The following is a 47007-nucleotide window of genomic DNA, read 5'->3' as shown; positions in this document are numbered from 1 at the left end:
CTCGATCAGGTCTGCATCCACCTCTTCAAACAGGAGGTCCCTGTTCTTGAGAAATTTCTCGAAATGCTTGATCGCACTTTCCCAAAGGGCCAGGTTTTTGCCGGTGCGTAGCGAGGCCTCCTTCTTAAAGAAATCCAGGAAAGACTTTCTGCCTATTTCCTTTTTCTTCAGCTCTTCCAATTCAAACGGGGTGTAGATAAATTCCTTGTTCACCTCGTTCTGCCTTCTGGAACAGATAAGTTCCGCCCGGTGCAGGTTTTCGGCATTCAGGATCTTCTCGATCTGGCTTGACGGCTTGGCTATCAGGTACAGCTTTAAAAATTCACGCCTCGAATAATTTCCAGACTCGGAATTAAAGAAGGGTGGGTAATAATCAAGGTACAGCGAGAGCTTCCCATTTGATATACTTTTTTTTCGCAATGTGACTCTTATCCTTTTCATATTCTGGCACAATTAAGAATTAGATCAATGTCTGTTTTTGCCACATAGGTGTACTTGCCCACGGTATATTTGCTTATTCCCTGCCGCTGCAGCAGAAGGTAAAGCCCTGCTGGCGAAATGCTGAATTTCTTTTGGATCTCTCCTATGCTGTAGCAGTTGTCAATCCCAGGAAATTCCTGCAGGGGTTTCATCGTCGCTTCGACTATCGGTATGGCGAAGAAGGTTTCGAGATCGCATTTTCTGACTACCGATCTTGTGCCGTACTTGGCGATGTTCAGTTCTCCTCGGTCAATTAGCCTGTAAATTGTCCGCCTGCTAATTCCTAAAAGAAGGCTCGCTTGGGTAATATTCAAGAATTCTCGTAGCCTAATCCTTTCCAAATCGGCACTAAAATTTGCTGCGGTTTCCTGGTTGCTGGCTTCGACTTTTTCATTACGGTCCTTTAGTTTATAGGCCCTGCTGTTGCATCGGTGCGAACAGTATTTTGTACGCGTCGTTTTTGCGGTAAACTGTTCCCTGCAGAATTCGCAAATTCTGATAATTTTCATGTTTGAGCTCATAGATGGCTTTTTGTGTGCCAATGTGTCTATGTGTGTCTCTGTGTGCCATAATTTCGCCGAAAAATCTTGATTTTGAGAAGATTTTTTTCGAGGTACAAATGGGGTACAAAAAAAGTGTGAACATCTGCAAACACCGCAAAGTAGCTGCAAATGAAAAACCAGCTAAATTGCTGTTTTTAAGACAATTTAACTGGTTTGTTTGTTGTTGTTTTGTGTTGTTATGTGCTCCCTATTTTCCGATACAGAAAGTAACTTTCCTTTGCTGGCAATTGTTTACAGATTTCGAGGTACAAATTAGGTACATATCAGACAAAATTATTTAATTAAAGAACATCATTTGTAAACTATTCAATACTGTCTTTTTTACATGATATTTAACTTTTCAATAACATTAAATGGATGTAAATTAAGCTTAGTGAATGATAGTTTGTATCATCCTAGTGATACTAAATGAGGGCGATTAACAGAAATAATTCATTTATTTGAAGTACCTGCATCTGAATCAATATTTTCGTTGGACTTTTTTAAAGCCTTCTCCCTTGCCTCTTTAAAGAAGTCCATTTCCATCCAATTTTGCATATTTGAATGCAACCGTATCCTTTCGTCAATCGTACTCAAGTCTATCCTGTTATTAGGCAGCGCTTTCACCTTCTTAAGGCTAGGGACGATCGAATGAAATAATCCGGGATCTCTTATTTCGTTCTCAATTTTGTATCGAACTTCCTCAATGGATAAAAAGATGTTATGCTCAAACTCAATACGCGTTGAGGGCGGAGGCATTCCGCCAAGATTTGTTTTTTTCATAATTAGTCCTCGTTATTCACACCTTCAAAATTTGCTGTTGAATTTGCAGTTAGTCTTGCCAATTCATCTACTGTATGGAAATCTATTCGGCCATTTGGTAATTTTCTCACTCGATGCAGGCTCTCCACGCTTTTTCTTGTTTCCTCAGAAAATGACATCCGCCCATGGCGTAACATTTCTTCAAGTATACAAAAATTTCTTTCGAAATCTTCGCGAGACGACAAAAAATCTCTTCTAGTTAGATTTTTCATATCAGACATCAATTTTATCGAAAACATCTTCGATATTTGCCAGCGAAATACGTCTGTTAATCGCGATGTTTAAAGAGTGTTTTACAATATATTCAAATCTGGAAAGTCCGTTGGTGCTTTCATAGAAGCTTCTATAAACATATCCATCCGATCTGATGAAGTCGGATATTGTGAGGGGTGCTACGCAACTTCCTATCGTGTCTAATAGCGTACGACAAAATGTGGCGTCAAGCAAATTCATTTCATTGAGCCTCGCAATATTCCAATCAACAGATTCTAAAAAGTCATAGTCAAGGTCTACTTCGCCCGTAGTTGCAACTGTTTCGGGGATGTTTGAAATTATTTGATCGTAAAGCGCACTGTTGCCGTTTTCCATTAAAACAATGCCGATTCTGTAAAAATTATACCTGACAGTAAAATTGCTTATTTCTTTAAATGAGGATACACCCATTTTTTCGACAGTCTTGATCAGACAGTCCGCCTGCGTGCTGGAAACTTCGTACAGAATAAATGAGGATCTTTCTGTAGAAGACAGCGTGGTGTTACTCAGCGCATGAGTAATAAGTACCGGAATAATAAGGTCAGGATCTGTCTGGCAAAGTAAGACGGTATTTTTATAAGCTCCTTCAGAAATTCGGTCAGTTGGATGATTTAGCAACCACAGCAGAAATGATGCAATTTGCTGGTCGGGAGATTCCGAAGTATCGTTGATTTCTTCAAACCAGCTGTAAGTGTCCATGCTTTCTTGGTCCGGCTGGATAAGCTCATTGAAATGATCAGATATCAGGCCATAAATATCCTTGGTTTGCGTGGCTGAAAATTTACCATTTAAGAACCATAGCAATTGACTAACGACAATCCAGGGTATTTCATCAAATTCTTCAATAAAAGGCTTTAGGTGAAGTAGTGCTTCTTCAGGATTTGATAACAGTCCCTTGATGTTTTCTCTCGCATCACTGATTTCCGTTGAAAAGTTCCCATGCCATATCATGTATTTTTTTGCCATAAAGGCGTCTACGCCCTGTTGTAAAAGCGCTTCCTTTTTTCCAGTAACATTTTTAAGCATTGTGGCCTCAAGATTGAACGCTGTAAGGGGAGTGTCATTTTTTTCTCGATATTTGGGTTCAGATGACTCTTGTGTTTGGACATCTAAATTGTAGTTGATACCTTTTTTCTTTAATAAGTCCTTAAATATTAACTTGTTGGCATGATCCAGTATTTCAAAAATTGTCGTAAGGTAGTAGTTAGCGTCCTGACCTGCTGGAAGTTTTACCGCGGTGTCTGCTGCGGAAGACAGGAATGATGCTACCTGATTCGGAAATTCCGGTACGATATTTTCTAATGCCTGCGCTAGGATATCGGTATACCGCACGCTGTATCGGTCCATATCTGTATTGATTACGAAAACTTGGGAGAATGCCCATTGTAACTGGGGCGATTTAAGTTCTACGTTTTCGAGTATCTCCAGAACTGCCCTTTCCTCGGTTAGGCTGCCTGCTCCTAAAATATAACCGTTACCGGGTAATGGCGCATCGATAGCATCCTGCTCGGCATTTTTAATAACCTGCTCGGCTGGGGGCAAGACTTCGAACTTATAATAATCAAGTGCTTCCTTAAGTCTTCCGTTTTTTATCAAAGCTCCGATAAAGTGTTCTTTTTCCTGACGCACATATCTTTGAAAGGTCATCTCCCCTGAGGCAAATTTCAGTAGTCCTGCAAACGATCTTAATTCTGACATTTGCTCATCCTCATGGTTTTTCAAGGACATGGCACGGCTGATTAATGCAAGCTGATCTTCTTTATACCAGCTCGGCCCCATCGATGATTTCAACATCTGCATAAATGTTGCCAGCGCTTTTTCACCTTCATCCGCGAGGCCATAGATTTCCATGATCCTTAATAGTTCTGGCGCCCTTTCCCACCTGTTTTGAACGCTCCCCGATACATGGGCTTCCCAAATCTCCAGCAAGACCAATAATGGCTCAATATTCTGCGACTTAACCAAAATCTTGCAAATTTCGTGAAGAGTGCTTCGAAAGCCTTCCGAGTACAGTCCCAACTGCATTTGCATTCGGGACATCAGCTTGGATATCATCGGTTCAAGTATCTCGGGGGCGAAAGCATCGGCAAGCTCGATAGCCTTGGAATATATAATGGGGAATAGGTTTTCCGGAAGATGATATGCCCTTTCCCAATACATCCGTTCATCAAACGAGAAGTCTATTGCTGAGAACGCCATCAAGAGTTCAGTTGCTACCGGTGCCGTCGGATCGCCTTTAGCCTTGCAAAGTAGGAATCTGCCTTCGATGAAACCCAAACTTTCCAAAAGTGACATGGCATAGGTTTCCCAATTCTTATGTCGCGGAAACTTTGCTGCCGTTTTCGGGAAATTGTCGGATGTATCAACATAGCCCTTGTATCTTGAATCGGAGACTATTTTATATACCTCCGAATATTCCAAGTCGACGCCATTCGATTTCCTCACATTGAAGGATTTCTGTTCGTCTTCGATAATTTCCGCAAGGATTTTTATCACCAGCGGATGGTTCTTGCTGTTATTCATGAGTGCTAATGCTATCGCCTCAGTATGCTTTTCCTGATAACCGTAGTCGCTTACAAGATTTTCGAGATCATTTACCAAATGCTCAAAGTTTTCACTTTTCGACTTGATATCAGAATTGTACTCACTAAAATCGTCGAAAATCAGCACCGCAAGGGCCCGAAGATTCGCCCATCCGTCATCTATGTCGAGGCCTGTTTGTTCTTTCACCTGACTGGAAGACGCAAAAAAATCGAATTGCCGCAAGGCATAAGCGTATAACCAGGATGAGTTTTCCTCACGCACCTGGTAGAGGGCGTCGGCGGTATCGGTTTCTCCTGCATCGCGAGCGCCATTCTCCATATTTTTTAGCATCGATAGAAGGGAGGTGCATCGAAGATATCCTCCTTTAAAATCCTCATTCATGGAAAGCGCGTTTGCCTTTACCATAACTCCAAACATCCCTAGGCTTATACCTTCTTCAGAACGTGAGGCCTCTTCGACAAATTTACGGTACTGTTTCTCTAAGGCCTCATAAAGGATGCCAGCCTCATAGAACGCTTCGCGTTCATAAAATAATTGAAGAAAGAAAATGGCATGATAATTACCTATCAGCAAGTCGTTATCCCTGACGAGGTATTTTATTGCCGCACCATAATTTTCAACCGCAATCAATGCCTGGGCGATCAGGTTTGCATGTTCGGTAAACACGCTGTCATACCGAAAATCGATGCGTTGTAGTAGAAGTAGCAGCCGGATCGTATCTGTCGTCCGCTTAAGGTCGATGGACAGACTTATGATTTGCTTGATGTCATCTAAAACAAGGTCCGGTTCAACATCGTTCAAAGCGCATTGGTCAGCCCATTCCTGATTGCAATAGTCGACAGCTATGGATTTTTGCGAGCTTTCCGAATAGTGGTACAATAGGTTATTTGCCGAAAGATCCGATTCCGGATTGGCCTGCAGATAATTTGCGATATAGTCATTTGCCAGAGCGCTCTCACTCGCTGTTTTTGATTTTACATATCTTTTGAAAGAGGTGTGATAGACCTCAAAATAATTTTTCCCGGAGAGCAGAAATTTTATCGAATCAAAAACAGACGTAAAGCTTAGCTTAAGAGATTCTGGTAGAATCTGATATGCTTCGTCTTTTGAGATAGGCTGCCTAACGTGGGAAAATACAATGATGGTCCACAGCATAACCGGGTTTTCATAAAATCTTTCCCATATTGAGTTGTAATAATTGGTAATATCACCTTGTATCGTGGGTATTTTAGACAGCCACTCATCTAACTGGTCGCTGAAGAATTCCGGATCGGTATTTTTCAGGAAACCTATCAGGTACCGCAGATAAAGAGGATGTCCCTCTGATTTTTCCGCCAGATGCTGCGTGGCATCTGCCGACAGAAGTTCCGGGCCTAATTCTTCCAAGATCAGCCCTTCGCATTGTGCCATAGACAGAGGCGTAACGGCAATCATCTGGTCAATATCGAGAAGACTCCTGTATACTGAGGGCAAAACCTGGACTGAAGTGGAAGAGAGGATAATCTTTACACCTGTCGGAAGCGTTGTCGGTAATATTCCGAGAAACTCCTCCAACGAAGCGACTTCGTCCAGACCATCGATAATCAGGCATCCGATTAGATTTTTCTCCATATAATATGCTCCTAGTTCCGCCAAGAGATCACCAAGTCGTGCGAGCCTTTCCTCGAATGAATGTTCATCCTTTGGAAGTCGCTGGCCGGTGATGGTTGTTGCAATAACATTTTCCAGAAACTCCAGGAAATACCCTTTCGACCTGCGTAAGGCTAAAGGTTCGTTGTCATTAGGAATTTTTAGAAAATACCTGCCGGTAATGACCAAAGATTTATCTTTTGGCATAAAGGACGCCGAAAGCGTTGATTTTCCTGATCCTGGAGATCCATGTAACAAAAACCAACTTTTTTCAGTCAGCAGGGCATCTTCCAATATTTTAATTACCGCACGATTCGGTCTTGCGGAAAGCACATGGTCCTCAAAACCTTTTGGAATATCATAGGTAGGAATGTTCTTCTCAAATTCCAAATCATTATCCTCTAAAAATTCGGAAGCTTTTTGGATGCTGATTAATGAGAGGCGATCGTTAAGCTGTCGTTGGATGACCCCTGTAACCCTTCCTTCAATAAAAACAGGTGCGCCCGATAGTCCCTCGTAGTCAAAGTTTGGGTCAATATCAAGATCACTGATAGTGAAATCGCTTATCTCATCTTTCAGGTTTTGACTGATCTTTCCATTGAAGCTTAGTATAGACGGAGTGGAAGATTTAAGCGGAAACCCAAAGATCTGAACTGATTCCCGCAACCGGATGATGCTTGCTTCCAATGGCAATGGTTTGAACAACTCCTCGCTGTAACCCAATATGCAAAGGTCAAGTTCTATTGAAAAAATCAGGACGTTACAATCCAGAACCTTCCCTCCAGTTTTAATGAATACTTTGTGGCCGTCGATATGGTCCACGATAACGTGATAGCAACTTAAGATTTTATTTCCGGCAACGACAAATCCGGTCCCTCTTTCATCGCCACAGTGTATCTCCAGGCAGGATTCCATGGCTTGGGATGGGCTAATTATTTTTTTCATTGAAATTGATGCTTATCGCTGTACCATGGGATACAACACATTCATAATTGTACTTTTCCTTGAGTGGATCGATGTTTATATTTTTGATGATTTGGACGGGATAATTAAAGTAAAGTGTTCTTTTGAAATCCGTTTTCCGCGCCACAACTCGTGCTATAGTTTCAATATCCGGATGATCAGATGAGTTCCCGTTTGTTGAAATTAAATACTTCTGCGAGTCGACTAAACTCAGCAGCTCATTGTTTGTATTGAGTGCGCTCCCATGATGCGAGATTTTGATTGCATCGAAGAAAAGTGGAAATTCCTCAATTGGATAAAGGAGCATCAGGCTTTCCGAAATAACCGAGGGGTGTGAATCCCCGAGGAATAAAATTCTAGCATTATCAGACGTCAATATAAAAGAAATTGAGCTACCGTTCGCGGCAGCGTTGTCTTCGATAAAATCCGTTACCGAAAGCGCGTTGAGATCGACGGATCCGGCCGAGATGTTTTTCTTATCTAAAACCTTGGTTTCTTTTTCACCGGAGACTACGAATTCAAAAGCATCATCGATAAACCCGGCAGCACTGTCATCATTCACATACCCCAGTTTGTAAAGGGCTTTTAACCAGTATCCCTTCAATTTTTCAAGTTTTTGCTGGTTGGGTGAAAGCAGCTGAATCTTAAAACTACCGATTTCGACAGGTTCGTTCTGAAAAGAAACAGCAGCGTTTCTGAATTGTTTGTTCCAATTGTATTTACCGTCATGTACTAATTTTGCCAGGGTCGAGCCTTTTTTTGCACTTACGTTTTTTGGCGTATCCGGGATATCTTCTTTTATGATAGCCATGATATTTAACTCGCTGACCTTCTTTAACGAAGGAGCTTCAAATTTTTTTGAGTCCTCGGGTTTTATTTGCAGGTGACGATAGGAATTATGCCAGATATTATCAATTTCTATAAACCTATTGTCGTTGTTCTCTTCTAGGAGCTTGTTTACACCAGATATGTGGTCCCTATCAATGTGGGTTATCACAACAAGATCCAATTTTTCCTTCCGTCTAGCGATTTCCTGCAACTCCGTTTTTAAGAAATTTCGATAGGTGTTTACGTACCCACCGTCTATTAGGATATTTGTAGCATTTGAGGATACCAGGAAGGAATCGCCATTCAAGGCGGGAAAAAAATTAATGACAGTTTCACTTTTCATTTTTTGAATTTAGTGGTTAGGATGGAAGTTTGAAAAAAATTCAGGGATTTCTCCCTAAAGTTTTTTAAAGACCTAAATTTAAGTGATAAACTATATCAAACGATTTTAGCAAATAAACTCGTTTTGCTTTCGGAATGATGGAGCACGTTACCATAACTAGATTGAACATCAGACAATTAATTGTCTTAAAGATCAACTGGATTGCACTCGACAATGCGATTGCTATTCTTAACGCCATCCCAATGCTGGGGCAACATGGTCAAGGATTGAAGACATCACGTGGATATTGTATTCAACACCAAGTGTGTTTGGAATGGTCAGCAGAATCGTATCTGCTTCCTGCAAGGCTTCGTCCTGTGCGAGCTCTTTTATCAGCTGGTCCGGTTCGGCCGCAAAACTTTTTCCAAAAATGGCACGCTGATCCGCTTCAATATATCCAAAACTATCTGATCCTTTTCCTTGTTGGCCAAAGTACAACCTATCTTGGTCATTTATAAGAGCAAAGATCGAACGGCTAACCGATACCCTCGGTTCGCGCTCGTGTCCGGCTTTTTTCCAGGCATCTTTGTAAAGCCTGATCTGTTCTGCCTGCTGGATGTGGAAGGGTTTGCCGCTCTCGTCAAATTTTAATGTTGAACTTTGTAGGTTCATGCCGTGCTCGGCGGCCCAAACTGCTGTAGCATTTGAAGCTGCTCCCCACCAGATACGATCACTCAATCCGTCAGAATATGGTTCCAGTCGTAGTAGCCCTGGTGGATTGGGAAACATCGGATTTGGGTTAGGTTCCGCAAAGCCCACACCTTTCAGTCTATCTAGAAATACCATCGCCTTTTCTCTTCCCATTTCGGCATCGCTTTCACCTTCGGCCGTTTCGTAACCGAAATGGCGCCAACCTTCGATCACCTGTTCGGGCGAGCCACGACTGATACCTAGCTGAAGTCTACCTCCGGAAATCAGGTCGGCAGCTCCGGCGTCTTCCACCATATAGTATGGATTCTCATATCGCATGTCAATTACACCGGTCCCAATTTCAATCTTACTGGTTTTGGCGCCTATCGCAGAAAGAAGTGGAAATGGCGAAGCCAATTGCCGAGCAAAGTGATGCACTCTGAAATATGCGCCGTCCATACCGATCTCCTCTGCAGCGACAGCTAAATCAATGGACTGCAGCAAAGTGTCAGCCGCGGTGCGTGTTTTGTAAGCAGGATGATCCGCCCAATGTCCGAATGATAAGAATCCTATTTTTTTCATCTTTGTCAGCTATTGTATGCAAATATAAGCATTGAAAATGTTTTTTATTTTAATGGGACGTTTCTAAGTAAAGTCAGCAAATAAACTTTGAAAGCCTCGATGCTTGATGATTTCTGTGACATTGATGGCTTACCGGACTTCAATCGGTGAATCTTTTAATTGTATGGCTCTCTTTATCAATTATAAATTCTTCTTCAATCGACGGTCCTAACGCCATCAGGTCTTAATTCTTTTGACCGTGATAAATTTGCCGTAGGTCCATCGATAAAATATGCAATTAAGATTTAATTGCCGGTAATCACTTTCAGATTCCGATAATCCAAAAGTCTTTCCATATGCCAATAAAAATTATTTTCGCAAATATATTAAGAAGTGAATGAGAAACGTCTCTAAACTAGACACTTTATCCTTTATTACACCACACATATTTATCAATCTGTAAATTTATAACGGTCAACATACTTTATTTCCCCGTCGCCATAGAAACCTTCTTCTTGTCGTAAGGCTTCTTCCAATTCTTCATCGTGTTCCCAATCATGTTGTGCAAATCCCCAATTCAGATTGAAATATTCACCATCCTTATAGGCTGAAACGCCCAAACACTTGCTTAGTTGCCTTTTATATTTGTAAACGTCTATAGAGTTGAGAAGGGCATTTTTCCATAAGGCCGCAACGTCATTCATCAATGGTATAAATACGAAGCCGCAACCTGTTCTTGATACCATAAAGCGATATGGAACCGAAAAAGAATTTTCTTTGACATGCTCAATCATCTTCGAATACCTCTCCTTGAACATTGCTAACTCATTGCGGTTTAATTTAGCAATTTCCCTAATGATAGGATAATATACGTCGGGACTTCTATCACTTTCTACTGGTATTTTATCAACGAAATTTTCAAGCATAAATGATAAATCAAAATCATCAAAATCAGATTTCAGCTTCGTGAATGATTGAATGTGTTCTGGATTAATTGTACTCACATAATCAGTTTTTAAAAAATGCCCTAAGATGTATTGTTCCGGATATGATGTAATTATTTCCGGATGCTTTAAGAAAATTTTCTCTCTAAACTTTAGGTATTGATCAAGTTCAGAAGGTGTTATCAAAATTTCACATATTCCCAAGTAATCTTCAACATCAAATAAGTGAATATTTCCAATTACGCTACTGCGGCAAAATTTAAGCGATCTATTTTCAGCAGCGATTAATGAACTGTTTGACTTATAAATAATCAATTTATTTATTCGCGTAGTATCGGCTTTGGAAATATCGACAGTATGATTTCGAACATTTTTTACTTTAATTTCAGTATATAAGCTAAAGAAATTGAGAGAATCTTTTACTTGATTTTTTGCCTTCTTTAAAACTGTATTATCAAACCATTTGTTCTCCTCCAGTTCTGTTTTAACATCCCTTATGTTTCTTTCTTTAACTTGGATAATAAACAATAAATCATCTATCCACATTACGTTATCTGCCAATTCCTTTTGCCCGTCGGGTGTGATGAAATCATTCTTGTGAAAAGTGAATTCCTTATAAAAAACATTCGAGCTAATTTTTGTAACGAGATTTTCTGATTCAGTTTGCATATTACATCACTATTAATATCATATAATAAAGGCGGCTTCCATTAATTCTTGTTCTCCTCTTGGAATCCCGATTTTTTTTGCAATTGCTTTCCAGTTGCTGACTGCGGACGTCACTTCATTTATTATATCATCCATCTGGGTGTTATTTAAGCGGAAATAGTCTCCGACACTCCTAGCCAAATTATAATCAAGAGCATTATTATCGGTATCGATATTGAGTGCCAGGCCATCTTTGTCTATCGAAGGATTTATGTCATAAGCGGGTGAGAGGATCCAGCCTTCATCGGTCAATATAAATCCGTGGTTACGCAAGTGGTCATCGGTATTGGAAATGGCGATGTTAAATACAATCCTGCGCCATAGTTGGTGCAGGTTTTCAGTGATTTTTGCCCCATTGTTCTGAATGAAGTCGGCGATATCAAGATAACTCGCCGTATTATCGCGAATGGTGTCCTCATTGTTGCCGGTCATTGTCATCGCAGAAGCGAAATGTATCCTTTCACCATTTTCGCGGTCGAAGCGTTTTGTGAAAAAGGTATTGTAATTGCCGGCAATCTTTTCTATCCTGCTGGGTGCCATTTGTACACCGGCATTTATGGCCAGTTCGTAAGCGAGCATTTCCCATGCTGCCTTATCGATGGTATCACTCTTTGAAGGAAATTTGGCAATCCAGGGTTCTTTATGTGGGTCTAGTATATTGGCCTTTGGACGTGCTCCGCCAAGCGACGAACCCGGAGCCATCAGTACTGCGAGGTATTTATATACGGATTCGCTGTCTTCATCATTTTCCAGCATTTTGGCCGCATTTTGGAGTTCCCTGATTGACGACCATGGCGGGGTAGGATTGGCATTATTGTCATCTAAAAACGGTCCGTCGGGGTCAGTTTTAAAACGTAATGCTCCCATACGGCTTTCATCATAAACGCCTAAAAGGTAGTCTATGTCATAAAGCGTTCGTGCTTTTTCTCCACTCGCTTTTGCCTCCTGGCTTACACGCCGTTTCATTAGCGTGCGTCCCCAGGTATCGGGCATGCTGTCGAGAAATATACCGAAATTTTCTTTGTTGTTTGGAAATTGCGGACCTGAATAAAACTGAATATCGGGATCGAGCAGCATTTGCTGTTTTGATTTAATCCATTCTTTGTCGTATTCAAAGCTGAAAGCTTTCTTGCCTTTGGCAAAATGCGCAGACAGGATACCCGTCAATTCAGGTTCCTGCATGCCTTTCCAATGGGCGTAAACGTATATGTCATATTTGTTCTGTGCCATCTGTCCTTATTATAATAGCTCCAAGTCCTGCAACTTCCTTCCAAAAACATCATCTGCGGCAAGCTTTAGAAAATCTTCCTGAAGACCCAATGCACGAAGTACATTAAAATAAGCACCAATAGATACACCTGGATTACCCTGTTCTATAAGATAAAGAGTAGACCTGGCAATATCTGCCCGTTCTGACAATTGAACGGTAGTAAGTTTACGTCTTTTCCTTGCCAGTTTTATATTTTCTCCCATCTGTTCCATCATCTTCTCATACTTAGGATAGATGATCTGTTTCTTCCTATTCATGCTCTTGTTATGTGTAATATGTTTGTTATTACATACAAAAATATTCATTTTGTCTGAAATAACAATCATTTTTATCTTTATTTTATGTTTATTTTCCTTATCATCTTTCTGTGCAGGCTGCTGTGCATAAAAATATTTTAGCTGATAATTTGAGTGAGTTCAGTTTTGAGGAAAAGCGTGATTAGTTGAATGCGACAAAAGCACTCATTATTTTACCTCTTATGGCAAACCCTGTTTTCCAATACTCTAGGCAATAAGCTTTTCTATTCTTCGTCAAGTGCATAGCGTTGTGATACTAACCCTCAGTAGTTTTGATGTTTTTCGCGGGTTACGAGTATAATTTTATATTGACATTGCAAACCGTAGGGCTACGATTTGATTTACGCTTTAAGTTTGGGTGAGTTCCTGTAGTCACGAGATTATGGATCACGCTTGGCAAAGGATGACTAACACGATTGCCAATAGCATACTTTATGAACAATTTAGGACATTGGGTATAATTAAAGCAGCCGACTTTTTGCCGGCTGCCTTAATATGCTTTTATAGTGTTAAACCAATAACCTTAGCTCGGTTATTTTGCTAAATAGGTCATCCCTCCATCTACGATAAGTTCCGCTCCAAGCATAAATGAAGAATCATCAGAAGCGAGAAAGACTGCCGTCTTGCCAATGTCAGATGGTTGTCCGATCCTACCAATCGGCATTTGGGCAGCAAAGTGTGTCTTTGTAGCTTCAATTTGTTCTATAGGGACAAACTTTTCAAAGGCCGGAGTATCTGTCGTACCTGGCGTAATTACATTTACTCTGATCGCCCTGGATAGGAGGTCATTTGAAAATGCTTTTGCAAAAAATATCACTGCGGCTTTGGCAGCGCCATAAAGCCCGAATGAGGGATATGCGCGGTGAGCGGCATTTGACCCGATTAGAATAATTGAGCTGCCGTTGTTCATATATGGGAGTGCCTTGTTAACCGTGAAGTAGACACTTTTGAGATTTAAGTTCATTGCCATGTCATATTCTGCTTCTCCCAGATTTTCTACAGTCCCAACCGTTCCAGCTCCAGCATTGGCAACTATTGCATCGATCTTACCAAATTTTTCAGATGTTGCTGCAAAAACTTTTTCCAAGTCGGCAATATTCGTCACATCAGCATTGATTCCGATAAATTGTTCTCCAAGCTTTGCTACAGCAAGATCCAAAGTCTCCTGGTTTCTGCCCACAATCACGCCTTTTGCACCTTCATTTTTAAATTCTTGTGCAATGCCAAGGCCAATGCCACTATTGCCGCCGGTAATTACTACTACTTTATTTTTTAATTTACTCATTTTATTTATTTTAGACTGTTATTGATAAAATTTAAAAACCATACAAACCACCCGAAACGGCAATATTCTCTCCCGTTATCCATGCCGCATCATCGGAGCCAAGAAATACGGCAGCTTTTGAGACGTCTTGAGGCTGACCCCGTCTGCCAAGGGGTGTGTTGTCTATAAACATTTTTTCCGCATCACTTCCAGCAGTAACCCCTGCATTGGTTGCGCCTTCAGTTTCCGTAGCGCCCGGCAGAATGGAATTGACGCGAATATTTTTTGCGCCAAGTTCTTTCGACAATGAAATAGTCATGGCGTTTATCGCCGCTTTAGTTGCGGAATATAACATGACGCCAGCCATCGGCAGTTTTGCCGCAACCGAACTGATGTTTATTATACTGCCACCCTTATCACCAAACAGGGGCAGGGATTTTTGGATGGCCAGAGCGGTGCCCAAAACATTAGTATCGAAATGCTTGTGGAAATTTTCTACCGTGACCTGTTCGATCGGCAGATATTGTTGATGGGCAGCGTTGTTTACCAAAATATCCAATGTGCCAAAAGCTTTCTTTGTTTCCTCAAATAGCCGGTTTACATCGGTTTCTTTTGATATATCGCCTTGTACCGCAATCGCAATACCACCATTCTCAGTTATGGCTTTGACAACTTTATCCGCAGCCTCCCTGCTGGATGCGTAATTTATTACAACCTTTGCGCCTTCGTCGGCAAAATGTCTTGCGATAGCCGCACCAATTCCTTTTGAGCCGCCAGTAATGACGGCAACTTTGTTTTTTAATCTGTATGTCTTCATAGTTCCTTAATTTATTATTTTGTTTTGATAAGATTTAATGTTGCTAATTGTCCGCCTGGGAAACGTTGAAATTTTCCGCCTTCATTCAGGCTTCCCAAGTCGATACCTGCGAATCCGATGCGACTTATAATGTCCAAAACAGTGCTTTTTGCATCCTCATCATTTCCTGAATAGAAAATCACTCTGTTGCCATTATCGGTATGCGGATTTTCTGCCAGCACATGAGCATACAGCGTATTAAAGGCTTTAACCACTTTTGCACCCTTTGCCCATTGGCTCACAACTTCGCTGGATGTTTTTGAGCCTGGCTCTGCCAACACAAATTCTTGTGGATTTGCATTGGTCATGTCAATCAGAATTTTACCCTCAACTGAAACGGCAGAGAGTGCTTCCTGTGCGTGTTCCCATCGAACCGCGAGAAATACTACATCGGCTTGTGCTGCTTCCTGTGCTGAGCCGCTACTGATTTTACCGTTGATTTGATTCACTTTTTCCGTCAGCGTATCGCCACCGCGGCTGTTGCTGACAATTACTTCATAACCTGCTTTGGCTAGGTGTTTTGCGATTGTAGTACCGATTGATCCGGCACCTATAATTCCTATCTTCATTTTTAAATTTAATTGTTAAACAATTTTCATTACTTTTGTTACGCAAAGATACTATCAATAGTTTATATTTGTAACTAATATGTTTCATTCTAGTTACCGTCAGGTAACCACAAAATATAAAAGACATGAGAGACGAGAAATTTTGCAATTCAAATTGCCCCTTTACCAGAGCCATTGGCACTATTGGAAATAAATGGAAACCCATGATCATAAACGTGATCAGCACCCGTACTATTCGCTTTGGCCAGATGGATGCCATAATACCCCATATCTCTAGGAAAGTACTCACCGAGCAGTTAAAAGAGCTGGAAGAGGATGGTCTTTTGGAAAGATTGGCTTATAAGGAATTACCGCCAAGAGTAGAATATAAATTGTCTGAGAAGGGATTAGCATTCCTTCCTATATTAGAGGCAATTAAAGAATGGCAGGGTAAGTTTGAGATAATGCCGCCTGTGAACAGCAATTGATTTGGAGCTGGCATTGATTAAAGCCTGCCTTCAATACTATTTCAAATGACCTTAAATTTGAGCCAACATGCCCATTCAGAAACTTATAAACTATTTCGGCAGCATTCTTCCGCTGAGCGACCAAGAAATTGAAGCTGTAGCAAGAGTATCGATTGAAAGAAAAATCAAGCGGAGGCAATTTATTTTGCAGGATGGAGACCGCTGCAGGCATTATACTTTTGTCGTTAGTGGTTGCTTCAAGATGTATAGTGTTGACCCAGAAGGCAAAGAACACAACTTACAGTTTGGTGCAGAAAATGCATGGCTGACGGACATGGCGAGCTTCCATTCTATAAAGCCGTCTGATCTTAAGAATCCCAATGCAGGGATTCCCAGCAGATTATATATTGAAGCCATTGAGCCATCATCAATAATCCAGATAGGCCTTATGGATTTGGTTTTCCTATTTGAGAACTTCCCAAAGTTCAACAGGATATTTAGGATAATTATTGAAAATAATTTTATTGAACTTCAAGAAAGGGTGTTGCAAAATATCAGTTGCACTGCAGAACAACGCTACTGCGCATTCCTAAATCAATATCCCGAACTTTCAAAGCGACTTCCGAATACTCAGATCGCTTCTTTTCTTGGAATAACTCCAGAATTTTTAAGCAGTATAAGAAAAACGATTGCCAACAGATAGGACTATCCTTAAATTATATTAACCCAATTTATTTAAATATCTTATTGGCTGGTTCTTAAAAGTAATCTAACCTTTGCGTCATACATGCAGTATTTAAAATTATGACAAAATTGACAGCACCTCTCAAGCGCCAAGATGTTCTGATTCAAATGGATGGTTAGAAAATGCATCTGCATTTTTGGAAGAACATAGGTAATTGCCAGACCTTTAAAAATATTAAGGATTCGAATATGCCCATTGGCTGTGTGTTGAAAGCGTCAGTTGGTTGACGCCAGGGAGAAATAAAAGAACGATTTACATTCATATAAAAAAATAAACGATCATGAAACAGCTCATTACGCCACTGTTGGCACTTATGCTCCTTAGCGGCTGCAAAGTGCAAAATCAAAATAACCAAAAAACAAACCCTATGACTTCCAAAAAAAACAAAGAGGTGGTGATCAGGTTCAACAAGGAATTTTTTGAATTAGGAAACACTTCCATTACAAAAGAACTGCTGGCTGATTCCTTTATAAATCATACTGCCCCGGCAAATACCTCAAAAGACGCAAGCGTGATGATTCAATTTATAACGGGCTTTCATAAGGGCTTTTCGGATATTTCCGTGCAGATTAACGAAGTGCTGGCCGAAGGCGACAAAGTTTCCTTGCGGAAAACGATAACTGCTACACATACCGGTGACTTTATGGGAAAAAAAGCCAGTGGAAAAAAATTAGAGCTGAATGTCATTGAGATTGATGTCCTCAAGGATGGCAAGATAACTGACCATTGGCGCAAAAACGATTTTGCTCAAATTTTGCAAGGGCTTTAAATCTGAAACTTTGTAGTTTCATATTAGCCTTTCGCGTATCTATAGATCAAGTATGATTCGAAACTTCTATTACAAGTACTTTGTACGGTGCCCCACTAGTTCTTTTAGACGCTGGGATTAAATACCTTTACTCATAAAAGTTTTTCATATGACAACAAACACTTTTGTTTCTTAACTTGTTCTATCTCTTCCATCTCATTGAGGTTATCATCATTGAACTTTTAAACGCCTCTTTACAGAAATTTCGGTATCATTTTGGTTTGTGTTGATAAGAAAAATTTTGTAGTTTTTATATTTGTGTAAGGCTTTTTGTTTTTCCACTACTAAACAAGCGGATGAGGTTCTGTCCCGTCATACTTGTTACTGTAATAGTACCTGTATTGTGGAGATCATGTTGCCAGATGGAATAGTGTTGGAGTTTAAGCTTCGGTAATAGAAGAAAAAAGTATGGGGACAATAAGCAAATTGGGTTTTGGAGGAGGTTGCCACTGGTGCACCGAAGCAGTGTTTCAGGCTTTGCATGGTGTTGAGAAGGTCGAGCAGGGCTGGATCGCTTCTGACGTCCCCTTTGATAATTTTTCTGAAGGCGTTGTCGTAGATTTTGACAGCAGCATTATTTCCAGCGATGTCCTTATCGAAGTGCACCTGCTGACCCACAGCAGTGCAAATGAGCATAGCATGAGGGATAAATACCGTTCGGCGATATACTATTTTGACCAGAAGGACAGTCCGGTCCTGCAAGAAAGCCTGGCACGTCTCTCCATTGAGAACCAAAGCCGGTACATCACTAAAATATTACCCTTCAGGAAATTCCGCCTGAACGCGGAAAATCAATTGAATTACTACAGCAAAAACAAGACAGCACCATTCTGCCAAGTTTACATCAGTCCAAAACTCGCTGTTTTGAGAAGCAGGTTTGCGGCTAAAGTGAGAGATGATTTCTGATTGCGGAAAATGAATTTTTCATTCACCAAAACAATTTAAAAGTACAAAGATTAATCCCGACATTAGGTTGCTATGCAACTTCCGGCCATAATTGGCCGTTTTTGTACAAATTGCGAGATTATAACTTCCTCAGTTGTCCCAGTTTCCTTTTTTTAGTACTGATTAGTTAAGTTGCTGGCTATTCAGTTGCATGTTGGCCATCACTCCCGGGAAGATATTTACAACTTGCCTAAAACTCCTAATTCCATTATTGAAAAATGGATTTTTAGGCATTTTGCCATCCTCATTATCAGGTAAATTTGTTTCGCTCCTATTCGATGGTTGCGAAGGATATATGACATGCCTGGCCTTGCCAATGTATGGAAAAATTGCTTTCGTGATTGGTTCTGAAGGGATGGTGAGGTTGCTTAGGAATGTGTTTCAAAAGTATTGGCAACAGGTATACAAGTCGTCGCACATTGTTGTTGGAAAATAAGGCTATCATTTGCCTGCTGCAAGTCTGCGCGAGATGTCACTGTGAAGCCATACCGAGGCCATCGTTCCCAATACCCCATCAATAATATCTTCAGCGCGCCGGTCAGGGGCCAAACGATTTCCTTTTGGAAAGGCACCCTGTTACCGCTGCCGTACTAGGAACCGTAAGCGGATACCGGCTGTCAGGATATTTTTCATCTACGAGGGGCATAGATCAGTAAACAGACAACACAATATAGATGTACAAAGGATCAGATCCAAATGAAAAATCAAGAACCCTCCTGGATCCAAACTCCTGGGTGGAATTATATGCAGACTATCTTTACGGCTACTCCCTGACGAAAATAAAAAGTACCGAGGTCGCGAAGGACCTGGTCCAGGAAACGTTCCTGTCAGCGCTGCAGGGAGCCGATAGCTTCCACGGACTGTGTTCGGAGAAGACCTGGCTTACGGCTATTCTCAAGAACAAGATTGTGGATTTCTATCGAAAAGAGGCCGCAAAATTTCAGAACCGCCCCGGGCCGGCTGCCGCTGAAAATCAGGCTTTTTTCGAAGCTGAAGATGGCCGCTGGGCTGCGCAGCATTACCCTGTCGGCAACTGGGACGTGCAGCCGGACGCGATGCATACCCTGGAGTTCCAGCAAATACTCAAGGCGTGCATGGCGAAGCTGCCCCCACTATGGTCATCGGTATTCACGATGAAACACCTTGATGACGAGGAAAGCGAGGCCATTATGAGGCATCTGAACCTAACCGCGTCAAATTATTGGGTGATCATACACCGGGCGAAGGTCAATTTGAGGTCTTGCCTGCAAAAGAATTGGATCTAACTCAAGACTATGAAAAAATTAATAGGGGCGGAGCCCCCGAAAACACTGATCGGCTGCCAAAAAGCGACCTACCTGATTGAAAGGCAACAGTTGGAGGACATCGTACCGGCGCAGGCCTCATGGCTGGAACTTCACCTCGGCGGCTGTGCCATCTGTGAAACATATATGGAGCAGAGCATCCTTATCAATAAATGCCTAAAGGGGGCATTGCAGATTACCGATGTCAAACCTGAATTGGAATTGGAGTTCAAAGAAGCATTGCAGGAGCATATCGCCGCATTTCTTGAAAATAAAAAAAATGCAAGATTATGTATGTCAAAATCTTTCAGAGGTCCGGCATATTCACCCATCGTTAGGGGAAAATACAGGAATATTCGTTATCCAGCGCAGGCACGCGGAAGAGAGGCTGCCATTTCTGAATTTTCTGTCCAAGAATCCTTCTGCACCGTTATGCCAATTGGGGATATCCAAATCTGAATCCTTTTAAACAAATGAACGCCGGACAGAATTTGGTTGGGCTGGCTAGCATACTCAATATCGATTAAACCATGATAAACAAAATAGCAGACAGTAATGAATATGGCTTTGAGTGGCTGGATATCATTGAGCCGTCAGAAGAGGAATTTGCGGAAGTTGCTACCAGGTACAATCTTCATCCAGCCTTGGTTAATGACTGCTTGGAGCCGGACCATTTGCCCAAATTTGAAAGGATGCAGCACTATTCTTTCGTACTGTTCAGGATATGCAGCAAAGATGACACACCGGAAGTGGAAAATGTCCAGGACCTTACCAGTACGATTGCAATATTTTTTTGTGAAAAATTTATATTGACGATCCATCGCAAAAAGCAGTCTCTTTTTGAAGAGGTAATTGCGTCCATGGAAGAAAAGATGTCATCCAGCAGCAGGGAACTTTTAAATATCTTGATCGCCTCCTGCCTGAATACCTACGAGGATCCATTAAAAAAATTGTCTGACTCTGTGGATTATTATGAGCGAATGGTTTTTCTCAAACCTAAAGACGGGCCCTTGCTGCAAGGCGTCTATTATCTGAAAAGGAAAATAGATCTGCTAAAGCAGATGCTTATATTATCGTATGACATTATCGACAAGCTGGATTCCAAGGAGGAGGGAAATGTGGAAACCCGGGATACGAGGGATTTATTCATCAAGCTTCAGAGTATGCTTATTGCGAGGTCTGAAAACATTAAGCAGCTGCTTGATATTTACTTTTCTGCTTCCTCGCAACGTACAAACGAGACTATTCGCGTTCTGACTATTTTTTCCGTGTTCTTTATGCCAATGACTTTTATTACGGGCTTATATGGAATGAATTTTGAGGTTATGCCGGAACTCAGATGGAGGTTCGGATATCCTGGTGTCATGCTACTGATGACTGCCGTAAATGTCCTTATATATGTCTGGTTCAAGAAGAAAAAATGGTTGTAAGTTCGCTTCACATATTGGTTTGAAATTAGATGACTCCGACACTGGCAATACTTCTAGAGCCGGCCTCTACTGCCTTGCGGCATTTCCGATTGTGAAGTAGAAAAGAACGTATTCTTGATGTATCTGGTATCGGGCATCAAATAACTCAAAGCATCCCAGCCAAATCATTTTAAGAAAAGGATGCACGGCCATCCGATAACGAGGGTAGTGTACCCAAATCGGTTCCGCCAACTTTCCATGGTCCGAATTAATGGCTGTAAGTATTGGAGTCCAAAGTGATTGTGCCAGGAAGAATCGCTAAATCATCGGGTAAAAGTGGTAAGGGAAAGCAATCACCTGTGTCCTAAATTTGCACTGTAAGAATCAGGCTAGCCAAAATACGATAGCGATTATTAACTTCTTAAAATCCTCAGTCATGCTAAATTGGAATGATATCATCAGGTTTGTGAATCACGGTAATCCTGAGCCACTTAAAAAGGTGGTAAAAACCGATATGGAATGGAAGGCGCTTCTCAGTGCGGAATCCTATTCCATCACAAGACAGAAAGGTACCGAGCAACCGCACAGGTCTGCGATGTGCACGCATTTCGAATCAGGAACGTACCAATGCATCTGCTGTGACGCGCCCCTGTTCGATTCGGGTGAAAAATTCCACAGCAAATCAGGTTGGCCATCATTCACCCAGCCCGTAACCATTGAAAGCGTCGGTCACATCAAGGATATCAGTCACGGCATGATCAGGGTGGAGGTAACATGCAATACTTGTGATGCGCACCTTGGGCATGTATTTCCAGACGGACCGGCACCCAGCGGACTGCGTTATTGTATCAATGCCGCTTCGCTGAAGAAAACGGATTTGTAAAACAACATATTCCACCCAGTGGGCAGTGGATGGAAGAATATTAATCTAAATACATATTTTATGGAAAATTTAAAAAAGGCATACTTGGCAGGAGGCTGTTTCTGGGGCATGGAAGAACTGTTTAGGGTGCGTCCCGGAGTAAGGGATACCGAAGTTGGATATTTAGGGGGAACAAACGAAAATCCCACCTACCGGAACCATCCACAGCATGCCGAAGGCCTTGAAATCACTTATGATGCCAACGAGACGTCATACAGGGAGCTTCTGGATTATTTTTACAGGATCCACGATCCGAGCACTGTAGACAGGCAGGGCAACGACCGGGGATCCAGTTACCGTTCCGCCCTCTTCATCCAAGATGAGCAAGAACGAGAGGATGCGCAGGAAGTCATCTCAATTGTCGATGGATCAGGGCTCTGGCCGGGCAAAGTTGTAACTACCTTGGAGCCCTTTACCAAATTCTGGCCTGCGGAGGATAACCATCAGGATTACCTTGTAAAGTTCCCGCATGGATATACCTGCCATTTTGAGAGGCACGGTACGTTCTTGTAAAGCCGCCAGTGCTATGGCATGTCAGGTCTGGGCAGACTTGGCATGCCATTTTTTCTAACAGCAGCACAGGACGGCAAAAATCTGTTGTAAGGAATTGACTCCTTATCCTACTAAGCAGGTAAGGGATTCAAGAAAAGGGCACAGCAAACGCCATGATTCATAATCCATTTTAATAAAAGGGCATCGCTGCCTTGCAAACGCAATAAACGTACGACATTATGAAAAATCAAGCAATAGAAGATCAGGCATTTGATGCGCCTGAGTTTAATGTAAAGAATTGGATCGATGCAGATGGCAATAAAATAGACCAGATAAGACTGTCGGATTTCAAAGGAAAGTTCAAGGTGGTCTTTTGTTTCCAAAGCTGGTGCCCAGGCTGTCACAGCATAGGCTTTCCTACCTTGCAGAAAATGGTAGAGGCGTTCAGGCACAATGGCAATGTGGCATTTCTGGCAGTCCAGACGGTCTTCGAGGGCCATCACGAAAACACCTATTCAAAAATGGTGGAGACCCAGAAGAAATATGGCTTAAGGATCCCATTTGGGCACGATGCCGGGGATGATGGCAAATCCCGTTCAAACTTCATGCAGGGCTATCGAACCGGCGGAACCCCGTGGTTTGTTTTCATAGACCAGAATGACAAGGTGGTATTTGCAGATTTCCATATCAATGTCGATGCGTCAATAGAAGCCTTAAGAGCTTTATCAGCGTAGCGTCACACGGAACCATATGCGAATATATCTATGTCCGTCCACAGATAGTTGATAAAGAAGCAAATAATTTTAAAAAACTGAAACAGATGCAAACAAGGACAGACCCCAGAAATCAAAATATCGAACTAGGGAAGGTAACATGGTTGAGAGACCATGACGAAGCCCTAAGGCTGAGCGAGCTTACAGGCAAACCTGTACTGTTGTTTTTCCAGGAAATTCCAGGATGCGCCACATGCGTAAATTTTGGACGGGACGTCCTAAGCTATCACCAAATGGTTGAATTTATTGAAAATGAATTTGTGCCCTTGGCAATTTTCAATAATATACCTGGCAAGGACAAAGATGTACTTGCGATGTATAACGAACGGTCCTGGAACAATCCTGTGGCCCATTTTGTAGACTTCAGGGGCCGGGACATCATTCCCAAACTGGCAAACAACTACAAGCCGTTGAGCATGTACAATAAAATGGTGGAAGTACTTGATAAATTAGGGACGCCCATACCCAAATATGCCGCCCTTTTGGGCGAAGACTTAAAGATGGAGTATGGGGAATTAAAATCCACAATCTACGAAACGCCATGTTTTTGGTCTGGCGAAACCTCAATGGCCTTACACCCGGCAGTCAAGTATACGGAAGCCGGCTGGATCAAGCATGCGGAGGTGGTAAAGGTTTTTTTCGACGATTCCCAGGTTTCCCTGGGTGACCTCAATAGTTATGCAACCAACGAAGGCTTCTTCCTGATTGACGACCATCGAGGCTATCGGATTGATGAGAGGCCGCAGTACTATCTTTCAAAATCACCATTTAAATTTTTGAGATTGGGTAAAGCGCAGCGCTCGCAAATCAATGTAGCCATCCCATATGGTGGTGAGCCAGAGCAATATCTGAGCCCAAGACAGAAAGTCCAATACGAGGATATTCTAAAAGCGTCCGGACACAATGGCAAAAGCAAGAATTACAAACAAGATACTTTTAATTCCTGTTACTGGAATTGATAGGCAAAATTTAATTTCAGATGATGGGCAAGATAAACAAAGAAATATGGCTGGTATCGGGCCTGAGAACCCCCTTTGTAAAGGAAAACAGGGAGTTAAAAGATATTTCGGCGATAGCGCTGTCGGTTTCGGTGGTAAATAATATGAGACACAAAGAACCCATCAAGCCGGATTATCTGGGCTGGGGAACCGTAGTTCCCAATCTCGCGTACAGCAATATTGCCAGGGACATTGTACTGGAATCAGAACTGGCGGATCAAACTGTAGCCTTCTCGACTACTATGGCATGTGCCAGCAGCGTACTGTCTACCATCCAGCTTGCATCGATGATAACGGATGACGAGACGGCCATTTCAGGAGGGGTTGAGAGTTTTTCCAACGTACAGCTCGGACTTTCAAACGAAACTTCAAAGTGGGTCAAGGGAGGCAGACAATTGCACGGGATAATGGCCAAGCTGAAGTGGGCCTGGGAGATATTTAAATTTAAGCTATACATCCCGCCAGGGGTAAACAGGATTACAGGCAAGAGCATGGGGCAGCATGCCGAAATTACTGCACAGCGTCTCGGAATTTCGCGTAATGCCCAGGACGCGCTGGCCCTGGTCAGTCATAAGAATTATTTCAAGGCCAAAAATGAGGGGTTTTTCAGCGATTTGATTTTTCCTGCCTTTACTGTGGCTGAAGATCTGATCCCCAGAAAGGATACCACAATGGAGAAACTTTCAGCGCTTAGTCCGGTATTTGATCGAACATCTGGAAAGGGCTCCATCACCGCTGGCAATTCAAGTTTATTTACCGACGGTGCCGCGGGTGTCTGGGTAGCAGGAAAAAATAGGATTGATGAGTTTCATTCCCCTTACAGGGCAAGGTTAACAGATTGGGAAACGGCTGCGGTAAATATAGAAGAAGAGGGGATCCTGATGTCGCCAACGTTTGCCATTGCAAGATTATTGGAGCGGAACAAGCTTACATACAACGAAATAGATATCTGGGAAATCCATGAAGCGTTTGCGGCACAGGTATTGTCGACGATAAGCATTCTCGAAAGCCCTTCACACCTGGATCGGATGGGGGTTAAATCGAAGTTGGGAAATTTTCCCATGGAGAAGCTCAACATAAAAGGCAGCAGCATCTCTATAGGGCATCCATTTGGTGCAACGGGCGCGAGGATAATCAGCCAGACATTGAAACAATTACATTTGGCCGGAGCAAACAAGAAGGCGCTTATCAGTGTCTGCGCAGATGGAGGTTTGGGAGCGGTCATATTACTTGAAAACTGATGCAGGCGATTCTGTATCCTTGAACAGGCAAATGACTTATTATATTACAAACCCCGTTTTTATGAATAATAATGCTGTTGATATAATAGACACACTGGATGTGTGGCAGTTTAAAAATTTCTGCTCTACATTTTTTGCATCATTGGGAATTTCGAATGTCGAATCTGTCCTGCAGGGAGGATGCGGATGGATAGTGGGAAAAGGAACTATAGAACTGGGCGCATTGATGTCCTACCATTTTGCCTTTTTTGGAGTCCAGCATTCCGGTACGCTCCCCGATACGATAATCAACGAGTTGCGCGACACAATGGACGGCCAGACCAACAAGGGTTTGCTGCTGACTACCGGTTATTTTAGCCGCGAGGTCAAAAGGCAGGCGAAAAGCAAAGGGAAGATACCAGTCGATCTGATCGATGCCAAGGATCTGATCTATAGATTGAGAAGCAACAGCCTGGAGGTTTCAATGCAAACCGGGGAAGTCTTTAAGGCAAATAAACAAGGGGAACTATGAATTCTACGGACCAAAAGTTGAAAATTTACAATTCCCTTTCGGGTGAAAAGGAAATATTCACTCCGATAAGTGAGGGATATGTCGGGATGTATGTCTGTGGACCGACCGTGTATAGCAATGTGCACCTGGGCAACGTCAGGACGTTTATGTCGTTCGATATGATCTACAGATACCTTCTGCACCTCGGGTATAAGGTGCGCTATGTCCGGAATATAACAGATGTCGGCCATCTGGTGGGCGATGTGGATGAAGGGGAAGATAAGATCGCCAGGAAGGCCCGTCTGGAGCAGCTTGAACCGATGGAGATCGTACAGCGTTACACGATCGATTTCCACGACATCCTCAGAAAGTTTAACCTACTGCCCCCAAATATCGAGCCGTCTGCCACCGGGCACATCATCGAGCAGATAGAAATCATTCGTAAGGTAATTGACAAAGGCTATGCATATGAATCAAATGGCTCGGTGTATTTTGACGTCTCAAAATACGATCAGGAGTTTGGTTATGGAGTGCTCAGCAATCGCAGTCTTGAAGATATGGCGGGCAATTCCCGTAAACTGGACGGACAGTCGGACAAACGCAACGATCGGGATTTTGCCATGTGGAAGCGTGCCGAGGCGGGGCACATCATGCGCTGGCCCTCACCATGGAGTGATGGTTTTCCGGGCTGGCATACCGAATGTACCGCTATGAGCACCAAATACCTGGGAGATAGATTTGACATACACGGCGGAGGCATGGATCTGAAGTTTCCGCATCACGAAAGCGAGATCGCCCAGGGAAATGCCTGCACAGGCCATGCGCCGGTCAACTACTGGATGCACGCGAACCTGCTGACCCTGAACGGAAAAAAAATGGCGAAGTCCGGCGGCAACAGCATACTGCCGGGTGAAATATTGAGTGGCGGAAGTCCTCTGCTCAGCAAGGCATTTTCAGCGTCTGTCGTCCGGTTCCTGATGATGCAGGCCCATTACCGCAGCATCATGGACTTTTCAGAGGAAGCGCTCCTTGCAGCGGAAAAAGGACATAACCGCTTATTGGAGTCGGTTGATGACCTGATCCGGTTGGAGTCCGGTGCGCAATCAACACTTGACATCCCTTCATGGGCAGCCCTCTGCTATGAGGCAATGAATGACGATTTCAACACACCTATTCTCATATCGCACCTTTTTGAGGGCGTACATTTCATAAATCTGCTCAAGGACAAGAAGGCGTCGTTAACAGAATCAGACCTGGACCTTTTCGTGAGTACTATTACAGATTTTACTTACAATGTACTCGGGCTGGTAATTCAGCCCGTATCAGGTGAAGAGCACGATGACAAACTAGACGGAACGATCAGGCTGCTGATAGCACTGCGCGATTCTGCGAGGGCAGACCGGAACTACCTCTTATCGGATCAGATACGCGACGCATTGGCGCTCTTGAATATTAATCTAGAAGATGCCCGTGACGGAACCAGTTTCAAATATTGAAAGCTTTATATTTGCCCGGTGTATTCATCCCCATTACGATTTGTTTGCGTAAATTTAGTGCTTGTAAAAAAAAAATAAAAAAGTTTGTAAGGTTCTTTCGGGTTTAGCGACTAACCTGAAATGCGCAAGCAAAAAGTGTATCGGTCAATCGTGGAGAGCTTCCATAGCTTTCGGCAGAGGGCCGGATACTGGAAGGCATGCGTATGTTTTACCAACAATAACAAACACAGACCACTATGCTAACTACAACCAACACTCCGGACTCAAAAGCTGGGGGACCAAACCTTTGGGTGGCGAATTATGCCGATTATCTTTACAGCTATGCCTGTTCCCGCATCGATGACAATGAACTTGCACGGGATCTTGTTCAGGAAACCTTCCTGGCGGCTCTGGAGGGCTGGGAAAAATTTGACAGGAGGAGCTCTGAAAAAACCTGGCTGACCGCGATCTTGAAAAACAAGGTGTTCGATGTCTATCGCAAGAAGTCCAAACTATCCCAGAAAGAGACGGTATCGTTCAATAGCCCCGGTGCCGACGAGTATTTTGAGGAAAGCGGACACTGGAAGGAAGGACGCTTTCCAGAGCCATTCGGCATCGAGGATGTCGCTTTGGAAAATAACGAATTTGACGGCATACTGACATCGTGCATGAAAAAGCTTCCGCCCTTGTGGAAGTCAGTTTTCACCCTAAAGCACATCGATGAGGAATCCAGCGATGATATTTGCGCCCAGCTGGAGCTGAGCTCTTCAAATTTCTGGGTTATCAGCCACCGTGCGAAGGTAAGCCTGAGGGAATGTCTCCAGAGGAATTGGATTTAGATATAAATAAAATAATTACTATGAAAAATTTAACGGATCAGGAGAAGGGCGACATGCTTGACAACTGCAAGAAGGCAACCTTCCTGATTGAGAAGCAGCAATCGGGAAAGATAGGATTCAAGGAAAAGTTGGAGCTGGAATACCACCTGAGTATATGTGAAATGTGCAACACTTTCATGAAACAGAGTGCTGCAATCAACCAGTTTGTCAAAAAAGTCTTCCAGCGTGGAAAAACAGTGAAACTGGATGATGGTTTCAAGGCAGAGCTTCAAAAACAAATTGATGCAAAGTTGGACCAGCCCTCAAAAAATTAATAAATCCTCGGTATAGAGTGTTGCAGCTCAAAATCTCAGCGGATTCAAGGGCAGACCTTGGCGTACTTCCGATCTTAAATTCCCAGGATATTGATTGGATTGAAATGTGCACGATAGCCGGATAGGCACTATTTAAATTAAATTTCTTACGTCAGGAGGATGGACTGGAATAGCGAAATACTTAAGAACGTTTCATGGCCTGTGCCGATAAGCAACCGCAAGAGCAAGCAGAAAGTTGCCGAGAGGATTGCTTCCAGGGTCGTCGATGGCGACATCATAGGCGTAGGATCGGGTTCTACATCCTACCTGGCGGTATTGGCCATCGCCGCAAGGGCAAGGGAGGAAAGGCTGCACATTATGGCTCTGCCCACATCTATCGAAATGGCACTTACCTGTGCAAAAATGGGCATACCCGTTACCAGCCTGAACGAAAACGGGCCGGACTGGTATTTTGATGGTGCTGATGAAGTTGATCCCAACAGGCACCTGATCAAGGGGCGGGGTGGGGCGATGTTCAAGGAAAAGCTTATGATGAGCGCAAGCAGGCAGAACTACATTATTGTTGACAACAGCAAGCTTGTCGAGAAGCTGGGCTCAAAATTTCCTGTTCCAGTAGAGGTCTTCCCCGATGCCCTTATGCACGTGGAAGCAGAATTGAAAAAACTTGACGCCTATCAAATAGTCCTTAGGCCTGCGCAAGGCAAGGACGGGCCCGTACTGACAGAAAACCGCAACCTCATACTTGACGCAAAGTTTGAAAACATTGACCGGGACATGGAGTTTAAAATAAAATGCATTACAGGCGTGATTGAATGCGGGCTGTTCCAGAATCAGCCGGCAGAGATAATTGTCGCCTGAACATAAATCCATTGGCACGAATTGCCATCAGCCTTATTCGATTTAGGATCCATTCCCTCAAGGCGACCCGTTAGCTCCGTAGTGTCTTAGCATCCTGGCTGAAAAATTGCCGAGCAAAGCAAAATTTCTTACATCACTGCCCCTGAGGGGCGTCGTGGTGCTTTCCCCAAAAAAAATCTATTTCCTTTATTTTCGCATCTCTCTTCTGCTGTTGCAGATTCTTTCCTATTTTCTAAAAATAATTGTAAGGTTTCGCTTTTTCTCCCGACTACGTAAGTAAACACAATAAAACAATTATGGGAGATCTAGCAAGAGTCAAAAAATCAATAAGTGAGGAAGTTCAGAAGGCATTAAACGACCAGATCAGAACCGAGGCGCATGCGTCCTCCACCTATCTCGCCATGTCCGCATGGTGCGGGGAGAAGGGGTATGACTTCAGTGCCGGCTTTTTTGAAAGGCAGGCCGAAGAGGAGCGTGCACATATGTTAAAGCTGTTCAAATATGTAAATGACCGGGGCGGCCGGGCCATTTCTCCAGAAATAACCAATATTTCAACCGACTTTACCACATTCCGTGACTTATTTGAGCGGACCCTTGAAATGGAAACACATGTGACGGACCTGTTCAACGACATGGCCGAGATATGCATCAGGAACAAAGATTTTGTCACGTTCCAGTTCATACAATGGTTCCTGGAGGAGCAGATCCAGGAAGAATATGTTGCAAGGCGTATCCTTGAACTCTTTGATGTCATAGGGGAGGAAGGAACGGGCCGTTGGAAAATTGACGAGCAGGTGCAAAAGGTAAAATACGAATCTTAGCCGTTTTTCAGGCAAACTCCCCGGATTATGAAAACAGCGACTGTAATATATTCTCTCCTTTCATGGACTTTGGCCCTTAGGTACGGCCTGGCTGTAACCCTGATTTGCATAGGGATGCTAAAATTCTCCCGACATGAAGCCGAAGCCATTCGTCCTCTGGCTGAAAGCAGCCCTTTTTTTTCCTGGGCCTTCAGATTGGTGAGCACAAGAATGTTCTCTATCATCGTAGGCGTATGCGAGATAAGTATGGGTATCCTTATCGCCTTGCGGCCACTATCGGCGAAGCTTTCGGCTTTGGGAAGCATCAGCGCAGCTATCACTTTCCTGGTGATCCTGAGCTTTATGGTGTCCGGCCCGATGCATCTCGACAAAGGGCTTAAGATACCATTCACTGAATATTCCCCATTGCAATTTTTTATCATCCATACACTCTTTTTAGGAGCTTCCGTACTGACCGCTGCAGAAGCACTGGCAGCCGATCGGGTTGCCTAGCCGCATACAGGAGCTAGTACTTATACGATAGGGATACTAATGAAAAAAAAATATAGTTCAATATTCTAAACAATCATGAAAATAAAAAGAAACACTGAAAATCAATTGGCAATCGGCCTGCTGATAGTGGGAACCATCCTGATGTTTGCAACTCCTTTGCTCTTTCCAATATTGAGTGTAAAGAATCTTAAAAATGTTGGCGAAATCGGATCCGCATTTTGGGACATTGCAGCGCCAGTGGCCCAACTGGTAGGTATAATACTGTTATTCCTTGCCCTGCGTGAGCGCAGGACCGCCAACAATATCGTGCAGATGCAGGTGGAGGCCAGCGAGCGAAGGGAAATGCAGGAGCGGACCGTAAAACACCTTCACGAACTCTACACGATACTGGAAAACAACATCAGCAATTTCAGCTACCAGAGCAATTTCGATTCCAATAGCGAGATAAAGGTCCTGCGGGGCAAAAGGGCCATCAGGTGTTTTATAAATGACATCGAGGAGATGAATATCGACCTGCACGACAACAACCTGCTGCTGCAGAAGGATGGCGTGCGCGAAATACTGAGTATCCTTAGGATAGCCGAACACATTTTTGAAAAGATCAAGGAAGCCAATATTGAGGAAGCCGACAGGAATTTCTACCTGAATATCATGAAGCACGAACTTATCTTCAGCATATTTCCCTATACCGATCTGGATGAATCTGCAAATCTTAAACTGGAGATTTGCGAGGATTGCCATGAACTCCATGGCAACTACCCTCCGCTGATCTTTGACAAGATGCAGGAATTGAAAAGACATTTTCTTAAAGAGGAGCGGTCAGCGGAATGATTGGCATTCCCGGTCTGCATACCCAATCCGTTCCCATTGATATAAATAATTGAGTAAAGAGCAATCCATGCACAGCAACAGCATTACATTTCATCAGAAGATTACACTGGCTGGTTCGCTGATCGCCGTGGGCATTGTCTTTGGTGATATTGGAACCTCGCCGCTCTATACACTGAATGCGGTTTTCCATAATCGCGTCATTTCTGAAACGATAGCACTTGGAAGCCTGAGCTGTATATTCTGGACACTTTTTTTCCAGACCACCCTAAAATATGTCATCATAGCGCTCCAGGCTGACAACCACGGGGAAGGGGGTATCCTCTCGCTTTATGCACTCATCAAGAGGTACTGGGGCAGATGGCTCCTGTTCCCTGCAATGGCCGGCGGCGCCTTCCTGATGGCCGACAGTATTATCACGCCCCCCATATCGGTGGCCTCGGCAATCGAGGGCGTGCAGATGGTCATCCCCGGCTTTGATACCGTTCCCGTGATCATTGCCATCATAATCGGGATATTCGTATTCCAGCAGTTCGGGACCGACAGTATCGGCAAAATCTTTGGACCTGCAATGGTAGTCTGGTTTGGCTTCATTGCCGTGATCGGCTTCATTTCCCTGATGGGAAATCTAAGTGTGCTGAAAGCACTCAACCCGTACTATGGGTACAAGATGCTGGTAGAAGAGCCCAGAGGGTTCTGGCTGCTTGGCAGCATTTTCCTCTGTACTACGGGCGCTGAGGCACTTTACAGCGATATGGGACACTGCGGACGCAACAACATACGGGTCAGCTGGATTTTTATAAAGACCGCACTTGTGCTCTGTTATGCGGGACAGACCGCATGGCTGATGGATCACATCGGTGAAAGTATAGGAACAGTCAGTCCTTTCTACCATATCGTGCCCAGGGAACTATTCTGGCCTTCGCTTGTTATTGCAACGGTCGCCGCAATCATAGCTTCGCAGGCCCTCATCAGCGGCTGTTTTACCCTCATCAGTGAGGCCATCTGTCTTGGATTATGGCCGAGGCACCGGGTGCTGTTTCCTGGAAGCATCAAGGGGCAGCTTTACATACCGGCAATAAACTGGGCGCTGATGGGCGGATGCTTATTCATGGTGCTCTACTTCAGGGAAAGCATAAAGATGGAGGCAGCATACGGCCTCAGCGTGACCCTTACCATGATCATGAGCACCGTACTTATTTACTGCTATCTGCGTGTGAAGAGGGTGCCTTTGGTGTACGTGATGGTGGTGACGTTGCTGTTTGCATGTATCGAATTCAGCTTCCTGATTGCCAATTTGCAAAAAATTGCCCAGGGCGGATGGATCACCCTTGGTATCGGATCCACGCTGTTTCTCATTATGTTCATCTGGTGGAAGGGCCAGCGGATACGGGCAGCGCTGATAGAATTTACGGACATCGCGGCCCATCTGCCGTCGCTCCGCAAATTGCGTTCAGACAGAGGCATCCCGAAGTTTGCGCCCAATATCGTATTCCTCACCCATTCGAAAAGCCTGCACAGGCTGGAAAAAAACCTGATCAACTCCATTTTCAGTTACGGTACGCCCAAGCGTGCCGATAACTACTGGTTTCTGCACGTGAACGTGCTTGAGGTGCCCTACGGCGTAAGCTATGAGATAAGCTCGATTGCAAAGGACTGTGTCCACTTCGTCAATTTTGATCTGGGATTCCACGAAGAGCCCAGGATCGGATTGTATTTCAGGCAGGTCGTGCAGGAAATGGTCGCAAGCAGGGAGGTCGTCATTTCAGAAGCCGGAGCTTTCCAGTACGGGCAATCCACGGCTGGGGATTTTAAGATTATAATAAGGGACAGCTTCCTGTCCTATGATAACAATATGCCGCTCCTAACTGATTTCATCATGAAGGGCTATTATAACCTGAAGCACCTCTCGGTAAAGGAAGAAAGTAATTTCGGACTTGACCAGAGTAACCTGGTGGTTGAAAAATATCCGCTTGTGGTGACCCTGCATCAGGGGTCGGAACTGAAGAGGAAATCTTTCGCGACGCATGAAGCGGACATCTGACGGGCTGTCAATCTCCAAGGATCCCAATCGTTCCGAAGGGAAGTTACAGGGCCGAAAAATGCAGGAAATCCGTCAAAAAAAAGTATTTAAGAGGGAAAAGAAATATTTTATATAAAATACACTACGATGATAAAACTCATACAACACCGTCTACCGATACAGCAGCGAGACTTACCGCGCATGACCATTTTATTTTCGCTTCTTTTCCTGCTGGCCACTGTGATGGGCAGTGCCCAGATCCTGGAGCCAGTAAGTTGGACCTCAAGGATTGAAAAGAATGCAGGCGGCAATGCGGTGGTCATTTTTGAGGGAACCATTGAAAAGGGATGGCATATGTACTCGCAATATACGCCCGAAGGTGGGCCGCTTGCGATGGAAATTGCATTTAAAAATCAGGAAGGAAACTATCGCCTGATCGGAAAGGCCAAGGAAGGACCCACCAGGACCGCCTACAACAATGTGTTTGGTGTCAATGAAACTTTCTTTGAAATGAAAGCGCATATCGAGCAGCAAATCCAGATCATAAACCCAGATTTAAGGACCGTTGAGGCCGCATTTGATTTTCAGGTCTGCAAGGAGGCCTGCATCAATTCAAGCAAGAAATTCTCAATAGCCGTTCCGTCGGATTTTAAAACGTCCGCTGTTGGTGCAATGCCGGCGACTGGAATAACCAAGACTGCGGCGGATAGAACACGTAGTGAGGGCATCGGAAAGGAACAACAATCAGGCGGACCTGCAGCTGACACAGCTGCTCCAGGACAGGATCATGCCCTTCCTGCAACCGGGAGAAGCCTTTGGTCAATCTTCCTGGTTGCATTTATTTCTGGTTTTGCAGCACTGCTCACACCTTGCGTCTTCCCGATGATCCCATTAACGGTGAGTTTCTTTACCAAGCAAAGCAAAAGCAGGGCGGGAGGAATCCGAAATGTAATTTTCTATGGCATCTCGATCATAGCAATCTATGTGATGCTGGGATTGGCCGTAACGAAGATTTTTGGGGCAGATGCATTGAATGCCCTGTCAACAGATGTGTGGTTCAATCTTATCTTCTTTGCGATACTGGTGGTCTTTGCCGCCTCATTTTTAGGCGCATTTGAAATATTGCTGCCCGCTTCATGGGCAAACAGGGCAGACCGTCAGGTGGACAAGGGCGGAGTGACCGGAATATTGTTTATGGCCTTGGTCCTGGCAATCGTTTCGTTTTCCTGCACAGGGCCGATTGTCGGAACCTTGTTGGTGGAAGCGGCTTCCAATGGAGGAATTGCCCCGGTTATAGGGATGCTGGGCTTTTCATCGGCGTTGGCCCTGCCGTTTATGCTGTTTGCCCTATTTCCCGGCTGGCTGACCTCATTGCCGAAATCAGGCGGCTGGCTGAATACTGTAAAGGTTGTCCTGGGGTTCCTGGAATTGGCGCTGGCTTTCAAATTCCTGTCAAATGCCGATCTGGTGTTGCAGTTGCACCTCTTGGAAAGGGAAATTTTTATCGCAATCTGGATTGCTATTTTTGCCGCCTTGACCCTTTACCTATTCGGAAAAATTACGCTGCCGCATGATGGTCCTCTGCCGCACATATCAGTTGGGAGATTATCTCTGGGGTTGCTGACGCTTTCCTTTACCGTGTATCTGATCCCGGGACTCTGGGGCGCTCCGCTGAAACTGATCGGCGCTTTTCCGCCACCTACAACATACAGCGAAAGCCCTTTGGGAATCGGAGCAGCTAATCCCGATGGAATTGGGGCGCCTTTGCGAAAACTCCCCAAAGGTGCTCAGCTGGGACCCCACGGAATTATGGCCTTTCACGACTATGAAGACGGGTTGGCGTACGCCAGAGAAATCAAAAAACCGATCCTTCTTGATTTTACAGGCCACGCGTGCGTAAACTGCAGGAAGATGGAAAACAACGTCTGGTCTGACCCGAAGGTTCTTTCGATACTGAAAGACGATGTGGTGCTTATCTCGCTGTATGTTGATGACAAACGGGATCTGCCCGAGGGAGAGCAATATGTCACTCCCGGGGGATCTGAGATAAGGACAGTTGGAGACAAATGGACTGATTTCATGATTTCAAAATACAGGACAAATACCCAGCCCCTATATGTGCTTACTGACCTGGAGGGCAATAACCTGAACGGCCTGAAGCCGACGATAAGCTATGTCGGTTCCGAAGAATATCGGCAATGGCTTACAGAAGGCATTGCAGGTTTTAGATAGCTGCATGCAGGAAACGCTACAAGAAGACAACCTTCCCAGCTTTCGAAATTCCACCCGCAGGGAAACAGGAATAGAGACACACCGGATTTAAGGAATACAAGCCGTGCGGGGATCGTAAGTTAAATTGTCCCCCGGTTATTCGGCAGGAAATTCAAGAATATAAAACTCAATTAAAAAGAGCAATATCATGAACAAAAAAGAACTGAAAAAATTTCTAATCGAAAATGAAAACCGTACGATTGGAAACACCGAAGAAAGATTGCTGGAATTCGTAAAAGGTACGATGCTGAATCGAAATGACGTCATAGACCAGGACGACCAGTCACACCACAGGCAAGAAGAGAGGTTAAGGAAAAAGCTGGACGATCAGGTCCATGACCATCACCACCATCTTGAAGAAATTGAAGCGCTAAGCTTCAGTCCCTCCGATGTGGTGGAACCTGGAGCTGTCATAAAAGTGAACGGCAGGTATATGGTAATTGCGACTGCCGATGGCAGTTTCGAGTTTGATGGGAAAGATTTTATCAGCATTTCTACCAAGGCTCCAATATACCAGTGCATGATGGGCAAGAAAAAAGGAGATATGTGCAGTTTTAATAACAACGATTTTACAATCGAAGAAATATACTGATTATGAAGGCAATATACAAAGGGGAAATAATTGCAGAGAGCAATGAAACAATAGTAATTGAGGGAAATCACTATTTCCCGCCAAATAGCTTGAAAAAGGGCTACTTAAAGGAAAGCAGCACACATTCTACCTGTCCATGGAAAGGGCTGGCATCTTATTACACCATTGAAGTAGATGGCACGGCCAATAAAGATGCTGCCTGGTTTTACCCAAATCCTTCTGACAAGGCTAAGGAAATAAAGGACCATGTAGCTTTTTGGAAGGGAGTTGAAATAACGCAATAGATTTATAAAAATGAAAGATAGATTTATTGAAACCAGAAAAAAATCAGAAGATTTATGCAAACCGTTACTCGTTGAAGACTATTCGTTGCTGCCCTCGGAATTTGTTTCGCCCCCAAAATGGCACCTGGCACATACCAATTGGTTTTGGGAAGAATTTATTTTGACAAAATACCTCAAAGGATATACGGTTTACGATCCTCATTTTTCATATCTGTTCAACAGCTATTACAATGCTGTCGGGAACAGGGTACTGAGGGCCGACAGGGGCCTTATGACGCGACCGTCGGTTGAAGAGGTTTACAGGTACAGGCAACATGTCAGTGAGGCCATGGAAACCCTACTTTCGATCAAATTTGACAAAAAGCTTTTAGAGCTGGTCGAAATCGGTATTAATCACGAACAGCAGCATCAGGAGCTTTTCCTATATGACATAAAATATATTTTTGGCAACCAGCCCACTTTCCCATTCTATGGCAGTTCCTATGGCCTGACCGAACAGGACATAAAAAGAGAATTTATTAAAATCCCGGAAGGCATCTACACTGTGGGCCATCAAGGTGAAGGTTTTAGTTTTGACAATGAACTGGGTGTACACAAAGTCCACCTGAGTGATTTCGAAATCTCAAGCCAACTGGTAACCAATGGCGAATTCATAGGTTTTATTGAAAATGGAGGCTATAACAATTTTGAGTTCTGGCATGATGAAGGCTGGCACTGGGTAAACAGCAATAAAATAGATGCACCGCTATACTGGCATAAGGTAGGTGGTGAATGGTTCAAATATGACCTGGATGGATTGCAGAAAGTGAATTTTTCCGAGCCGATAAACCATATTAGCTTTTATGAAGCTTTTGCCTTTGCAGAATTCAAGGCAATGCGCCTGCCAACAGAATTTGAATGGGAGATTGCTTCGGACCAGTTCAGTTGGGGACAACTTTGGGAATGGACCCACAGTGCCTATCTGCCTTACCCTAATTTCAATAAGGCTCCGGATGCCATCGGCGAATACAATGGAAAATTCATGATCAATACAATGGTTTTGAGAGGTGCATCAGTTGCAACTCCCGCTGGCCACAGCAGAAAGACCTATAGGAATTTTTTTCATCCGAACATGCGCTGGCAATATTGCGGCATCAGGTTGGTGAAAAAACCAGATGCAATAAGTACCAATAATTAATAAACAAAAACAAATACAATGAAAAATATTTTTGTCGGTACCTATCTGGAGGCATTGAACATTAAAAACTTACTTGCAAACTACAAAATTGATGCGTTTTTGTTAAACGAAACTTTGTCAAACATAGAACCAGTGATCACTGCAGGTGGGCTTAATACTGCAATTCTTCAAGTTAGGGAGGAGATTTTCGAAAGAGCGGCCAGACTCCTTCAGGAATACGAACAGGGAAACCTGGGCTTAGATAAAAAAAGCTAAAATTACTATTGGTAAAATTGGCCCGTGTTACAAGTAACCTTATTAAAGCCAAATTGAACTGTTCTGCAATCGCAGATCGATTGTCAAATCAGCTTGTTGTATTTTTTGAGGTTATATAATTTTAAATATCAAATGTAAAAAATGGAGAAAGAATCGGTAGTAGAAAGGCTAATTGAAGCAGGCTATACGACAAATTTTACTTTAGATAAGGATTGTCTGTACTGTTCAAATACTTGCAATACTTATATGCTTACATCCTTCGACGTTGACCAAGAAACAGGCTTTACCGAGGATGGAGTAATTAAAAAAATCAGAGCTGTAAGTTCACAGGAATATGGTATTAAAGGATATTATTTATTTTAAATATGAAAAAAACAGAATTACCAATAAAAAACAAAAACGGGGAATCTTTAGCTGCCCACTTAATAACTCCGGTGAACGGAGAAATCAACAGCATCGCCATTTTTGCACATTGTTTCACCTGCTCGTCGAGTCTGGCTGTAGTTAGGAACATCTCATCGGAACTAACCAGCCATGGGATAAGTGTTTTAAATTTTGATTTTACCGGACTTGGGCATAGCGATGGAGACTTTAGCGAAACTACTTTTTCCAATAACGTTTCTGACATTATAGCTGTCAATGAATTTCTAAGTGAAAATTATATTGCACCAACCATATTGATCGGACATTCTCTTGGTGGCGCGGCAGTCATCATTGCTGCAAACTCATTATCGAATATCCGGGCGGTGGTTGCCATTGCCGCGCCATCTTACGTAAAACATATAACCAGACATTTTCAAGGTTTGGATGACACCATTAATAAAAAGGGCGAGGCTGTCCTGTCAATCGGGGGAAGGCCTTTTAAAATAAAAAAACAATTTCTTGATGACCTGGAAGCCCACAATCTGGAAGATGAGGTGAAAATATTGCACAGGCCATTGCTGCTGATGCATTCTCCCCAGGATTCAATAGTAGGCATTGAAAATGCAGCAGCCTTATACCATAAGGCACATCATCCAAAGAGTTTTATCAGCCTTGATGGTGCCGACCATCTGATAACCTATAAGAAAGATGCCTTCTATGTAGCAGAGGTTATTTCAAGTTGGGTTAAGCGTTATGTTGAAATCAAGAAAGCAGGAAATGAGGTAAAGGATACTGAGGGAGAACAGGTGCTGGTATATCACGAAACCGTCGTTCCCTTCACAAACCACATATATACCAAAACGCATCATATCTATGGCGATGAGCCTGTCGAAGCTGGCGGCGACGGCCTGGGGCTATCACCTTACGAACTGCTAAATGCGGCGATTGGTTCCTGCACCGTGCTGACATTAAAATTGTATGCCCAAAGAAAGCAATGGGATTTGAAGGAGGTTTTTGTCTACTTGAGCTATTCCAAAAAACATTCGGCAGAGTTAAAACTGGATATTGAAGAAATGGGACAGTTGGACCACATTTACAAAAAAATCAAACTCATAGGCAACCTGTCGGAGGAGCAAAGGGAAAAGTTGAAAGAAATTGCGTCAAAATGTCCGGTGCACAAAACGGTGGCGAACAAAGTGTACTTTGAAACGAAATTAATCTAAAGTGTCGGAAAACTCAAATTCATATCCAATGATGCCAGAAAATTTTATCTATTGTCTGGAAAAGGTACCAGACTCTGAAATTGGACAGAAAACGGAAGTCCTTGCCAATTTGGAAAAATTGGCACTGGCAAAAGATATTACCAGCATTTATAAGTCATGCGATTCTATTGAGGGACTGGAAGAAAGCATAAGTGAACTGACAAGAAGCGATGATAACTTTAAAAGTTACGATATTATCTATTTTGTGCTAGAAGGCGAAGGAAACAACATAGTTATCAATGACTACAGCTACAGCCTTCAGGAAATTGCCGAGCTTTTTGAAGGAAGGATGAGAGGCAAGGTGATACATTTTGCCAATACCAAGACTTTGGATCTGACAGATGAAGAGGCAAGATATCTGCTGGACGTAACAGGAGCACAGGCAATTTCGGGTTATGGTAAACTAAATGGCATAAGCAGTACGGGCCTTGACTTTGATTTCTTTACCCAATTTTATGAATTTGATCGTATTGATGATGTATATCAGGAGTTAACGGAGCGCCACGGAACAGTATGCATACTTTTAGATTTCAAATTGTACTATTGATATTGAAGTCGAGCCAAATTTTAATTTGGCATGTTGTGACTAGAGGATCTAATATTTATAAAATAATTATGCTGGAAGAATTTAAAAATGATGTCATTGAAGGATTGAGCAGAATCACAAACAAAGCGCTGCCTTCGAAGTACTTCTATGATAAGAGGGGGGATGATTTGTTTGTGAAAATAACGCAGCTTCCTGAATATTATCTCACGCGTGCTGAGATGGAGATTTTCCAGAAAAGGACTGCAGACATCATTGCTGCCTTGGATCTCGATAGCAAAAAAAGATACAGCCTGGTAGAGCTTGGAGCAGGAGATGGAACCAAAACCGTACATCTGTTGAGAGCGCTGGTAGAGGGGAACTTTGATTTTGAGTATCTGCCTGTTGACATCTCTAGCGATGCCCTGGATGGGATTGCGGCTTTTCTGAATGCTGAACTTCCAGCATTGGCCATTAAGCCGAGCCACAGCGATTATTTCAAAGCATTGGAAAACTTCAAGCAAGACGGTACGGCCAAGATAATTCTTTTCTTGGGATCAAACATTGGAAACCTGACAGACGACCAGGCGACCGAATTCATATACCGGCTTGGCTCCAGCCTAGGTGTAGGAGATAAAATTATCCTGGGTGTCGATTTGAAGAAAGCCAAGGAAATTATCCTGCCCGCCTACAACGATCAACAGGGTGTCACCGCAGAATTTAATCTGAATTTATTAGACAGGATGAATAGGGAATTGGGAACAAATTTTAAAAGGACTGGCTTTATCCACGCTCCAATTTATGATGAAGAGGTGGGGATTGCCAAAAGCTACATAAAAAGTTTGCAAAGGCAATCAGTGACACTAGGCCGGCACCGATTCAGTTTTGCGAAAGACGAGTTGATCCATTTGGAGGTTTCAAGGAAGTATGATGATGATGTTGTGAAACAAATCTTGTCCAGGACGGATATTACGTGGGAGCACAAGATCACCGATAGCAATAATTTCTTCGCAGATTACATTTTGCAAAGAAATTAGGGCAGGGATAAAATCCATTTCCAATGCAGCGCGCAGTGGGGGATGATCTTCCAGTGATATAGGCGGCAGGCTCCCATAAATAAATTTTGACGCAATAAGAAATTTCTAAAAAGGCTAAAAAAAATGAATGTTGGACTAAGGAATAATTGACAAGCATTGGGGAAGTTTGAATAAGCAATTAAATGTACTTTGGGAGTAAATTTGTACTGTAATTAAATAGCAGAGGGATCATGGAAAATAAAATGCTCAATTGGAGTGACATATTAGGTTTTGCGGATATGGGCAACCCAATACCGGACAGGAGGGTGGAAAAATCGGACGATGAATGGATGCAGCAACTGTCCGAGCAAGAGTTCTACATCACACGGAAAAAGGGGACAGAGGCTAAATTTTCTGGCGAACATTGTTCGGGCTATGAGCCAGGAAAATACGGATGTATCTGTTGCGACAATGAATTGTTTGATTCGGGTGAAAAATTTGATTCCGGTACGGGCTGGCCAAGTTTCAGGCTGCCGATCAAGGAGAATGCGATAAGATATCAAAGGGACGGCTCGTTTGGAAGGGCGAGAATCGAAGTGATGTGCAATGTCTGCGACAGTCATCTCGGGCATGTTTTTCAAAGCGGTCCACAACGCAGCGAATTAAGGTTTTGCATTAATTCGGTATCGATAAAGAAAATGTAGGAGCATAATATTAAAAATAGTAAAGATGAAAAATGTACAATTTGCCACATTTGGGGGAGGCTGTTTTTGGGGTGTTGAAAAATTTCTGCAAGAAATCCCTGGCGTGATAGACGCGGTTTCCGGCTATGCAGGAGGGGATCTTGTTGATCCTTCGTATACCGATGTCTGCGGAGGGCGTACGGGGCATGCAGAGGTCGTGAATGTAGAATTTGACGCAGCGGTGATTTCCTACAGCCTGCTGTTGGAAAAGTTCATTTCAAAATATGGAAAGACATCGAGTTCCAATCTGGATTCTGTCTCACAATACAGATCTATCGTACTCTACCGGGATAGTGAGCAGGAAGAAGCGACAAAAAAAGTATTCGCAAAAATTGAAGCAAACGGCGGAAAAAAAATAGCAACGCAGATAGCCGCATTGGAGAAATTCTATCCGGCAGAAGATTATCATCAGGATTATCATGGCAGTTGTAGGAAGGAGGCCTAACTTGTAAAGAATATATATATGAAAACAATGCAATCAGCCACATTCGGCGGAGGCTGCTTCTGGTGTGTTGAAGCAGTGATACAAGGACTTAAAGGCGTCGTGAAGGTGGTTTCGGGCTACACCGGTGGAATTACCATCGACCCAACCTACAAAGACGTCCGCAATGGAGATACAGGCCATGCGGAGGTCATCCAGGTAACTTTTGATCCAAGCATCATTGCTTATGACGAATTGCTCGCAATTTTTATGGTAACCCACGATCCAACAACATTGAACAGGCAGGGAGGTGACTATGGAATGCAGTACCGATCGGTGATATACTATCATGATGCAGGCCAGAAAGCGGCAGCAGAAGAAGTATTGGCACTTATCAACCCAAGTTTCGATAATAAGGTAATAACGGAGCTTAGCCCGCTCGGAATCTTTTATACTGCGGAAACGCATCACCAAGACTATTACAGGAAAAACAGCAATGCAGGATACTGCAAAGCAGTGATCACTCCAAAGGTAGGGAAGCTGAGAGAAATGTTTGCGGACCGATTAAAAGAAAACGAATAAGATATCATCTTGATTCAGTGCTACTGCCATTGGTTGCAGTGGGTAATTGATCTACAGTCAAAGCAGTAAGGCGATTACCGGAGTAATTTTACCACTGATAGTGCGATGGTACATCTTGAGCACGCGGGGTAGTTTTTTTATAATTGGTTAGGTTAATTGATGTATTCTCCCAGGGTTAAAACTTTGGGAGATTACTTTCACTAAAAAAAATGGGAATGTTGCATACAGATTACAGCCCAACCGGCTTGGCAATCCTGCCGGAAGTGGAATAATTTGAAAATATACTTAAAAGGATAAAATATGGAAACATCAGAAATACAACATTATCCGGACTTAAAAATCTTTGTAATGAAAGTCGGCGATGATTTTGCCAGAATTAAATACGAGGAAAAGGACAATTGTTTTTATCTGACACACTCCGAGGTGCCCGACCACTTGAGAGGGAAGGGAATTGGCAAAGAACTTGTCGAGAAAACTTTTGATTATCTGCATCACAATAAAATCAAGGCGATCGCAGTTTGCTCCTATATCAGGGCGATTGCTGTGAGAAGCAACAAGCTCCATTTGCTTGCATAAAAGATAACCACCTCATGAGAAAGGAATTTGAAGTCGAAAGATCGGAAAGCCCGTTACAGCAAATGATAATTGTATCGGGGGGCATGTCCATATTGCGGAATTCGTTACACTGGATAATGGAATCTGTACCATGCCTGCCTGAAATGCAGCTATAATTTAAAACCAACTATAATGAAACTGGATATCAACGATACATTTGCTAAAGAATTGCCAGCAGACCAAGATGAAACAATCTCAAGACGCCAAGTCCTAGGCGCCTGTTATTCCTATGTGAGCCCCAGGATGCCGGCTAATCCTGAACTGGTGCATTATTCTGACGAGCTGGCCAAGGAACTCGGCTTGGAAAACGATACATCTTCTGCAGCATTTTTAGGCTTGGTTTCTGGAAGGACAGTTTATCCGGGAACCAGTCCGTTTGCGATGTGTTACGGAGGACATCAGTTTGGAAATTGGGCAGGACAGCTGGGTGATGGCAGGGCCATTAATCTTTTCGAGATGGAGCATGGGGGCAACAGCTGGGCAGTGCAATTAAAAGGTGCCGGCGAAACGCCTTATTCGCGGACTGCCGACGGGCTGGCAGTTTTGCGCTCATCGGTAAGGGAGCATCTATGCAGTGAGGCCATGCATCATTTGGGAGTTCCAACCACGCGGTCTCTTGCATTAGTGCTTTCAGGAGACCAGGTTCTCAGGGATATTTTATACGATGGCAACCCAGAGTATGAAAAGGGTGCGATCGTTACCCGGGTTGCCCCAAGCTTCATCAGATTTGGGAATTTTCAAATCCTGGCATCAAGAAACGATGTCACCAACCTGAAGCTCCTTGCCGATTACACGATCAGACATTTTTTTACCGGGATCAGTTCTGCAGGAAAAGAAAAATATCTGGAATTCTATCAGGAAGTGGCCGGCAAAACCTTGGAAATGGTTTTGGATTGGCAACGTGTAGGTTTTGTCCATGGTGTTATGAATACAGACAATATGTCAATTCTCGGCTTGACGATCGATTACGGACCGTATGGCTGGATGGAAGATTTTAATCCGGATTGGACGCCAAACACGACAGATGCACACAAAAGAAGGTACCGCTTCGCCAACCAGCCACATATTGCACTGTGGAATCTGGTACAGCTTGGAAACGCTTTGTATCCATTGATTCAGGACGTGCCCGCAATGGAAAAGATATTGGATGATTGCAACAGCCGTTTTGACACACGGTACCATCAGATGATGCAGGCCAAGCTGGGTTTGGTAGGTAATTACGACGATACGCTGCACGATGAATTGCAGACGGTATTAAAAGCATCCGAAACCGACATGACCATTTTCTACAGAAATCTTTCCAATGTCTCAAAGTCCGATCTTGCGGCCGATGCCCTGGAAAAAGTCCGCGATGCCTTTTATAAGCCCGAAGAAATACGTGGCAAGATAAAGGCAGGCTGGATCAGATGGTTCACCATATACCTGGAAAAAGTAGGTCGTGAGCCCATATCGGATAAGGTCAGAAAAACCAGAATGAATCTGACAAATCCCAAGTATGTCTTGCGAAACTACATGGCCCAATTGGCGATAGATGCGGCGGAGAATGGAGACTATGCCGTCATGGAGGAATTTTACGCCCTATTGAAAAATCCTTATGGCGAACAGGCAGAAAACGAGAAATGGTTTGCAAAAAGACCTGAATGGGCAAGGCACAAAGTTGGCTGCTCCATGTTGTCCTGCAGTTCCTAGTATATACCAATAATAAATAATACAACCATGGAGACAAACAAATGGAAGTCCATTACCACAGAGAACGATGTTTTGGATATTATAGAGAAGTCGGTCGCAAGGGCTCAAATTATTTTCAAGGATAGCGTCAGTTGCGGTATAAGCGCCTTTGCAAAGGAAAGGCTTATTGACGGCTTTGGACTGATTGAAAATGTAGCCGACTTCAATTATCTGGATCTACTTTCCCACAGGGGTGTTTCAAATTTTATAGCAGCTCGATTGGAAGTGATACACCAATCACCGCAGATTATTGTTCTGGTGGACCGTAAAGCTATTTACAGGGATTCGCATCACAGCATTGATGCCAAGAAAATAGCAGAGAAGATCACTAATTTTATAAAATGAGCAAACTATGAAAGCAGTATTTAACAATCAGATTATTGCGCAAAGCGACAAGACTGTCTCGTTTGAGGGAAATACCTATTTCCCAAGGAGTGGAATAGTTGAAAAATATTTCAAGCCAAGCAAGCGAAGTTCGGTTTGCGACGAGAAGGGGGTTGCACAATATTATAATATTGAAGTCCACGGTGAGTTCAGGGACGATGCTGCATGGTGCTATCCGGAAGTTTCGGAATATGCCAAAGCGATAGAAGGCTATGTAGCCTTTTGGAAAGGCATAAGGATATCGCACGATCTTTAGACTGCTTTCGTCACATTTTAAAAACCTAGGAGAAATTCCGGCCCCGATGAGCGTTCTGCTGCCAGGACGACAGCAGTGCCCCTACAGTCACACTTTACCGCCGCTGGGACAAACGTTGATATTGTCAGCATAAAGTGCGCGTGCATGGCAAAGGGTAAATCAATATTCATCTTCACAAAAACGCTACAAAAATAAAGGTAACATCCAGGTCATGGCTTCGATATTACCATCATTTCCTATCCTACATACATTTTGCCGAAAGCCGCCGGCTAAAATTGCGACAGCGTATGCCCGGGACCCATCCTTTCCCGGCGACGCAATCTTATCAATGAGCACCTCATGCATCGTTTCCGATATTTTCTCAATTCTTGGTAGAAGATCTCCCAATGCCATATCAGTTAGGAGATAACCAGTATCTTTCTGAAAGATAGATGATTATATAACGGTACAGCTATCGTCGAAACGAAACATCAGCAAGGGCGGACTGATGAATTGCATCGAAACATCCGATAGCAGTTCCGCTAGATACTTCCTTTTAAATAAAAATTAAAAATAATCTGTAAGGAACTGTTCATTTTTTATACTAAGCCTTTAAAGACGAAGAAAGCGTAGCTGTCATTCCTCTTTAAACAACCTATTAAAAACATTTTATTATGAAAGCAATTAGCAACAACACAGAATTTGAACAAATTATTGCCGGCGAAAAACCGGTAGTCCTTGACTTTTATGCAGACTGGTGCGGTCCTTGCAGGGCGTTACTGCCTGTACTGGAAGCCGTAGAAACCGACTATGC

Annotated in this window: 51 protein-coding genes (1 of these 51 cut by a window edge); 38 read left to right on the top strand and 13 right to left on the bottom strand. The window is 43.3% G+C overall.

Going from position 1 to position 47007, the window contains the following annotated elements; translation table 11 throughout:
- The 13 genes from EG849_RS10220 to EG849_RS10160 all read right to left on the bottom strand — a co-directional run.
- The coding region (locus tag EG849_RS10220) for a phage integrase SAM-like domain-containing protein (protein WP_199732271.1) at window positions 1–441 on the bottom strand (441 nt) is incomplete at its 3' end.
- Window positions 438–1001, bottom strand: a complete 564-nt coding sequence (locus EG849_RS10215) for a helix-turn-helix domain-containing protein (RefSeq protein ID WP_125012983.1) — start codon at window positions 999–1001, stop codon at window positions 438–440. The genes EG849_RS10220 and EG849_RS10215, both read right to left, overlap by 4 nt.
- A gap of 474 nt (window positions 1002–1475) precedes the next feature.
- Window positions 1476–1805, bottom strand: coding sequence for a hypothetical protein (locus tag EG849_RS10210; protein WP_158611939.1), 330 nt, complete (start codon window positions 1803–1805; stop codon window positions 1476–1478).
- Between the two features lie 2 nt (window positions 1806–1807).
- Window positions 1808–2056 carry an AVAST type 1 anti-phage system protein Avs1c gene (avs1c, locus tag EG849_RS10205; protein WP_125012981.1) on the bottom strand — a complete coding sequence of 83 codons (249 nt, stop codon included), beginning with the start codon at window positions 2054–2056 and terminating at the stop codon, window positions 1808–1810.
- A 1-nt stretch (window position 2057) separates the two neighbouring features.
- The gene (locus EG849_RS10200) at window positions 2058–7214 is read right to left on the bottom strand and encodes a S1 family peptidase (protein ID WP_125012980.1); all 5157 of its coding nucleotides are present in this window, start codon (window positions 7212–7214) and stop codon (window positions 2058–2060) included.
- On the bottom strand, window positions 7198–8403 hold the full coding sequence (gene avs1a / locus EG849_RS10195) for an AVAST type 1 anti-phage system MBL fold metallo-hydrolase Avs1a (RefSeq protein WP_125012979.1): 1206 nt from the start codon (window positions 8401–8403) through the stop codon (window positions 7198–7200). Before avs1a ends, EG849_RS10200 begins: the two co-directional genes overlap by 17 nt.
- 228 nt (window positions 8404–8631) lie before the next feature.
- A complete protein-coding gene (locus EG849_RS10190; RefSeq protein ID WP_125012978.1) occupies window positions 8632–9654 on the bottom strand; it encodes an LLM class flavin-dependent oxidoreductase in 1023 nt (340 codons plus the stop codon).
- A gap of 431 nt (window positions 9655–10085) precedes the next feature.
- Window positions 10086–11246 carry a hypothetical protein gene (locus EG849_RS10185; RefSeq protein WP_125012977.1) on the bottom strand — a complete coding sequence of 387 codons (1161 nt, stop codon included), beginning with the start codon at window positions 11244–11246 and terminating at the stop codon, window positions 10086–10088.
- An 18-nt stretch (window positions 11247–11264) separates the two neighbouring features.
- On the bottom strand, window positions 11265–12515 hold the full coding sequence (locus EG849_RS10180; protein WP_125012976.1) for a type II toxin-antitoxin system HipA family toxin: 1251 nt from the start codon (window positions 12513–12515) through the stop codon (window positions 11265–11267).
- A 9-nt stretch (window positions 12516–12524) separates the two neighbouring features.
- Window positions 12525–12881: a helix-turn-helix transcriptional regulator gene (locus EG849_RS10175; RefSeq protein WP_233581779.1), complete on the bottom strand. Its 357-nt coding sequence runs from the start codon at window positions 12879–12881 to the stop codon at window positions 12525–12527.
- A gap of 502 nt (window positions 12882–13383) precedes the next feature.
- Complete coding sequence (locus tag EG849_RS10170; RefSeq protein ID WP_125012975.1) at window positions 13384–14136, bottom strand: glucose 1-dehydrogenase; 753 nt, start codon at window positions 14134–14136, stop codon at window positions 13384–13386.
- 31 nt (window positions 14137–14167) lie between these two features.
- Window positions 14168–14932 carry an SDR family NAD(P)-dependent oxidoreductase gene (locus EG849_RS10165; RefSeq protein WP_125012974.1) on the bottom strand — a complete coding sequence of 255 codons (765 nt, stop codon included), beginning with the start codon at window positions 14930–14932 and terminating at the stop codon, window positions 14168–14170.
- Window positions 14933–14946: 14 nt separating this feature from the next.
- Entirely contained in the window at window positions 14947–15540 is a 594-nt protein-coding gene (locus EG849_RS10160) for an NADPH-dependent F420 reductase (protein WP_125012973.1), read from the bottom strand.
- Window positions 15541–15665: 125 nt separating this feature from the next.
- Here EG849_RS10160 and EG849_RS10155 point away from each other — a divergent pair, with 125 nt between their 5' ends.
- The 38 genes from EG849_RS10155 to trxA all read left to right on the top strand — a co-directional run.
- Entirely contained in the window at window positions 15666–16007 is a 342-nt protein-coding gene (locus EG849_RS10155; protein WP_125012972.1) for a winged helix-turn-helix transcriptional regulator, read from the top strand.
- A gap of 67 nt (window positions 16008–16074) precedes the next feature.
- On the top strand, window positions 16075–16689 hold the full coding sequence (locus EG849_RS10150; protein ID WP_125012971.1) for a Crp/Fnr family transcriptional regulator: 615 nt from the start codon (window positions 16075–16077) through the stop codon (window positions 16687–16689).
- Between the two features lie 322 nt (window positions 16690–17011).
- The gene (locus EG849_RS10145; protein ID WP_125012970.1) at window positions 17012–17500 is read left to right on the top strand and encodes an ester cyclase; all 489 of its coding nucleotides are present in this window, start codon (window positions 17012–17014) and stop codon (window positions 17498–17500) included.
- 447 nt (window positions 17501–17947) lie between these two features.
- Window positions 17948–18445 carry a peptide-methionine (S)-S-oxide reductase gene (locus EG849_RS10140; protein WP_125012969.1) on the top strand — a complete coding sequence of 166 codons (498 nt, stop codon included), beginning with the start codon at window positions 17948–17950 and terminating at the stop codon, window positions 18443–18445.
- A gap of 713 nt (window positions 18446–19158) precedes the next feature.
- The gene (locus EG849_RS10135) at window positions 19159–19749 is read left to right on the top strand and encodes a sigma-70 family RNA polymerase sigma factor (RefSeq protein WP_125012968.1); all 591 of its coding nucleotides are present in this window, start codon (window positions 19159–19161) and stop codon (window positions 19747–19749) included.
- Between the two features lie 9 nt (window positions 19750–19758).
- Entirely contained in the window at window positions 19759–20226 is a 468-nt protein-coding gene (locus tag EG849_RS10130; RefSeq protein WP_125012967.1) for a hypothetical protein, read from the top strand.
- A 71-nt stretch (window positions 20227–20297) separates the two neighbouring features.
- Complete coding sequence (locus EG849_RS10125) at window positions 20298–21197, top strand: magnesium transporter CorA family protein (RefSeq protein ID WP_125012966.1); 900 nt, start codon at window positions 20298–20300, stop codon at window positions 21195–21197.
- Window positions 21198–21612: 415 nt separating this feature from the next.
- Window positions 21613–22059, top strand: a complete 447-nt coding sequence (msrB, locus tag EG849_RS10120; protein ID WP_125012965.1) for a peptide-methionine (R)-S-oxide reductase MsrB — start codon at window positions 21613–21615, stop codon at window positions 22057–22059.
- A 60-nt stretch (window positions 22060–22119) separates the two neighbouring features.
- On the top strand, window positions 22120–22611 hold the full coding sequence (gene msrA, locus EG849_RS10115) for a peptide-methionine (S)-S-oxide reductase MsrA (RefSeq protein ID WP_125012964.1): 492 nt from the start codon (window positions 22120–22122) through the stop codon (window positions 22609–22611).
- Between the two features lie 218 nt (window positions 22612–22829).
- Window positions 22830–23324 carry a peroxiredoxin family protein gene (locus EG849_RS10110; RefSeq protein WP_125012963.1) on the top strand — a complete coding sequence of 165 codons (495 nt, stop codon included), beginning with the start codon at window positions 22830–22832 and terminating at the stop codon, window positions 23322–23324.
- An 86-nt stretch (window positions 23325–23410) separates the two neighbouring features.
- Window positions 23411–24322: a VPGUxxT family thioredoxin-like (seleno)protein, type 2 gene (locus EG849_RS10105; protein ID WP_125012962.1), complete on the top strand. Its 912-nt coding sequence runs from the start codon at window positions 23411–23413 to the stop codon at window positions 24320–24322.
- A gap of 20 nt (window positions 24323–24342) precedes the next feature.
- Entirely contained in the window at window positions 24343–25602 is a 1260-nt protein-coding gene (locus EG849_RS10100) for a thiolase family protein (RefSeq protein WP_125012961.1), read from the top strand.
- 61 nt (window positions 25603–25663) lie between these two features.
- Entirely contained in the window at window positions 25664–26113 is a 450-nt protein-coding gene (locus tag EG849_RS10095; RefSeq protein WP_158611938.1) for a restriction endonuclease, read from the top strand.
- Window positions 26110–27588 carry a cysteine--tRNA ligase gene (gene cysS, locus EG849_RS10090; protein ID WP_125012959.1) on the top strand — a complete coding sequence of 493 codons (1479 nt, stop codon included), beginning with the start codon at window positions 26110–26112 and terminating at the stop codon, window positions 27586–27588. Before EG849_RS10095 ends, cysS begins: the two co-directional genes overlap by 4 nt.
- A gap of 236 nt (window positions 27589–27824) precedes the next feature.
- The gene (locus tag EG849_RS10085; protein WP_125012958.1) at window positions 27825–28406 is read left to right on the top strand and encodes a sigma-70 family RNA polymerase sigma factor; all 582 of its coding nucleotides are present in this window, start codon (window positions 27825–27827) and stop codon (window positions 28404–28406) included.
- Window positions 28407–28426: 20 nt separating this feature from the next.
- Window positions 28427–28720 carry a hypothetical protein gene (locus EG849_RS10080; RefSeq protein ID WP_125012957.1) on the top strand — a complete coding sequence of 98 codons (294 nt, stop codon included), beginning with the start codon at window positions 28427–28429 and terminating at the stop codon, window positions 28718–28720.
- A gap of 159 nt (window positions 28721–28879) precedes the next feature.
- Window positions 28880–29578, top strand: a complete 699-nt coding sequence (gene rpiA, locus EG849_RS10075) for a ribose 5-phosphate isomerase A (protein ID WP_125012956.1) — start codon at window positions 28880–28882, stop codon at window positions 29576–29578.
- Between the two features lie 296 nt (window positions 29579–29874).
- The gene (locus EG849_RS10070; protein ID WP_125012955.1) at window positions 29875–30399 is read left to right on the top strand and encodes a ferritin; all 525 of its coding nucleotides are present in this window, start codon (window positions 29875–29877) and stop codon (window positions 30397–30399) included.
- Between the two features lie 27 nt (window positions 30400–30426).
- Entirely contained in the window at window positions 30427–30891 is a 465-nt protein-coding gene (locus tag EG849_RS10065) for a DUF417 family protein (RefSeq protein ID WP_125012954.1), read from the top strand.
- A gap of 75 nt (window positions 30892–30966) precedes the next feature.
- On the top strand, window positions 30967–31722 hold the full coding sequence (locus EG849_RS10060; protein ID WP_125012953.1) for a hypothetical protein: 756 nt from the start codon (window positions 30967–30969) through the stop codon (window positions 31720–31722).
- 49 nt (window positions 31723–31771) lie between these two features.
- Window positions 31772–33763 (top strand): KUP/HAK/KT family potassium transporter, encoded by a 1992-nt coding sequence (locus tag EG849_RS10055; RefSeq protein ID WP_233581778.1) that lies wholly within the window; start codon window positions 31772–31774, stop codon window positions 33761–33763.
- Window positions 33764–33943: 180 nt separating this feature from the next.
- On the top strand, window positions 33944–35974 hold the full coding sequence (locus tag EG849_RS10050) for a protein-disulfide reductase DsbD family protein (protein WP_125012990.1): 2031 nt from the start codon (window positions 33944–33946) through the stop codon (window positions 35972–35974).
- Between the two features lie 187 nt (window positions 35975–36161).
- Window positions 36162–36605, top strand: a complete 444-nt coding sequence (locus EG849_RS10045; protein WP_125012952.1) for a hypothetical protein — start codon at window positions 36162–36164, stop codon at window positions 36603–36605.
- Window positions 36606–36607: 2 nt separating this feature from the next.
- Complete coding sequence (locus EG849_RS10040; RefSeq protein ID WP_199732270.1) at window positions 36608–36889, top strand: DUF427 domain-containing protein; 282 nt, start codon at window positions 36608–36610, stop codon at window positions 36887–36889.
- A 10-nt stretch (window positions 36890–36899) separates the two neighbouring features.
- On the top strand, window positions 36900–38066 hold the full coding sequence (egtB, locus tag EG849_RS10035) for an ergothioneine biosynthesis protein EgtB (protein WP_125012950.1): 1167 nt from the start codon (window positions 36900–36902) through the stop codon (window positions 38064–38066).
- Window positions 38067–38084: 18 nt separating this feature from the next.
- The gene (locus EG849_RS10030) at window positions 38085–38321 is read left to right on the top strand and encodes a putative signal transducing protein (protein WP_125012949.1); all 237 of its coding nucleotides are present in this window, start codon (window positions 38085–38087) and stop codon (window positions 38319–38321) included.
- Between the two features lie 141 nt (window positions 38322–38462).
- Entirely contained in the window at window positions 38463–38684 is a 222-nt protein-coding gene (locus EG849_RS10025; protein ID WP_125012948.1) for a hypothetical protein, read from the top strand.
- Window positions 38685–38686: 2 nt separating this feature from the next.
- Window positions 38687–39907: a bifunctional alpha/beta hydrolase/OsmC family protein gene (locus EG849_RS10020; protein ID WP_125012947.1), complete on the top strand. Its 1221-nt coding sequence runs from the start codon at window positions 38687–38689 to the stop codon at window positions 39905–39907.
- A gap of 1 nt (window position 39908) precedes the next feature.
- Window positions 39909–40493, top strand: a complete 585-nt coding sequence (locus EG849_RS10015; protein WP_317125199.1) for a DUF6642 family protein — start codon at window positions 39909–39911, stop codon at window positions 40491–40493.
- A 35-nt stretch (window positions 40494–40528) separates the two neighbouring features.
- Window positions 40529–41506: an L-histidine N(alpha)-methyltransferase gene (locus tag EG849_RS10010; RefSeq protein ID WP_233581777.1), complete on the top strand. Its 978-nt coding sequence runs from the start codon at window positions 40529–40531 to the stop codon at window positions 41504–41506.
- A 242-nt stretch (window positions 41507–41748) separates the two neighbouring features.
- Window positions 41749–42189 carry a peptide-methionine (R)-S-oxide reductase MsrB gene (msrB, locus tag EG849_RS10005; RefSeq protein ID WP_125012987.1) on the top strand — a complete coding sequence of 147 codons (441 nt, stop codon included), beginning with the start codon at window positions 41749–41751 and terminating at the stop codon, window positions 42187–42189.
- Window positions 42190–42214: 25 nt separating this feature from the next.
- Window positions 42215–42673 carry a peptide-methionine (S)-S-oxide reductase MsrA gene (gene msrA / locus EG849_RS10000; protein WP_125012946.1) on the top strand — a complete coding sequence of 153 codons (459 nt, stop codon included), beginning with the start codon at window positions 42215–42217 and terminating at the stop codon, window positions 42671–42673.
- Between the two features lie 18 nt (window positions 42674–42691).
- Complete coding sequence (msrA, locus tag EG849_RS09995) at window positions 42692–43231, top strand: peptide-methionine (S)-S-oxide reductase MsrA (protein ID WP_125012945.1); 540 nt, start codon at window positions 42692–42694, stop codon at window positions 43229–43231.
- A 300-nt stretch (window positions 43232–43531) separates the two neighbouring features.
- Window positions 43532–43807 carry a GNAT family N-acetyltransferase gene (locus tag EG849_RS09990; protein ID WP_233581776.1) on the top strand — a complete coding sequence of 92 codons (276 nt, stop codon included), beginning with the start codon at window positions 43532–43534 and terminating at the stop codon, window positions 43805–43807.
- A 168-nt stretch (window positions 43808–43975) separates the two neighbouring features.
- The gene (locus EG849_RS09985) at window positions 43976–45535 is read left to right on the top strand and encodes a protein adenylyltransferase SelO (protein ID WP_125012944.1); all 1560 of its coding nucleotides are present in this window, start codon (window positions 43976–43978) and stop codon (window positions 45533–45535) included.
- A gap of 27 nt (window positions 45536–45562) precedes the next feature.
- Window positions 45563–45919 (top strand): bacillithiol system redox-active protein YtxJ, encoded by a 357-nt coding sequence (gene ytxJ / locus EG849_RS09980; protein ID WP_125012943.1) that lies wholly within the window; start codon window positions 45563–45565, stop codon window positions 45917–45919.
- Between the two features lie 7 nt (window positions 45920–45926).
- Window positions 45927–46214, top strand: a complete 288-nt coding sequence (locus EG849_RS09975; RefSeq protein WP_125012942.1) for a DUF427 domain-containing protein — start codon at window positions 45927–45929, stop codon at window positions 46212–46214.
- Between the two features lie 653 nt (window positions 46215–46867).
- A protein-coding gene (gene trxA, locus EG849_RS09970; protein WP_125012941.1) for a thioredoxin crosses the window boundary here: on the top strand, window positions 46868–47007 show its 5' portion. Its footprint extends 220 nt past the window's final position; the window shows 140 of its 360 coding nt (coding positions 1–140); the start codon lies at window positions 46868–46870; its stop codon lies beyond the right edge, outside the window.

Source organism: Flavobacterium macacae (genome assembly GCF_003865365.1).
Lineage (GTDB): Bacteria > Bacteroidota > Bacteroidia > Flavobacteriales > Flavobacteriaceae > Flavobacterium > Flavobacterium macacae.
The sequence above is the reverse complement of the archived record's forward strand: the minus strand, read 5'-3'. Positions and strand labels throughout refer to the sequence as shown.

Excerpts from the sequence above, each read along its gene's own strand:
- EG849_RS10065 (WP_125012954.1), top strand. The coding sequence starts at position 30,427 with ATGAAAACAGCGACTGTAATATATTCTCTCCTTTCATGGACTTTGGCC.
- msrB (WP_125012987.1), top strand. The coding sequence starts at position 41,749 with ATGCTCAATTGGAGTGACATATTAGGTTTTGCGGATATGGGCAACCCA.
- EG849_RS10170 (WP_125012975.1), bottom strand. The coding sequence starts at position 14,136 with ATGAGTAAATTAAAAAATAAAGTAGTAGTAATTACCGGCGGCAATAGT.
- EG849_RS10040 (WP_199732270.1), top strand. The coding sequence starts at position 36,608 with ATGAAGGCAATATACAAAGGGGAAATAATTGCAGAGAGCAATGAAACA.
- EG849_RS10160 (WP_125012973.1), bottom strand. The coding sequence starts at position 15,540 with ATGAAGATAGGAATTATAGGTGCCGGATCAATCGGTACTACAATCGCA.
- EG849_RS10200 (WP_125012980.1), bottom strand. The coding sequence starts at position 7,214 with ATGAAAAAAATAATTAGCCCATCCCAAGCCATGGAATCCTGCCTGGAG.
- EG849_RS10150 (WP_125012971.1), top strand. The coding sequence starts at position 16,075 with ATGCCCATTCAGAAACTTATAAACTATTTCGGCAGCATTCTTCCGCTG.
- EG849_RS10165 (WP_125012974.1), bottom strand. The coding sequence starts at position 14,932 with ATGAAGACATACAGATTAAAAAACAAAGTTGCCGTCATTACTGGCGGC.
- EG849_RS10140 (WP_125012969.1), top strand. The coding sequence starts at position 17,948 with ATGGGGACAATAAGCAAATTGGGTTTTGGAGGAGGTTGCCACTGGTGC.
- EG849_RS10215 (WP_125012983.1), bottom strand. The coding sequence starts at position 1,001 with ATGAGCTCAAACATGAAAATTATCAGAATTTGCGAATTCTGCAGGGAA.
- EG849_RS10210 (WP_158611939.1), bottom strand. The coding sequence starts at position 1,805 with ATGAAAAAAACAAATCTTGGCGGAATGCCTCCGCCCTCAACGCGTATT.
- EG849_RS10185 (WP_125012977.1), bottom strand. The coding sequence starts at position 11,246 with ATGCAAACTGAATCAGAAAATCTCGTTACAAAAATTAGCTCGAATGTT.
- avs1c (WP_125012981.1), bottom strand. The coding sequence starts at position 2,056 with ATGAAAAATCTAACTAGAAGAGATTTTTTGTCGTCTCGCGAAGATTTC.
- EG849_RS10125 (WP_125012966.1), top strand. The coding sequence starts at position 20,298 with ATGATAAACAAAATAGCAGACAGTAATGAATATGGCTTTGAGTGGCTG.
- EG849_RS10050 (WP_125012990.1), top strand. The coding sequence starts at position 33,944 with ATGACCATTTTATTTTCGCTTCTTTTCCTGCTGGCCACTGTGATGGGC.
- msrA (WP_125012964.1), top strand. The coding sequence starts at position 22,120 with ATGGAAAATTTAAAAAAGGCATACTTGGCAGGAGGCTGTTTCTGGGGC.
- msrA (WP_125012946.1), top strand. The coding sequence starts at position 42,215 with ATGAAAAATGTACAATTTGCCACATTTGGGGGAGGCTGTTTTTGGGGT.
- EG849_RS10070 (WP_125012955.1), top strand. The coding sequence starts at position 29,875 with ATGGGAGATCTAGCAAGAGTCAAAAAATCAATAAGTGAGGAAGTTCAG.
- EG849_RS10130 (WP_125012967.1), top strand. The coding sequence starts at position 19,759 with ATGAAAAAATTAATAGGGGCGGAGCCCCCGAAAACACTGATCGGCTGC.
- EG849_RS10030 (WP_125012949.1), top strand. The coding sequence starts at position 38,085 with ATGAAAAATATTTTTGTCGGTACCTATCTGGAGGCATTGAACATTAAA.
- EG849_RS10180 (WP_125012976.1), bottom strand. The coding sequence starts at position 12,515 with ATGGCACAGAACAAATATGACATATACGTTTACGCCCATTGGAAAGGC.
- EG849_RS10045 (WP_125012952.1), top strand. The coding sequence starts at position 36,162 with ATGAACAAAAAAGAACTGAAAAAATTTCTAATCGAAAATGAAAACCGT.
- EG849_RS10095 (WP_158611938.1), top strand. The coding sequence starts at position 25,664 with ATGAATAATAATGCTGTTGATATAATAGACACACTGGATGTGTGGCAG.
- EG849_RS10135 (WP_125012968.1), top strand. The coding sequence starts at position 19,159 with ATGTACAAAGGATCAGATCCAAATGAAAAATCAAGAACCCTCCTGGAT.
- EG849_RS09975 (WP_125012942.1), top strand. The coding sequence starts at position 45,927 with ATGAAAGCAGTATTTAACAATCAGATTATTGCGCAAAGCGACAAGACT.
- EG849_RS09990 (WP_233581776.1), top strand. The coding sequence starts at position 43,532 with ATGGAAACATCAGAAATACAACATTATCCGGACTTAAAAATCTTTGTA.
- EG849_RS10085 (WP_125012958.1), top strand. The coding sequence starts at position 27,825 with ATGCTAACTACAACCAACACTCCGGACTCAAAAGCTGGGGGACCAAAC.
- EG849_RS10110 (WP_125012963.1), top strand. The coding sequence starts at position 22,830 with ATGAAAAATCAAGCAATAGAAGATCAGGCATTTGATGCGCCTGAGTTT.
- msrA (WP_125012945.1), top strand. The coding sequence starts at position 42,692 with ATGAAAACAATGCAATCAGCCACATTCGGCGGAGGCTGCTTCTGGTGT.
- EG849_RS10025 (WP_125012948.1), top strand. The coding sequence starts at position 38,463 with ATGGAGAAAGAATCGGTAGTAGAAAGGCTAATTGAAGCAGGCTATACG.
- cysS (WP_125012959.1), top strand. The coding sequence starts at position 26,110 with ATGAATTCTACGGACCAAAAGTTGAAAATTTACAATTCCCTTTCGGGT.
- EG849_RS10105 (WP_125012962.1), top strand. The coding sequence starts at position 23,411 with ATGCAAACAAGGACAGACCCCAGAAATCAAAATATCGAACTAGGGAAG.
- ytxJ (WP_125012943.1), top strand. The coding sequence starts at position 45,563 with ATGGAGACAAACAAATGGAAGTCCATTACCACAGAGAACGATGTTTTG.
- EG849_RS10175 (WP_233581779.1), bottom strand. The coding sequence starts at position 12,881 with ATGATTGTTATTTCAGACAAAATGAATATTTTTGTATGTAATAACAAA.
- EG849_RS10155 (WP_125012972.1), top strand. The coding sequence starts at position 15,666 with ATGAGAGACGAGAAATTTTGCAATTCAAATTGCCCCTTTACCAGAGCC.
- EG849_RS10190 (WP_125012978.1), bottom strand. The coding sequence starts at position 9,654 with ATGAAAAAAATAGGATTCTTATCATTCGGACATTGGGCGGATCATCCT.
- EG849_RS10060 (WP_125012953.1), top strand. The coding sequence starts at position 30,967 with ATGAAAATAAAAAGAAACACTGAAAATCAATTGGCAATCGGCCTGCTG.
- rpiA (WP_125012956.1), top strand. The coding sequence starts at position 28,880 with ATGGACTGGAATAGCGAAATACTTAAGAACGTTTCATGGCCTGTGCCG.
- EG849_RS10145 (WP_125012970.1), top strand. The coding sequence starts at position 17,012 with ATGAAACAGCTCATTACGCCACTGTTGGCACTTATGCTCCTTAGCGGC.
- EG849_RS10100 (WP_125012961.1), top strand. The coding sequence starts at position 24,343 with ATGATGGGCAAGATAAACAAAGAAATATGGCTGGTATCGGGCCTGAGA.
- EG849_RS10080 (WP_125012957.1), top strand. The coding sequence starts at position 28,427 with ATGAAAAATTTAACGGATCAGGAGAAGGGCGACATGCTTGACAACTGC.
- avs1a (WP_125012979.1), bottom strand. The coding sequence starts at position 8,403 with ATGAAAAGTGAAACTGTCATTAATTTTTTTCCCGCCTTGAATGGCGAT.
- msrB (WP_125012965.1), top strand. The coding sequence starts at position 21,613 with ATGCTAAATTGGAATGATATCATCAGGTTTGTGAATCACGGTAATCCT.
- egtB (WP_125012950.1), top strand. The coding sequence starts at position 36,900 with ATGAAAGATAGATTTATTGAAACCAGAAAAAAATCAGAAGATTTATGC.
- EG849_RS10020 (WP_125012947.1), top strand. The coding sequence starts at position 38,687 with ATGAAAAAAACAGAATTACCAATAAAAAACAAAAACGGGGAATCTTTA.